This is a genomic window from Cognatilysobacter segetis (genome assembly GCF_004359965.1).
GTDB lineage: Bacteria > Pseudomonadota > Gammaproteobacteria > Xanthomonadales > Xanthomonadaceae > Cognatilysobacter > Cognatilysobacter segetis.
Genome location: NZ_SMRQ01000014.1, coordinates 1 through 55,576 on the forward strand (window position 1 = coordinate 1; position 55,576 = coordinate 55,576).

The 55,576-nt window shown below is 68.9% G+C and carries 58 protein-coding genes (1 of these 58 cut by a window edge); 27 read left to right on the forward strand and 31 right to left on the reverse strand.

Annotated features, from left to right (window positions below; genetic code table 11):
• The coding region (locus E4F61_RS14650; protein WP_202908944.1) for a hypothetical protein at positions 1–290 on the forward strand (290 nt) is incomplete at its 5' end.
• Between the two features lie 149 nt (positions 291–439).
• On the opposite strand, the gene E4F61_RS04550 is transcribed toward E4F61_RS14650, so the two are convergent.
• The 4 genes from E4F61_RS04550 to E4F61_RS04565 all read right to left on the reverse strand — a co-directional run bounded on the left by E4F61_RS04550 (position 440) and on the right by E4F61_RS04565 (position 6,603).
• Positions 440–1,096: a glutathione S-transferase family protein gene (locus E4F61_RS04550; RefSeq protein ID WP_133478486.1), complete on the reverse strand. Its 657-nt coding sequence runs from the start codon at positions 1,094–1,096 to the stop codon at positions 440–442.
• A 225-nt stretch (positions 1,097–1,321) separates the two neighbouring features.
• Positions 1,322–2,005 (reverse strand): type 1 glutamine amidotransferase domain-containing protein, encoded by a 684-nt coding sequence (locus E4F61_RS04555; RefSeq protein ID WP_133478487.1) that lies wholly within the window; start codon positions 2,003–2,005, stop codon positions 1,322–1,324.
• Positions 2,006–2,120: 115 nt separating this feature from the next.
• Entirely contained in the window at positions 2,121–5,714 is a 3,594-nt protein-coding gene (locus E4F61_RS04560) for an ABC transporter permease/M1 family aminopeptidase (protein WP_133478488.1), read from the reverse strand.
• Between the two features lie 10 nt (positions 5,715–5,724).
• On the reverse strand, positions 5,725–6,603 hold the full coding sequence (locus E4F61_RS04565; RefSeq protein ID WP_133478546.1) for an ABC transporter ATP-binding protein: 879 nt from the start codon (positions 6,601–6,603) through the stop codon (positions 5,725–5,727).
• Between the two features lie 702 nt (positions 6,604–7,305).
• On the opposite strand from E4F61_RS04565, the gene E4F61_RS04570 reads away from it, so the two are divergent.
• Entirely contained in the window at positions 7,306–8,445 is a 1,140-nt protein-coding gene (locus E4F61_RS04570) for a glutathione-independent formaldehyde dehydrogenase (protein ID WP_133478489.1), read from the forward strand.
• 162 nt (positions 8,446–8,607) lie between these two features.
• Here E4F61_RS04570 and E4F61_RS04575 read toward each other — a convergent pair whose 3' ends face one another.
• The 8 genes from E4F61_RS04575 to E4F61_RS04610 all read right to left on the reverse strand — a co-directional run bounded on the left by E4F61_RS04575 (position 8,608) and on the right by E4F61_RS04610 (position 13,015).
• Entirely contained in the window at positions 8,608–8,988 is a 381-nt protein-coding gene (locus E4F61_RS04575; RefSeq protein WP_133478490.1) for a hypothetical protein, read from the reverse strand.
• Positions 8,989–9,107: 119 nt separating this feature from the next.
• Positions 9,108–9,599, reverse strand: coding sequence for a hypothetical protein (locus E4F61_RS04580; protein ID WP_133478491.1), 492 nt, complete (start codon positions 9,597–9,599; stop codon positions 9,108–9,110).
• A gap of 142 nt (positions 9,600–9,741) precedes the next feature.
• Positions 9,742–10,566: a M48 family metallopeptidase gene (locus E4F61_RS04585; protein WP_133478492.1), complete on the reverse strand. Its 825-nt coding sequence runs from the start codon at positions 10,564–10,566 to the stop codon at positions 9,742–9,744.
• Positions 10,563–11,033 carry a YbjQ family protein gene (locus E4F61_RS04590; protein ID WP_162301406.1) on the reverse strand — a complete coding sequence of 157 codons (471 nt, stop codon included), beginning with the start codon at positions 11,031–11,033 and terminating at the stop codon, positions 10,563–10,565. Before E4F61_RS04590 ends, E4F61_RS04585 begins: the two co-directional genes overlap by 4 nt.
• Before the next feature lies 1 nt (position 11,034).
• The gene (locus tag E4F61_RS04595; protein ID WP_133478494.1) at positions 11,035–11,349 is read right to left on the reverse strand and encodes a YbjQ family protein; all 315 of its coding nucleotides are present in this window, start codon (positions 11,347–11,349) and stop codon (positions 11,035–11,037) included.
• Between the two features lie 325 nt (positions 11,350–11,674).
• Positions 11,675–12,172 (reverse strand): pyridoxamine 5'-phosphate oxidase family protein, encoded by a 498-nt coding sequence (locus tag E4F61_RS04600; RefSeq protein ID WP_133478495.1) that lies wholly within the window; start codon positions 12,170–12,172, stop codon positions 11,675–11,677.
• Between the two features lie 207 nt (positions 12,173–12,379).
• Positions 12,380–12,571 carry a CsbD family protein gene (locus E4F61_RS04605; protein ID WP_133478496.1) on the reverse strand — a complete coding sequence of 64 codons (192 nt, stop codon included), beginning with the start codon at positions 12,569–12,571 and terminating at the stop codon, positions 12,380–12,382.
• 171 nt (positions 12,572–12,742) lie between these two features.
• Positions 12,743–13,015, reverse strand: coding sequence for a hypothetical protein (locus E4F61_RS04610; RefSeq protein ID WP_133478497.1), 273 nt, complete (start codon positions 13,013–13,015; stop codon positions 12,743–12,745).
• A gap of 386 nt (positions 13,016–13,401) precedes the next feature.
• On the opposite strand from E4F61_RS04610, the gene E4F61_RS04615 reads away from it, so the two are divergent.
• The gene (locus E4F61_RS04615; protein WP_133478498.1) at positions 13,402–13,860 is read left to right on the forward strand and encodes an RDD family protein; all 459 of its coding nucleotides are present in this window, start codon (positions 13,402–13,404) and stop codon (positions 13,858–13,860) included.
• A gap of 199 nt (positions 13,861–14,059) precedes the next feature.
• Here the strand turns inward: E4F61_RS04615 and E4F61_RS04620 are convergent, their stop codons facing one another.
• The gene (locus E4F61_RS04620; protein WP_133478499.1) at positions 14,060–14,593 is read right to left on the reverse strand and encodes a hypothetical protein; all 534 of its coding nucleotides are present in this window, start codon (positions 14,591–14,593) and stop codon (positions 14,060–14,062) included.
• Positions 14,594–14,920: 327 nt separating this feature from the next.
• Between E4F61_RS04620 and E4F61_RS04625 the strand changes: the two genes are divergently transcribed.
• Both E4F61_RS04625 and E4F61_RS04630 read left to right on the forward strand, forming a co-directional pair.
• Positions 14,921–15,268, forward strand: a complete 348-nt coding sequence (locus tag E4F61_RS04625) for a hypothetical protein (protein WP_238382801.1) — start codon at positions 14,921–14,923, stop codon at positions 15,266–15,268.
• Between the two features lie 40 nt (positions 15,269–15,308).
• Positions 15,309–15,641: a hypothetical protein gene (locus E4F61_RS04630; protein WP_133478501.1), complete on the forward strand. Its 333-nt coding sequence runs from the start codon at positions 15,309–15,311 to the stop codon at positions 15,639–15,641.
• A gap of 21 nt (positions 15,642–15,662) precedes the next feature.
• Here E4F61_RS04630 and E4F61_RS04635 read toward each other — a convergent pair whose 3' ends face one another.
• The 8 genes from E4F61_RS04635 to E4F61_RS04670 all read right to left on the reverse strand — a co-directional run bounded on the left by E4F61_RS04635 (position 15,663) and on the right by E4F61_RS04670 (position 21,302).
• A complete protein-coding gene (locus E4F61_RS04635) occupies positions 15,663–16,049 on the reverse strand; it encodes an SseB family protein (RefSeq protein WP_133478502.1) in 387 nt (128 codons plus the stop codon).
• A gap of 178 nt (positions 16,050–16,227) precedes the next feature.
• Entirely contained in the window at positions 16,228–16,440 is a 213-nt protein-coding gene (locus tag E4F61_RS04640) for a hypothetical protein (protein WP_133478503.1), read from the reverse strand.
• A gap of 99 nt (positions 16,441–16,539) precedes the next feature.
• Positions 16,540–18,060, reverse strand: a complete 1,521-nt coding sequence (locus E4F61_RS04645; protein ID WP_133478504.1) for an ABC-2 transporter permease — start codon at positions 18,058–18,060, stop codon at positions 16,540–16,542.
• Positions 18,057–18,941, reverse strand: coding sequence for an ABC transporter ATP-binding protein (locus E4F61_RS04650; RefSeq protein ID WP_133478505.1), 885 nt, complete (start codon positions 18,939–18,941; stop codon positions 18,057–18,059). The genes E4F61_RS04645 and E4F61_RS04650 overlap by 4 nt, the downstream gene beginning before the upstream one ends.
• Before the next feature lie 43 nt (positions 18,942–18,984).
• A complete protein-coding gene (locus E4F61_RS04655) occupies positions 18,985–19,833 on the reverse strand; it encodes an alpha/beta fold hydrolase (RefSeq protein ID WP_133478506.1) in 849 nt (282 codons plus the stop codon).
• 172 nt (positions 19,834–20,005) lie between these two features.
• The gene (locus E4F61_RS04660; RefSeq protein WP_133478507.1) at positions 20,006–20,251 is read right to left on the reverse strand and encodes a hypothetical protein; all 246 of its coding nucleotides are present in this window, start codon (positions 20,249–20,251) and stop codon (positions 20,006–20,008) included.
• 161 nt (positions 20,252–20,412) lie between these two features.
• The gene (locus E4F61_RS04665; RefSeq protein WP_238382802.1) at positions 20,413–20,883 is read right to left on the reverse strand and encodes a hypothetical protein; all 471 of its coding nucleotides are present in this window, start codon (positions 20,881–20,883) and stop codon (positions 20,413–20,415) included.
• 200 nt (positions 20,884–21,083) lie between these two features.
• Entirely contained in the window at positions 21,084–21,302 is a 219-nt protein-coding gene (locus E4F61_RS04670) for a DUF1059 domain-containing protein (RefSeq protein ID WP_133478509.1), read from the reverse strand.
• 120 nt (positions 21,303–21,422) lie between these two features.
• On the opposite strand from E4F61_RS04670, the gene E4F61_RS04675 reads away from it, so the two are divergent.
• Positions 21,423–21,773 carry a hypothetical protein gene (locus E4F61_RS04675; protein ID WP_133478510.1) on the forward strand — a complete coding sequence of 117 codons (351 nt, stop codon included), beginning with the start codon at positions 21,423–21,425 and terminating at the stop codon, positions 21,771–21,773.
• Positions 21,774–21,789: 16 nt separating this feature from the next.
• On the opposite strand, the gene E4F61_RS04680 is transcribed toward E4F61_RS04675, so the two are convergent.
• Positions 21,790–22,815 (reverse strand): GGDEF domain-containing protein, encoded by a 1,026-nt coding sequence (locus tag E4F61_RS04680; RefSeq protein WP_162301407.1) that lies wholly within the window; start codon positions 22,813–22,815, stop codon positions 21,790–21,792.
• A gap of 316 nt (positions 22,816–23,131) precedes the next feature.
• Here E4F61_RS04680 and E4F61_RS04685 point away from each other — a divergent pair, with 316 nt between their 5' ends.
• Together E4F61_RS04685 and E4F61_RS04690 are read left to right on the forward strand one after the other, a co-directional pair.
• Complete coding sequence (locus E4F61_RS04685) at positions 23,132–23,410, forward strand: hypothetical protein (RefSeq protein ID WP_133478512.1); 279 nt, start codon at positions 23,132–23,134, stop codon at positions 23,408–23,410.
• Positions 23,411–23,778: 368 nt separating this feature from the next.
• Positions 23,779–24,576, forward strand: a complete 798-nt coding sequence (locus E4F61_RS04690; protein WP_133478513.1) for a tetratricopeptide repeat protein — start codon at positions 23,779–23,781, stop codon at positions 24,574–24,576.
• 231 nt (positions 24,577–24,807) lie between these two features.
• Here the strand turns inward: E4F61_RS04690 and E4F61_RS04695 are convergent, their stop codons facing one another.
• From E4F61_RS04695 to E4F61_RS04715, 5 genes are all read right to left on the reverse strand, one after another.
• Entirely contained in the window at positions 24,808–25,632 is an 825-nt protein-coding gene (locus tag E4F61_RS04695; protein ID WP_202908945.1) for a GIY-YIG nuclease family protein, read from the reverse strand.
• Between the two features lie 622 nt (positions 25,633–26,254).
• On the reverse strand, positions 26,255–27,994 hold the full coding sequence (locus E4F61_RS04700) for a DUF262 domain-containing protein (RefSeq protein ID WP_238382803.1): 1,740 nt from the start codon (positions 27,992–27,994) through the stop codon (positions 26,255–26,257).
• The gene (locus E4F61_RS04705) at positions 27,948–28,571 is read right to left on the reverse strand and encodes a HEPN domain-containing protein (RefSeq protein WP_133478516.1); all 624 of its coding nucleotides are present in this window, start codon (positions 28,569–28,571) and stop codon (positions 27,948–27,950) included. Before E4F61_RS04705 ends, E4F61_RS04700 begins: the two co-directional genes overlap by 47 nt.
• Before the next feature lie 3 nt (positions 28,572–28,574).
• A complete protein-coding gene (locus E4F61_RS04710) occupies positions 28,575–29,738 on the reverse strand; it encodes a GmrSD restriction endonuclease domain-containing protein (RefSeq protein WP_133478517.1) in 1,164 nt (387 codons plus the stop codon).
• Between the two features lie 133 nt (positions 29,739–29,871).
• The gene (locus tag E4F61_RS04715) at positions 29,872–33,390 is read right to left on the reverse strand and encodes a methylmalonyl-CoA mutase family protein (RefSeq protein WP_133478518.1); all 3,519 of its coding nucleotides are present in this window, start codon (positions 33,388–33,390) and stop codon (positions 29,872–29,874) included.
• Between the two features lie 92 nt (positions 33,391–33,482).
• Between E4F61_RS04715 and E4F61_RS04720 the strand changes: the two genes are divergently transcribed.
• From E4F61_RS04720 to E4F61_RS04760, 9 genes are all read left to right on the forward strand, one after another.
• Positions 33,483–34,751, forward strand: a complete 1,269-nt coding sequence (locus E4F61_RS04720) for a 2OG-Fe(II) oxygenase (RefSeq protein ID WP_133478519.1) — start codon at positions 33,483–33,485, stop codon at positions 34,749–34,751.
• Between the two features lie 291 nt (positions 34,752–35,042).
• On the forward strand, positions 35,043–36,146 hold the full coding sequence (locus E4F61_RS04725) for a Glu/Leu/Phe/Val dehydrogenase dimerization domain-containing protein (protein WP_133478520.1): 1,104 nt from the start codon (positions 35,043–35,045) through the stop codon (positions 36,144–36,146).
• 72 nt (positions 36,147–36,218) lie between these two features.
• A complete protein-coding gene (locus tag E4F61_RS04730; protein ID WP_133478521.1) occupies positions 36,219–37,376 on the forward strand; it encodes an isovaleryl-CoA dehydrogenase in 1,158 nt (385 codons plus the stop codon).
• 255 nt (positions 37,377–37,631) lie between these two features.
• On the forward strand, positions 37,632–38,807 hold the full coding sequence (locus tag E4F61_RS04735) for a thiolase family protein (RefSeq protein ID WP_133478522.1): 1,176 nt from the start codon (positions 37,632–37,634) through the stop codon (positions 38,805–38,807).
• A 119-nt stretch (positions 38,808–38,926) separates the two neighbouring features.
• Positions 38,927–39,277, forward strand: a complete 351-nt coding sequence (locus tag E4F61_RS04740) for a hypothetical protein (protein ID WP_133478523.1) — start codon at positions 38,927–38,929, stop codon at positions 39,275–39,277.
• Between the two features lie 166 nt (positions 39,278–39,443).
• A complete protein-coding gene (locus tag E4F61_RS04745) occupies positions 39,444–39,824 on the forward strand; it encodes a hypothetical protein (protein WP_133478524.1) in 381 nt (126 codons plus the stop codon).
• Between the two features lie 200 nt (positions 39,825–40,024).
• The gene (locus E4F61_RS04750; RefSeq protein ID WP_133478525.1) at positions 40,025–41,635 is read left to right on the forward strand and encodes a carboxyl transferase domain-containing protein; all 1,611 of its coding nucleotides are present in this window, start codon (positions 40,025–40,027) and stop codon (positions 41,633–41,635) included.
• Between the two features lie 162 nt (positions 41,636–41,797).
• Positions 41,798–42,343, forward strand: coding sequence for a bactofilin family protein (locus E4F61_RS04755; RefSeq protein ID WP_133478526.1), 546 nt, complete (start codon positions 41,798–41,800; stop codon positions 42,341–42,343).
• A complete protein-coding gene (locus tag E4F61_RS04760; protein WP_133478527.1) occupies positions 42,340–42,696 on the forward strand; it encodes a hypothetical protein in 357 nt (118 codons plus the stop codon). The genes E4F61_RS04755 and E4F61_RS04760 overlap by 4 nt, the downstream gene beginning before the upstream one ends.
• Positions 42,697–42,714: 18 nt before the next feature.
• Here E4F61_RS04760 and E4F61_RS04765 read toward each other — a convergent pair whose 3' ends face one another.
• The 3 genes from E4F61_RS04765 to E4F61_RS04775 are packed head-to-tail and all read right to left on the reverse strand — an operon-like array spanning position 42,715 to position 45,099.
• A complete protein-coding gene (locus E4F61_RS04765; protein WP_133478528.1) occupies positions 42,715–42,948 on the reverse strand; it encodes a DUF6587 family protein in 234 nt (77 codons plus the stop codon).
• Position 42,949: 1 nt separating this feature from the next.
• Positions 42,950–44,815 (reverse strand): ferrous iron transporter B, encoded by a 1,866-nt coding sequence (gene feoB / locus E4F61_RS04770; protein WP_133478529.1) that lies wholly within the window; start codon positions 44,813–44,815, stop codon positions 42,950–42,952.
• A complete protein-coding gene (locus tag E4F61_RS04775; protein WP_133478530.1) occupies positions 44,812–45,099 on the reverse strand; it encodes a FeoA family protein in 288 nt (95 codons plus the stop codon). Before E4F61_RS04775 ends, feoB begins: the two co-directional genes overlap by 4 nt.
• Positions 45,100–45,259: 160 nt before the next feature.
• On the opposite strand from E4F61_RS04775, the gene E4F61_RS04780 reads away from it, so the two are divergent.
• The 7 genes from E4F61_RS04780 to yeiP all read left to right on the forward strand — a co-directional run bounded on the left by E4F61_RS04780 (position 45,260) and on the right by yeiP (position 52,202).
• Positions 45,260–46,045 carry an enoyl-CoA hydratase-related protein gene (locus tag E4F61_RS04780; RefSeq protein ID WP_133478531.1) on the forward strand — a complete coding sequence of 262 codons (786 nt, stop codon included), beginning with the start codon at positions 45,260–45,262 and terminating at the stop codon, positions 46,043–46,045.
• Positions 46,045–48,048, forward strand: coding sequence for an acetyl/propionyl/methylcrotonyl-CoA carboxylase subunit alpha (locus E4F61_RS04785; protein WP_133478532.1), 2,004 nt, complete (start codon positions 46,045–46,047; stop codon positions 48,046–48,048). The genes E4F61_RS04780 and E4F61_RS04785 overlap by 1 nt, the downstream gene beginning before the upstream one ends.
• On the forward strand, positions 48,045–48,941 hold the full coding sequence (locus E4F61_RS04790) for a hydroxymethylglutaryl-CoA lyase (RefSeq protein WP_133478533.1): 897 nt from the start codon (positions 48,045–48,047) through the stop codon (positions 48,939–48,941). The genes E4F61_RS04785 and E4F61_RS04790 overlap by 4 nt, the downstream gene beginning before the upstream one ends.
• Positions 48,938–49,429 carry a GNAT family N-acetyltransferase gene (locus E4F61_RS04795; protein WP_238382804.1) on the forward strand — a complete coding sequence of 164 codons (492 nt, stop codon included), beginning with the start codon at positions 48,938–48,940 and terminating at the stop codon, positions 49,427–49,429. Before E4F61_RS04790 ends, E4F61_RS04795 begins: the two co-directional genes overlap by 4 nt.
• A 1-nt stretch (position 49,430) precedes the next feature.
• Positions 49,431–50,720: a metal-dependent hydrolase family protein gene (locus E4F61_RS04800; RefSeq protein ID WP_133478534.1), complete on the forward strand. Its 1,290-nt coding sequence runs from the start codon at positions 49,431–49,433 to the stop codon at positions 50,718–50,720.
• A gap of 132 nt (positions 50,721–50,852) precedes the next feature.
• Positions 50,853–51,623 carry an SDR family NAD(P)-dependent oxidoreductase gene (locus E4F61_RS04805; RefSeq protein ID WP_133478535.1) on the forward strand — a complete coding sequence of 257 codons (771 nt, stop codon included), beginning with the start codon at positions 50,853–50,855 and terminating at the stop codon, positions 51,621–51,623.
• Positions 51,624–51,635: 12 nt separating this feature from the next.
• Complete coding sequence (yeiP, locus tag E4F61_RS04810) at positions 51,636–52,202, forward strand: elongation factor P-like protein YeiP (protein ID WP_133478536.1); 567 nt, start codon at positions 51,636–51,638, stop codon at positions 52,200–52,202.
• A 122-nt stretch (positions 52,203–52,324) separates the two neighbouring features.
• Here yeiP and E4F61_RS04815 read toward each other — a convergent pair whose 3' ends face one another.
• On the reverse strand, positions 52,325–52,897 hold the full coding sequence (locus tag E4F61_RS04815) for an NUDIX hydrolase (RefSeq protein ID WP_238382805.1): 573 nt from the start codon (positions 52,895–52,897) through the stop codon (positions 52,325–52,327).
• A gap of 142 nt (positions 52,898–53,039) precedes the next feature.
• Between E4F61_RS04815 and E4F61_RS04820 the strand changes: the two genes are divergently transcribed.
• The 3 genes from E4F61_RS04820 to E4F61_RS04830 all read left to right on the forward strand — a co-directional run.
• Positions 53,040–54,512, forward strand: coding sequence for an amino acid permease (locus tag E4F61_RS04820; protein WP_133478538.1), 1,473 nt, complete (start codon positions 53,040–53,042; stop codon positions 54,510–54,512).
• 134 nt (positions 54,513–54,646) lie between these two features.
• Positions 54,647–55,300, forward strand: coding sequence for a methylthioribulose 1-phosphate dehydratase (locus E4F61_RS04825; protein ID WP_133478539.1), 654 nt, complete (start codon positions 54,647–54,649; stop codon positions 55,298–55,300).
• A gap of 19 nt (positions 55,301–55,319) precedes the next feature.
• A protein-coding gene (locus tag E4F61_RS04830; protein ID WP_133478540.1) for a 1,2-dihydroxy-3-keto-5-methylthiopentene dioxygenase crosses the window boundary here: on the forward strand, positions 55,320–55,576 show its start. It continues 301 nt past the right edge of the window; 257 of the gene's 558 nt are visible here — the first part of the coding sequence; the start codon lies at positions 55,320–55,322; its stop codon lies off the right edge, out of view.

Here is a 55,576-nt window from a genome sequence, read left to right on the forward strand (position 1 = left end):
GACAGGGCGGTGGCGCCTCCGGCCTGGTGGCGGCGGTCGCGCAGGTCGCGGCCAACGACGTCGTCGACGTGCGCGTGGTCGACACCCTGAACAACCTGCAGGCGGTGAAGAACGTGCTCAACAACAGCCCGATCCTCAGCCGCAACAACACGACCGTGACGGTGGGCGACGTCAACCTGCTCAACGGCCTCAACGTCGATCTCAACGCGCTCGGCGTGACGCTCGACCAGATCAACGGCGTGGTGCTCGCCAAGACCGGCACCGTCACCGACGTCTTCCTGCTGCGCTGAGCGCAGGCCGTCGGCCGCGAGGCCGCGGCGGTTCCGGAGCCCGCGATCCGTCGCGGGCTTCTTTTTGGTTCGTAGGATGCGGGTGCGGGGCGCCGCGGGGCTGCTTCGAGGGCGCGGGGACGCGGCGAGCCGCTGCGCCGGGCCTCGCGTCAGTCGCGGTCCGGGGCACCCAACGGGAACCACGCGCGATAGGGACGCGCCTCTTCGACCGCACGCGCGAACGAGGGCCGCGCCAGCAGGCGCTCGCGATACGCGCGCAGCGTGGGGAACGCCGCGCCGATCGGATGCACCCAATCGGCATAGAAGAGCGACGGCGCGGCCGCGCAGTCCGCGAGGCTGAAGCGCTCGCCGGCCGCCCAGGTCCGGCCCTGCAGGCGCTGCTCGAGCCAGGCATATGCGATGTCGAGCCGCGCCGCTGACTCGCGCAGCGCCACTTCGGTGCGACCGTCGGTGCGCAGCGCCTCGGCCACCGGCGCCTGCATCGGGGTCATCACGTAATGGTCGAAGAAGCGGTCCATGAAGCGCACGTCGAGCGCCTCGACCGGGTCGTCGGGCAGCATCGGCACGGGACCCGGATGGGCCTGGTGCAGGTGCTCGATGATGATGCTGGTTTCCACCACGGTCCGCTCGTCGTCGACCAGCACGGGCATCTTCTTCAACGGCCACAACGCGTTCCACTGGGCGTCGATGGCGGCGTTGCCGGGCTGCAGTTCGCGGTACTCGAACGGAAGGTCGTTCTCGTAGAGCGCGATCAATACCTTCTGCGTGTACGAGGAGAACGGGTGTCCGTAGAAGACGAGGGCCATCGGCGCGTCCGGTTGTCGGGTGCGGACGTTATAGGGCCAAACGCACCCGCGGTGCCGGCAGGGCCGCCGCGTCGAGGCGCGGGCGCCAAGCGACGCGCTCGGTCGACGTGCGCGGGGCGGGGCTCTCAGCGTCGCGGCATGGGCGTCACGCGTTCCCGCCCACCCACGACCGCACGGCGCACATCACCTGCGCCTGCAACACGCGTGATCCCGCCCGCGACCGCCTCAGCGCACGCCGAGCAGCGCCAGCACCGCCCTCGCCGCCTCCTCCGAGGACGCCGGGTTCTGGCCGGTGACGAGGTTGCCGTCGGTGATCACATGGCTCGCCCAATCGGCTTTCTTCGCGTAGTGCGCGCCGTTCGCCTTGAGCATGTCCTCCACCAGGAACGGCACGACGTCGGTCAGCCCCACCGCCGCCTCTTCGGTATTGGTGAATCCGGTGACCGAGCGGCCCTGCACCAGCGGCGCGCCGTCCAGGCCCTTCGCATGGCGCAGCACGCCCGGCGCATGGCAGACCAGCGCGACCGGCTTGACGGCGCCGTAGGTGGATTCGATCAGCGTGATCGAGTCGTGGTCCTCGGCCAGGTCCCACAGCGGGCCGTGGCCGCCGGGATAGAACACCGCGTCGTACTCGCTGGCCTGCACGTCCGCGAGTGGAATCGTGTGGGCCAATGCGGCCTGCGCCTCCGGATCCTCGTGGAAGCGGTGGGTGGCGGCGGTCTGCGCATCGGGCTCGTCGCTCTTGGGATCGAGCGGCGGCTGCCCGCCGCGCGGCGACGCCAGCGCGACGTCGACGCCCGCGTCCTTGAACACGTAATACGGCGCGGCGAACTCCTCCAGCCAGAAGCCCGTCTTGCGGCCGGTGTCGCCCAGGCGGTCGTGCGACGTGAGCACCATCAGCACCTTCATGGCCGTCTCCTCGGGAAAGCACCGGACGCTACGCCGGGATTCGCGAAGCCGCGGTGAGTCGGGGCGGCTGGCGGAATCCGCGATCAGTGGCCGGCGGGTCGCGACGCCGTCCCGCTCATCGAGGCGCCACGGCCGCGACGTTGTCGCGCAGGTCACGGTCGATGTACGCGTTGTACGGGTCGACGCCCGCGTGCGTCGGGCGCCGGTCGGTGAGGAAGCGCAGCCGCTGGCGGCCGCTGTGCAGGCGCCGACGCTCGACACGGATGACGTCCTTCGCCGCGAAGGCGGGGTCGCCCGGGTCCGCGGTGAACAGCCCCACCTCGATCAGGTCGTCGAGCGGTGCCTCGGTTTCCTCGCCCAGCCCGCGCGCGTAGCGCTTGGTCGCGTCGACCGGCACCTCGACCTCGAAACGGCCGTCGCTGCGCTGGCGAACCGTCGGCGCGCCCGCACGCAGGTCGTACAGCGTGATCCTCTCGAACAGGTCGGTGATTAGCGCCTGGTCCTGCGGCGTCTTCGCTTCCTGACGCAGGTAGGCGACCAGGTCGACGGAACGCGGGTACGGCGCGACGGTGAAGCGGTAGCGCGCGACGAACCGCCGCAGCGCCCGGTTCATGGCGTCTTCGCCGATCCGCTGCTGCAGCAGATACAGCGCGAGCGCACCCTTGCCGTAGTTCACGTAGTCCTGGTCGAGGCCCGCACGGATCAGCGGCTGCTCCTGCAGCACCTGGGCGCGACGGCCGCTCAGGTAGCGGTCGTTCTGGAAGCGCAGGTATCGGCGCACCATCGCCTCGCCCTCGAGCTGGCGCAGCACCATCAGCGCGGAGTACTGGGCGAGCGATTCGTACAGCAGCGACGCACCCTGCATCCGCGCGCCGAGTACCTGCTGGCCCCACCACTGGTGCGCGACCTCGTGCGCCGTGAGCATGCTGACCATGTCGATCTGCGTGCGGTCGCGCAGGTCCATGGTGAAGATGGCCTCGCCGACCGCGATCGTGTTCGGGAACGCCTGGCCACCGCCGGCGTCGGGCCGCTCCACGATGCGCAGGGCCTCCGCCGGATACGGGCCGAAGGCGCGCCGGTAGTACGCGACGGAGGCACGCATCGCGCGCAGCATGCGCTCCACGTTCCAGCCATGCGCCGGATCGAAGTAGACGCGGTAGTCGACACCGTCGTCGACCTGGCGCCGCACCGCGAAACGGCCCGACTGGATCGCCAGCTGGTTCTTGATCGGACGTTCCGAAACGAAGCGGACGATGCGCCGTCCGTTCTCGACGCGCTCGGACACGCGACGCCCCGGCGCGAGCGGGATCTGGTCGGCGCGCGTCGACACCGTGATGTCCGACGTCGTCCAGTCGAGATCGCCTCCGGGCGTGGCATAGGTCGCGGCGAGGTCGTCCAGGCGCGGGAACGGCGCGCGCGCCGGAAGCCCGTACTCGCGCCGGACCGACGGTTCCTCGATCAGGCCGACGTCGCTCATGCCGATCCGCGGCGTGAGCTGAAGCGAATTCAGATCGGTGCCGTTGCCCGCGATGTCGGCCTCGGCACCGCCCGCGCGGAACCCCCCCTGCGCGCGGCGCGTGCCGAACGCGAGCCAGCGCGCCTCGCCCGGCCGCATCGGTGTGTCCAGACGGTAGATGCGGTAGTCGAATTCGCGGTCGTCGGTCTCCAGCCGCGCACCCGGAAGGTCGACGGAGACGAAGTCGACGTCCGCGTCCATCAGGCGCACGTGGATCCGGTCGATCGGGCCTGGCGTTTCGTTGACCAGCCGGTAGCGGCCTCGCACGTCGGCACGCGTGCGATCCGGATCGAGCGCGACGTCGAGTTCCACGTGCCGCACCGCCGGCTGCGGAAGCGACGCGTACCGGAAGAAGCGCTTCTCGTACGCCGCGAGGTACGGCCGGGGGTCGCCGCCGTCGAACGCGTTGAGCACGAGCGTGTTGTAGACGATCCAGCCGCCGGCCAGGACGGCGACCGCGCCCGCCGTCGCGGCGACGAGCCGCGTTCGCCCGGCGATGCGGGAGCGGAACATTCCAAGCCGCTCGCGGAGCGGCCGGTCGCTGCCGCGCGGCCAGAGCGCCTGCGCGGCGACTAGAAGCAACGCCGCGATCGCGACCCAGAACAGGCGGAACCACCAGGCGGCCTTCCACGCGATGCCCGCGCCGTCCATGTCGGTCAGCGGCACCGGCGGCACGCGCCCGTACAGCAGCATCGGATGCGTGAGGCCGGCGGCGGGCCCGAACAGCAGCAGCACGATGTACAGCGCCATCACCGCCCAGCCGGCGTGCTTGCTCGGGCTCAGCGTCTGCACGAACACCGCGAGGATCGCCATCAGCACCGCATCGACGCCCATGGGCAGGACGCACCACAGCAGGAACCGGCCCGGCGTGGGCTCGACGCCGCTGTTGACGAGCTGCGCGAGCAGCCCGGTGGCCGCGCCGACCGTAATCGTGGCGACGAGGACCAGCGCGAGGCCGAGCATCTTGGGAAGCATCAGCGCCCACGCCGGCAATGGCGTTGCATCGACGATCCCGTGGACGTTGCGCTCGCGTTCGCGCCAGACGAGCTCGCCGCCGTAGTAGGTGGCGATGATGATCAGGATCGTCGCGAAGCTGCCCTCGATCACCGGCACGGCGATCGAGGCGAGCGGATACTGCGGCACGCCCATCCAGCCCGAAGCGCCGAGCAGGGCGGGCAGCGTGGTGACGAAGGCGAGCGCCAGCAGGATCAGGAAGACCGGGCTGCGCAGGATGAAGCGTGCCTCGAGCGCGGCGCGTGCCGCGAACTGCCGCCATGCGGTGGTTCGGCCGAAGCGCGGCGACGGCAGCGCGCCGACGGCTGTCCGTGCCGCCGGTGGCCCGACCGCCGCGCGGGCGGCCTGGCCGCGCGAGTGCCGTGAATGCGTGGACGCCGCGGGTTCGGCGAAGCGGAACAGCCGGTAGGTGACCGCCAGGCTGGCGAGCGCAAGGCCGACCCATAGCAGGCGGCTCATCACCAGCAGCCCGCTGACCGGCACGGCGCCCGCATTGAGCTGCGCGGCGGTGAAATACCGCGACGCCGCCATGTACGCCGACATGCCGAACGGATCGGCCAGCACGCGGAGGTCCGCGAGCTGCGGCTGGTTCTCCATCAGCCGCTGGCCGACGAGGTACAGGACGAGCAGTGCGATGACGCCGACGAACGTGCCCGCGGTCGACCGCGGGAGGGTGGTCAATGCGAACACGACCGCCGATGCGATGAACGCGTTGGGCAGCGCGAACACGCCGTAGCCGTAGGCGAAGCCGGACAGGCGGTTCGGCCCCAGCATGGCGCGGTCGGCGAAGGGCATCAGCGTGCCCAGCCAGGCGGCCAGCGTGACCATCACGACGATCACCGCACCCACGGCGAAGGCGCCCAGGAAGCGGCCGAACACGTAGTCGAACTTCGTGATGCGGCTGGTGCGCACGAGGGCGCCGAAGCGCGTCTGGTCGTCGCGCAGGATCACGTTGGAGACGAACGCCGCGGCGACGAACACGAACATCAGCGAGACGACGAGGTGCGACACGATGACGGCGTGCGGGCTGTTGAACAGCACATTGCCGCCGCCGGGCGTGACCAGCTTGAACACCGCCATGTCGGCGAACGCCGCAGCGAAGAACAGCGCGGCGACCGACCGGAACAGTGGGCCGGTGACCTGGTAGCGGAACTCGAAGGCCGCGATCCTGCCGAGCATGGCGTCGTCCTCAGGCCGCGCGGCGCGAACGCGCCAGCGTCGCGAAGTAGACGTCCTCGAGGTCGCCGGGAAGCGCGTCGAAGCCGTCGCCCGGGTCGGCGTCCGCCAGCACGTGGACTTCGGTACGGCCGGCGAACAGACGGGTGGAGATGACCTCATGCGCGTCGCGATAGCGCTCGAGGTCGCTCCGCTCGATCGTCTTTCGCCAGATGCGGCCGCGCGTGCGCTCGATGAGCTCGGCGGGCACGCCTTCGAGCTGGATGCGCCCGGCGGCGAGCACGGCCATGCGCGGGCAGAGGTCGGCGACGTCCTCGACGATGTGCGTCGAGAGGATCACCACGACGCTCTCGCCGATCTCCGCGAGCAGGTTGAGGAAGCGGTTGCGCTCCTCGGGGTCGAGGCCCGCGGTCGGTTCGTCGACGATGATCAGCGCGGGATTGCCGATCAGCGCCTGCGCGATGCCGAAGCGCTGCCGCATGCCGCCCGAGAACCCGGCCAGCGCCTTGCGCCGGACGTCCCACAGGTTCACCTGCTGCAGCAGCGTCTCGACCGTCTGCCGGCGCTCGCCCGCCGTGGCGATGCCCTTCAGCACCGCCAGGTGGTCGAGCATGTCGTAGGCCGACACGCGCGGATACACGCCGAAGTCCTGCGGCAGGTAGCCGAGCGTGCGTCGCAGCCGCTCGGGCTCGGCGACGACATCGACGTCCCCGAACCGGATACCGCCGCCGGTCGGCGTCTGCAGCGTGGCGATCGTGCGCATCAGCGTCGACTTGCCGGCGCCGTTCGGCCCCAGCAGGCCGAACATGCCGCGCGGAATCGAAAGCGTCACGCCGTCGAGCGCGCACGTTCCATTGGCGTAGACATGGCGAAGGTCGGTGATCTCGAGCACGGGTCCCCCTGACCTGCGGCGCATCGTCGAGATGTACCGTAATACCTGACCGAATCACCCGATCAGTGCCTGAAGTCATTGGGCGGGGCCCGGGCCGGCGATGCGCCCCCGGAGCTCGCGGTCCGTCGCGGCAACGCTTACGAGCCGTCGGCAGCGACGCGGGCTCGGCCAGCGCCGGCGGGCGGCCCGGCAGACGTCAAGGTGCGGCAGTTGCTACGTGGCATCGCCACGGGCGCAGCACCGCAGCTTCAGCCGATCGCACCGCGGGTGGAACGGGATGGGTGGAACCCTTCTTGGCAGCGATTCGAACGGGGACACGCGTCGACTGCGGCCGCCTCGGAGCACCGCTCATTGCGCCGGCGGCACGACACGTCCTCGCAACGCTGCCGGCAGGCGAACGCCGCTCTCCGTTCGCTGCCATCCGCGCGATCACCGCTGTGTCGCACACACGCGCGCTCGCGCGATCGAAGCAGCCGCCATCGCTCGACAAGCAGGAGCGCGACGAACGCGAACGCCCGAACGGACAAACGCACGACCAGCCGCGTGACCGATGCACGAACGCGTTCCAGGCACGCAACGCGCTCCCCATTACGTTGCCGTCGCTTATGCACGACGTGGACTTTCGAGCGCCTAACGTGCGGCGCTCCGCCTCGCGGCGCACCACCGGCGCTTGGCGATCCCTCGCCTTCCAAAGGAATTCCCATGCGCGCACTCGTCTACAACGGTCCCCGCGACGTCAGCATCCAGGATCGTCCCGACCCCAAGATCGAAAAGCCCACCGACGTCATCGTCCGCATCACCACCACCAACATCTGCGGGTCGGACCTGCACATGTACGAGGGCCGCACGAGCGTCGAGAGGGGCAAGGTCTTCGGTCATGAGAATCTCGGCGAGGTGATCGAAGTCGGCGCGGCGGTCGAGCGCGTGCGCAAGGGCGACCGCGTCTGCCTGCCGTTCAACATCTCATGCGGCTGCTGCGAGAACTGCGAGCGCGGCTACACCGCCGCCTGCCTGCGCGCGAACCCGGGCAGCGTCGGCGCCGCGTACGGCTATGCCGAGATGGGCCCGTACGACGGCGGACAGGCCGAGTACCTGCGCGTGCCCTACGCCGACTTCAACTGCCTGGCGCTGCCGGAGGATGCGGCCGAGAAGGAAAACGACTACGTCATGCTGTCGGACATCTTTCCGACCGGCTACCACGCCACCGAACTGGCGGGCGTGCAGCCGGGCGAGAGCGTGGTCATCTACGGTGCGGGCCCCGTCGGCCTGATGGCGGCGTACTCCGCGATGATCCGCGGCGCGTACCAGGTGATCGTGGTCGACACGCAGAAGGACCGACTCGCGCTCGCCGAACAGATCGGTGCGATCGCGGTCGACGACACCGAGCAGCGCGGCGTCGAACAGGTCCTCGAGCTCACCAAGGGCAAGGGCGCCGACCGCGGATGCGAATGCGTCGGCTACCAGTGCTTCAACTGCAAGGGCCACGAGGTGCCGAACCTCACCATGAACAACCTGGTGAAGACGGTGAAGGCGACCGGCAGCATCGGCTGCGTCGGCGTGTTCATGCCGCAGGACCCCGGCGGCGCGGACGAACTCGCGAAGAAGGGCCAGATCGCGTTCGACTTCGGCGAGTTCTGGAACAAGGGCCTGCAGCTGGGCACCGGACAGGCCAGCGTCAAGAAGTACAACCGGCACCTGATGAACCTGATCCACGCGGGCAAGGCGACACCGTCGTTCCTGATCTCGCACGAACTTCCGCTCGAGCAGGCGCCCGAGGGCTACCGCAATTTCGACGCGCGCAAGGACGGCTGGACGAAGGTCGTGCTCAAGCCGGGGCGTTGAAGCCGACGAGGCGCGGCGCGCACGACGGGCGCAATGAGTTGGTCGCGCATTTCGTCGTTCCGCAATGAGAAGGGCCGGGCCATTTCCTCGGAAACGGCCCGGCCCGGATCGTTACGTGCGGCCGTCGTCAGCGCCGCGACGCGCGGTGGCTGACGCGACCCGTCAGCACCGGATCGAGTAATAGCGCACGAAGTTCCAGCTCTGCGAGGTGCGGCGGTACAGCGCCACCGTCAGCAGCGGCTGGACATCGTTCCCGTAGTAGCCGTAGCCCACGACGACGTTCCGCTCGCAGCTGCTGCTGCGCGGGGAGCAGTCGCCGGACAGCCACACGTCGCCGACCTGGCGGCACGCGGCGTTGGCCGCGCCGGAGAGCATCAGTCCGATGCCCAGCACGGCGGTGGCGACGGTCGAGGGAAGGGAAATGCGGTTCATCATGAGCAGCACCCGGTAGTGGAGGAAGACGGCCTTGTCAGACGCGCCACGACCATAAGGTTCACGCGCGAAGCTCGCGGTGAAGAAGGCGCCCTCGCGCCGCGCACGCATCCATCATTCCCGTGCCCGGATCGACAGGCATCGGTTCCGCATGCGTGCGGGACGCGAACGCCGGGTATCGAGCTGCATCGCACGCGTTGCCGTCGGCGTCCACTCGACCGCGCTGCGCCCTACTTCCGCTCGAACACCCAATCGGCGCACTTCTCGAACTGCGCAACGGCGCCTGCCAGCGGGATGTCGTCCACCACCGATTCGAGTTTTCCCTTGACGATCTTCGCGCGCGACACGCGCAGCCGTTCGCCGCCGGCGTACACCTGGTCCATCAGCGTCCGGACGACCGCCTCCGACGGCTCCGGGAAGCCGCCATCCAGCCCGGCGTTGTCGTCGACCTGCAGCGTCACGCCGATGGGCGTGGCATCCGCGCCTTCGATCGACATCAGCGCGCCGCTGCGGTCGAGGAAGAACAGCGGGTACAGGCCGGTGCGCAATGGATAGACGGAGCAGTTGCGCGTCCGCGTCACGGCATCGGTGCGCTGGTCGGAGGTCCACGTGGCCGGGGCCGGCGTCGACGCGGTGGCGTCCTCCGCTGTCGACTGCGCGTTCGATGCCGTGGGAAGCGCGAGAACAGACACGGCCGTGAGAGCGACGACGTAACGGTTCATAGGATCTCGGACGTCGAAGGAAGACGAACGGGTTTCATGCCGGGGCTGCCGGGCCGTCGGCGAGCAGCGCAGGCCGCGGCGATGCATGGGTCGATGCCGGTCGCTACGCAATGGCGCATCGCGTGGCACCCGGCGGGGAGTGCTAGCGCAGGACCACTTTCAAGGGTCGACGCGTCGAAGCGCCGGGTCCGGCTTCCGCCGCGCGCATCCGCTGGATCCGCGTGCGGTCGGCCGGGTGCGTCGAGAGGAGGTCGGGAACCGGAATCGATCGCGACGCACGGTGTTCGCGCGCGAGCACCTCGAACATCTCCGCCGCGCCGCCGGCGTGGCCGTAGCGTCGGCGCAGTGCCGCGAGCGCGAAACCGTCCGCCTCCGTCTCCGCGCGGCGCGAGTACCCGAGCTGCACGATGGCGGCGGCCGGTGCCGAGAGGTCGCCGGCATCGCCGCCCACGAACGCAAGAAGTGTCGCGACCGCTGCACCGCCGCCGATCGCGCCGATCGGATCGCGGTGCACGATGTGCCCGATCTCGTGGGCCAGGACGGTCGCGAGGGCGTTCTCGGACGGCATGCGCCGGTACAGGCCCCGCGCCACGACCACGTGGCCGCCCAGCGTAGCGAACGCATTCGGCACGTCGCTCGACGTCAGGTGCACGACGACGTGCGGCGTCCCCGCCGGCGTCATCGAATCCGCGAGGGCCTGCAGGTAGCGTTCCGCCTCGCGCTCGGGCGACCCCTCGCGCCATCCACGGCGCCCCAGCATGTCGGCGCCGATCACGCTCGCGCCCACCAGCCGCTGCTCGATCCGGTACGGCACCCGGCGCGCGAGCCATCCGCCCGTCAGGTGCAGCACGACCGCGCCGATCCCGACGCAGAGCGCCAGGCCTGCGCAGAGGCGCACGAACTCCGCCAGCACGCTCTCGCGCGAGACGTTGACCTCGTGCGGAACCGGCGGGTTCTCCCAGCTCATGCGTCGCGTGCGGGGACCAGCGCGGTGCCGTAGGCGAGGAATTCGGCGGAGAAGAGTTGCTGCTTCTTCGACCGGTCCTCGGCGAGCGACGCGGTCTCGAGCCGGACGTTGATCACCATCGTCGCGCCGCGTCGCCGTGCGTCTTCCTTCAGCCGCACGATCGCCTCCCGCCGGCCGCGGTCCATGACCGATTCGTAGACCGTCAGGCGGCCGCCGACGAGGCTTTTCAGGATCGCAGCGATCCGCTTGAAGTAGTCCTCGCCGATCACCACCGACCCACTCACGAGGTCGGTACGCGCGAACGCGGCGTCGGGCGGCAACGTGCGGCCCGCGAAGACCAGCACGTCGCGGAGTGCGGCCTCGCGTTCGGCCAGACGCTTGAAGTGCCGGCGCTCGCTGAGCCGGCCGAAGACCAGGCCGATCATCAGCAGCGTCGCGAAGATGCCCAGTTGGATGAGGAGTTCCACCTCACTCCACCACGACGGCCGTGCCGTAGGCCATGACCTCGGCCGCGCCGGAGGTGATGTTGGACGTCGAGAACCGCACGTTGACCACCGCATTCGCGCCCGTGGCGCGCGCCTGCTGCAGCATGCGTTCGGTGGCCTCGCGGCGCGATTCCTCGAGCAGTTCGGTGTAGCCGCGCAGCTCGCCGCCGACGAAATTCTTGAGGCCGGCCATCAGGTCGCGCCCGGCGTGCTTGCTGCGAACGGTCGAGCCCTGCACGAGCCCGAGATGGCGCACGACGGTACGGCCGGGAATGGCCTCGAGGTTGCTGATATCCATTGTTTCCCCTGGTGAATGAGCGCCGCTGGACGGCCGACCGAGGATACCCACTCGCTTCCCCCGCTGTACAAGGGCGGGCCGGGATCGGGCACGTGTGGCGCGGGGTCGCGGCGCTCGTGCGCACGACGCGACGTGGACCGTCGACGGGCCTGCGCGCGGTGCGGCGGCGTTCGATGCCGCCGTTCTCCGACGGTCGACGCCTGAGTCCCCTCGCCTGTCCGACGTGCCGCGCGTCTTCGCGGCAGCCGGCCCGGGCGATCGCGCTCATCGGCGGCGAAAAACCGCCGCGCGCGCCTGCCACGCGGCCGCCAAACGGCGCGTCGCCTTAGTGGGCCGCCGCCTCCGTCGTCGCTCGCGCGGCCGGCGCATGGCAGTCCACCAGATCCGTGTGCCCGAACCCCAGCCGGTAGTCGAGCACCGAGATCACCTCGGGCTCGACGCGGAAGATCGCGATCTGGTCGGGGGTGGGCATCGGGAACGGCAGTGGCGTGGCAGGCTCGGTGTACTTGCCCGGCAGCAGCTGCAGCACGCGCTCGGCCTCGGCACGATCGCGCACGCGCGTCGCATGCGCGGCCATCGACAGCCCGGTGATCGCCATGATGTCCGGGGTGTCGTGGTCGACCGTCAGCGAGACGCGGTCATCGCGCGCGAGGTTGCGCGCCTTCTGGCTGTCGGGGCCGCACAGGAAGTACAGCACCAGCCCCTCGTTGACGTAGCCGACGGTGGTGGCCTGCGGCCAGCCGTCGGGCCGCAGCGTGGCCAACGTCATGATGCGGTGCGCGTCGAGCAGGTCGAGGATCTTGCGGCGGGTCGCGTCGTCCATCGCCGGGCCTCCGAAGGGATCGGCAGCCATCGTCCCGCGCCGCGCGCGCGCGATGTTGACGCGCATCAGTCTTGGCGACCGCCCTGCGGCCGCTTCGACGTCGCGCCGAACCCGTCGTCGCGGTTCGCTGCGCAGCCGCCGACACGGCGCGACCACCGCACAAGGAAAAGGCGCGCCGAAGCGCGCCCGTTCCCGATCAACGCGACATCAGCGACGCGAATCGCGTTCGCTCGATCTCACGTCGTTCTGGGCGCGGCCCACGCTGCGCTCGACCTTGCCGGCATTCTTCTCGAGATTGCCTTCGAGCTGCTGCGACCGGTCGCCCGTCAACTTGCCGGTCGCTTCCTTGACCGAGCCCTTCACTTGATGGCCGATGCCATCGGTGCGCTTGTTGTCCATGTGTCTTCTCCTTGGTACTGCCGCAGGAGTGCGACAACGACATCCTCGCAGAGCCGCCGTTAGCCGACGGTGACCGCATGCCGCGCACGTCGCGCGATTCGCCGCGAAACACAGCGCGCGATGAACGGAGGATCGGCGCGATGACGTCGTTCAACGACGCCCGCGATTCGCTCAGCGCGGATTGCGCGCCGCGGCCACCGCGGACTGCAGCGTGCGCGCATATGCGGCACGCGTCGCCGGCGCCTGGCGCGCGGCATTCTCCAGCCCGTCGATGTACGCGGCCACCAGCGTGGGCGCGTTGAACTGCTGGCCCAGCTCGTTCATCGTCGTGGTCACGGCACCGCGCACGTGCCAGTCCACGTTGATGCCCTTCTCGGCATCGTTGGCGAGGTCGACGACGCGCAGCAGGTGCGGCGTCACAAGTCCGACGACGGTGGCATTCATTCCTTTTCACCCGGCTTGCGGAACGCCAGAAGGCTAACGCGGCTGGGCCGTGCGTGTGGAGGGGGAAAACCGCGGCGTCCACTCCAGCTTCAGGTTTTTCCCGGTGCGCGGCACGTCGAGCGGGCCGCTTGCCGGTGCCGGTCTGTCCGTCGCCCGGAGCGGCGTCGGTGCATCGCATCTTCGTTCATCGCAGCGCGCGCATCCCGCAGCGAACGCCACGCCGCGCCGACACCGCACGCGCAGCCGGCCTTCCGCCGGACCACCCGCCTTCAGCTGCCTGACCGACACGCGCGACCGCGGCCGCCGCCGCGCGTGCGTGGACCCGCTACCCTGACGGGCATCCGGCGGTGGGGAAGCCGCCCGCGCTATCGAACAGGGGATGCACCATGGACACCTCGAATCCGTACGCCGCGGGCGACGCGGTCGCCGCACGATCGCCGCAGCACTTCACCGGCGAGATCGCCGGCAAGGGGCGCCGCTTCGGCACCTTCCTGGCGGACTACGCCCTCTATTACCTGCTGTGCGGCGTGGTCGCCGTCGTCGTGGTCCTGGCGCTGGGCGAGCAGGCGCTCGAACGCAACCGGGCCTACCTCATCTCGATCCCGATGTTCCTCGTGTACTACGCCGGGTTCGAGGGCGCGATCGGCCGCACGCCGGGCAAGCTGATCTTCGGCACGCGCGTCGTGACCCATGACGGCCGCGCGCCGTCCTTCGGCCAGGCGATCGGCCGCACGCTGTCGCGCTTCATCCCGTTCGAGCCGTTCTCGGTGCTGTTTTCCACCGACGGCGAAGCGATCGGCTGGCACGACTCGATCGCCCGCACGAAGGTGATCCGAGCGCGCTGAGCGCCGCATTTGCGGAGCCACCCACGAAAGAGGCCGCGCGAGGCGGCCTTTTCCATTCGATGCAAGGGCGATGTCAGGCGGCAGCGTCGAAGATGAGGACGCGCAGCATCCAGCGTGATCCAAAGCGAAAGGGTCAGATCCGATTTCGTGCGAAACGAACCCGACCCTTTCCCACGAACCGCTTCGTCTTCGTTGCCGATCAGCTACCGCTCGCGCCGGCCTGCTTCATCAGCGCCTGGATCTCGGCGCCATGCTGCTTCACGAATTCGACGGACGCCGGGTCGATGCCGTCGGGGATGGTCTTGAGCTGCCCGGCCTCCACGGCACCCTGCGCCATCATCGCGCCGATCAGCGTCTCGGTGATGTTGGCGTAGTCACGCACGGACAGGCCCGCGGCTTCGATCGCGGCGCGGATCTTCGGGCTGGCTTCCAGGCGCGCGATGTACTTCGGGCCGTCCTCCTCCGAGATGTTCTGCGCCGCGTCCAGCGAGGGGTCGCCCTTCTCGGCGGCCGCGAGATTCTTCTGCGCCTCGATCCAGGACTTCACCTTGCCCATGTCGAGGGCCACGTGCGCGTCGTCGGCGGCAGGCGCGGCCTTCTGCGGTTCGGCCGCGGCCTGCGCGCCTGGCGCGCTGTCGGTCCCCGATGCCGGCGTGGCGGGTTCGGTCTTGCTGCAGGCCACGAGGGCGCAGGTCACGAGCAGGCAGGCGGACAGGCGCAGGACGTTCGACATCGGAACAGCTCCGCTGGAAAGGAGTGGGCATTCTGCACGGGCCCGGGGCGGGTCGCGCAAGACGCCATGCGCGCCCTGTTCCCCCGCCAGCGACCCTTCGCGGATCGATGCCATCACCGCCCGTAGGCTGCATGCCTCGAAGGGCCTGCGGCGGACACCGCAAACGCACCGCGGCCGATACGGGATGACCCGATGGACGATCACTGCTTCCCCCCGCGAACGAAGGTAGCCGCCGCGCATGCCGTGCGGGTCAGGCGAGTGCGCGGACGCGCGTGGCTGCGCGCTGCGCTTCTTCTCACGTTGACCGCGTGCGCGGCGTCGTCCTGCGTGAAGTACGACCTCGGCAACGCCTGCCTGCCCCTGAAAGCGCCGTCGACCGTTCAACTGCTGCGGCCGGTCCGGGTCTTTCCCAGCGGGCGAGCGGATATCGAGATCAGCGCCCAGCCGATCAAACCGCTCGATCAGGTACTGCCCGCGGGCACCCGCCTGCACGTAAGGCGCGTCAGCCAGACGGCGAAGGTCGACGTCTCCCACACCAATATCGACGTGCTGGGTCGGCTCGACGACGGCCGGACGTTCTTCTACGTCTGGGGGTACGGCCAGGCGCTCGACCGCGCTCCGTGGGAGGACGCCGCCACGCCGGCACTGCGCACGATGCCCTGCGCGCATCGATGACCACGCGACCGCACCTGCGGCCCAACAGGGGCCAACCGCGATGACGGCCCTGCACGTCGCGACCGCGGTGTTCGGCCTCGCCTGCGCGTGTATCGCGGGCTGGTTCGTCGCGCTGCGGCGCCTGTTCGCGCACCTTCGCGATGCGCACCCGGCCATCTACGCAGAACTCGGCCAGCCTTCCGCCTTCGTGCGCAGCACGCCCGCGACCCGACGTTCGACGCTGCACTTCCTCATGACCGGTCGCCACACGCGCCTGGGCGACCCGCGCCTGGCGCGCCACGGCCGCATGGCGCTCGCCTGGCTGTGCGCGGTCGTCCTGAGCGGTGGTGGCGCCATCGCCCTCGCCTGCCTGTTCCCGCCGGGCGCCGCCTGACGCGCGGGCCGCGCGCGGCGATCAGGGCATTTCGCGTTTCAATGTCGCCACGTCCGACGGCGACAGGGCGAGCGCATGGCGATACCCCGGGTTGAGCGCGATGCCGAACGGCGGCGGCGTGATGCGCAGCACCCAACTGAAGTCCGTCACCAGGCAGTGCTGGTAGGCGGGCTGCTGCTCCAGCCACGGATGCACCTTTTCCGGCGCGGTGAAGACCGCGACCACCGGAAAGCCCTGCTCCGCGTTCAGACGCAGCGGCTTGAAATCCGCCGGCAGCGTGCCGTTCTCCAGCGCCTTGTCCAACGGAATCGCGACCTTCGACTCGAGCAGGGCGCCGACCAGCGCCTCCCGCAGCGCGGGGTTCTCCGTGTGTCGCGCCAGCAGCGCTTCCAGCGATTCGCGGTCCATCCAGATTCCCCAGGGCTACGTGATTGAAGCGGGATCGTAGCGGGCGGGGTGTGCGGGGCGTGCGGAGGCGCTGGTCGTGGCGGTCCTATGCGCGCGGTCGCGACAACCCTCGGAGGGCCACCGGCTCCGCGCGTGCCCGAGCCATGTGCGGGTGCGGAGGCCGATCGACAGCGAGGAACTACATCTCCGGCGTACCCGCCTCGATCAGGCGGACTGCTTCGTCGGCGCGACGCCGCGAGGCGCTCGCGTCCTCGCCGAGGACCTGTTGCGCGGCATGGTCCGCGCGCACGTGCCTGGGAATGACGTCGAGCTCGCGCTTCGCCTGCAACAGCGCGCGATCACCCTCGGCGAGCTGGCAATTCCGGCGCGGGCCGCCGTCGAGATCCCGCACCTAGCGCGTCTCGCCCACCGGCCCACATCACAGGTCGATTCGATTCGCAGGACCGAACCCGACCTTCGCTTGCGACACTCCGTTTCCCGCGCTTCGCGCCTACCGCGCCCGCGCCACCAGCGGCCGCCATGCCGCGATGAGTAGCGCCGCCGCCAGCGGCAACGCGATCGCATGGCCCATGGCCGTGCGGGCCGGGTCGGCGAGCGCATGCAGCACCAGCCCGCCCTGCACGCCGACGTAGGCACAGAGCGCCAGCGCGAGTTCGAACGGCCGCGCGTTGCGGAACAGCGCGCCGAGCGCGAGGCCCCATAGCGCGATCGACGCACCGGCCACCGCCACGGCGAGCGCGGCCGTGGGGTTCTGCACGGCGAGGCGCAGCAGCGCAGGCAACGTCACCGCCCAGGCGAGGCCCACGGCGACGAGTACGCGTGCAGCGAGCAGGCGCTGGCGCATGCCGGAGGCGGTGAACACCAGCGCGCCGGTGCGCGTGTCGTGCTCGCGCAGCACGGCGCGGCCGAACACGTCGGTCGACAGCATCCAGCCGGCGATGATCGCCACCGCCATCGCCTTGTCCGGCGCGAACAACTGCACGCCGAACACGACGACCATCGCGAGGAACCAGCGCCGGCGCCGCGGCCGCAACGCCAGCCGCAGTTCGGCGCTGACCAGCGCGCCGAACGCGCTGCCGCGCAGCGGCGCGAGCATGGCATCGAGCCAGCGCAGCCGGCGGCCCTCGGTGGACGCGCTGCGCGCGTTGCCACGACGCGCGGCGAAGCGGTCGAGCAGCGGCGCCGCGGCGAGCAGCGCGACCACCGCAACCGCCAGCCAGAACGCGCGCCCGGCCAGCATGTCGGCGGCCACCGTCCAGTGCGTCCAGTCGAACAGCACGGGCGCCTTGCCGTCCAGCGCCTGCGTGCCCACGCTCAGCCCGCCCTTGCCGACGCCGGCGATGCCCGACAGCGCGCGCTCCACGGCGACCATGCCGGGCGGATCGCCCGGCCAGCGGCCCCTGTCGTGCAGCGCGCCGCCGCTCATGAGGAACACGAAGGCGAAGAAGTAGAGAACGTTGCCGGCGGTGCGGCGCAGCCACGGCACCAGGTCGAACCACACGGCGAACGTGGCGGCCAGCGCGAGCGGCGGCACCGCGAGCAGCGCGATCGGCTTGAGCAGTTCGACCGGATCGAAGGCATGCACCTCGCCGCGCACGACCTGCGCGATGACGCCCACCGCCACGCCCGCCGCGAGCAGCAGCGCGAACACGGCGAGGTGGCTCAGCCATTTCGCGACCACGTAACCCGCGCGGTTCATCGGCGTGGTGACCAGCAACTGCCACGCACCCGTCTCGAAGTCGCGCACCACCGTGCCGCGCACCACGTAGAAGCCCGCGAGCGAGAGCAGCGTGCCGTAGATGCACGCGATGACCAGCCCGATCCACGCGCTCGAATAGCGCGCCCGCGCGCCGTCGCCGAGCGACACGGTGAGGTAGTCGGCCTGCACCGGCGGAAACGCCCACCACGACAGCGCGGCCAACGCCGCCAGCAGCACCCAGCTGCGCGGCGCGCGCAGGCGCTGGCGCAGGTCGGCCACGAGGATCGCGGCGACGATGCGCAGCGTGCTCATGCGGCGAGTTGCGCGCGATGCAGGCGCCAGAGGTAGGCGTCCTCGAGGTCGGGCTGCGCGGGCATCGCGTCCGTCGACGGCGCGCGCTCGCCGACCACGCGCAGCTCCACGCCGTCGCTGCGCCGCTGCGCGCGGCTGATGCGATGCGCGGCGCGCACGTCGGCGAGTTTCTCCGACGGCACCGTCCACGACCACACGCGGCCGGCGGCCTCGGCCATCAGCGCCTCGGGCGTGCCGTGGAAGCGCAGCCGGCCGCCGACCAGCACCGCGAGTTCGCCCGCACTCGCCTCGATGTCCGAGACGATGTGCGTGGACAGGATCACCAGGCGATCGGCGGCGAGCTCGGCGAGCAGGTGGCGGAAGCGCGCGCGCTCCTCGGGGTCGAGGCCGACGGTGGGCTCGTCGACGATCAGCAGGCGCGGGTCGTTGAGCAGCGCCTGCGCGATGCCCACGCGCTGGCGCATGCCGCCGGAGAAGCCGCCCAGGCGGCGCTCGGCGGCGTCCGACAGCCCGACCATCGCGAGGCACTCGTCCACTCGCCCGCCCACGCGGCGCGCGGGCAGGCCCTTCACCGCGGCGAGGAAGGCGAGGAACTCGCGCGCGGACAGCGCGTCGTACACGCCGAAGTCCTGCGGCAGGTAGCCGAGCTCGGCGCGCAGCGCGTCAGGGCGGCGCGCGATGTCCTCGCCGCGCCAGGTCACCCGGCCGCTGCTGGCACGCGCGAGCGTGGCCAGCACGCGCATCAGGCTGGATTTGCCGGCCCCGTTCGGCCCGAGCAGGCCGACCACGCCCGCGCCCAACCGCATGCCCACCCCGTCCACCGCGCGGTGCCCGCCCGGATAGGCGAACCCGACCGACTCCAGTACCAGTTCGACGCTCATTGCCTGCTCCGTGTGTCCGTGTCGACGACCCGGGGTCGCCGGATCAGTGCCGTGCGGTATCGACCGCCGCCTCGCGTGCGCCGGCGACCTCGCGCACGGCCTGCACCACCGCGCCGGGCGCCTCGCGATGCACGTTGTGGCCCGTGGCGACGTAGCGATGCGTGCCGCGCGCGAACGCGGCGAACAGCGTCGCGTGCTGCGCCTTCCACAGCGCCTTGCCCTGCGCGGTTTCCTCGAACACGAACGGATCGGCCGCGACGTGCGTCGAGGTCAGCAGGGCGACCGGCACATCCGGCATCACGGTCGGCGTGGCGGCGGTGGGCGCATCGAGCTGGGCGATCAGCACGCGGTAGTCCGCAGCCAGTGCGGGCGGCAGCATCGACAGCAGCGTGGCGTCGTCGGCCTGCACGCGGGCGCGATCGGCCTGCATGAAGGCGTGGCGCTGGCCCATCGTGGCCGGGTCGACCAGCACCAGCCCCTGCAGGCGTTCGGGATGTCGCCGCGCGTACTCGGTGGCGAGCAGGCCGCCGTAGGAATGCCCCACCAGCACCACCGTGCGGCCGGGTGCGAGCGTCTCGATCACCGCGTCGAGGTCGGCGACGTGCGCGTCGATCGTCTTCGCCGCGCCGTCGCTGCCCGAGCCGCCGAGCCCGGCGCGAGCGTAGGTGATGCAGCGGCAGTCCGCGCCGAGGCCGGCGATCACGCCCTTCCACACGCCGCCGCCCTGGCCGAAGCCGGACTCGAAGATCACCGTGGTCGGCCCGTCGCCCTGCACGTCGGCCTGCAGCGTGTAGCCCGTGCGCGGCACCGGCACCTCGGCGGCCTGCGCCGTCGCCGTCACCCACAGCGCCGATGCCAGCAGCCATGTTCCTGCGATACGACCCTTGCCCATGTGCGTTCCCCTGTCGTGGCCCGAGCCGGTCGGGCGATGTGATTGCGTTCGGACGGTCGCCGGCTGGCGTCGGGCCGGTGCGGCCGGCCGCCCCGGTGTCGTTTCAGGCACGGGGCCGGCGGTTCGTGTTGGTAGTGTAGTGATGTAACACACCAAGTCTGTAGCCCGAAGGTCACGGCGCCAGCCCGGGCGCCGCCGGCGGCCGTTTCGCGGCGTTCGTTCCACTCATGACGTCAATGACGTCGTGCGCGAGGTCATTGACGTCATGCACGAGGTCCGCGACGTCGCGCTCGAGGTCGCGGACATGGCGTTCGGGGCCGTCGACGTGGAACGCGACGTGGGCGACGTCGCGCGTGGGATCGCCGACGTCGCGGGCGAGGTCGTGGACGTGGCGCGCGGGGTGCGGAACGTCGTGCACGACGCGGCCGACGTCGCGCGCCAGGTCGCCGACGTCACGTTCGAGGTGCCGGACCTCGCGGCCGCCGTGGCCGACGTACCGAATCGCAGCGCCGCCGCCCTGCCCCGCCCACGAAAAAGGCCGCCCGAGGGCGGCCTTCCGTTTCCGACGCGCGTGCCGGCTCAGGCCGGCTCGGGCGCCTTGCGCGCGGCGCGCTTGAAGCGCCCGCCGATGTCGCGGCGCAGGTCGTCCAGGCCCTGCGCGCCGCCGGACAGCTTGATCTGACCATAGCCTTCGAGCGCGGCGTCCATCACGTCGCTGCCGAGCGCGGCCACGGTGTCGTCGAGCCGGCGCTGCAGGCGCTCCACGCGCTCCAGCAACGGCTGCAGGCGCTCGAACGCGGCGAGATCTGCGCGGGCCGCGGCCAGGTCGAAGCTCGGCGGCACGATCTTCGGGTTCTGCTCGAGCACGCGCAGCGTCTGCCGCGCGAAGGCCTCGGACTTCGGGCCCATCAGCATGAGCCCGCGGCGATCGCCGGTTTCCATCGAGATCAGCCCCGGCAGCGCGGCCTCGATCTGGTCGAGCGCGGTGCGCGCCGTCTGCAGCTGCGCGTCGGTGACGTTGAGGGCAATGAGGTTCTGCGACACATCCATCTCCTTATGTTTCCGTGTGTGCGAACGCGGACTCATGTCCGCGCGTCCTTGCTCCGCCGGGTCCGTGGCGTGGGTCCGTGCCGGTGGCGACGGAGCGGGGGTGAGTGTGCAGCGGCGCGATGCGCAACGCAAAAGGGTCAGGTCATTCCTTCGAGGAATGAACCCGACCCCTGCGTTTCCCTTGTCTTCGCCGACGCCGCTCAGGCGCGGACGCTGCGCGGTTGCTCGACCGGCGGCGAACCTGCGTGGAAGCTGCGGCGGATCATCCTGCGCAGCTCGGGCGTGTCATGTTCGCCGTGTGCAGCCACTGCGTGGTTCACGGCGGCGTCTTCCAGCTCCCGTTCCGAGTCGGCGGCGATCGCCACGGTGCATCCGGATCCGCTCGGCATCTCGCGACAGTCCACGTACGTGCGTGTCATGGCGTGCTCCCATAACGGCGGCCAATCCGCCGGCCCAATCTAGGCGCACGTTCCCGCGCACGGCAAGCGCGACCGTGGCGTTGCCATGCGTGGGCTAACCGCGTGTGCCGCTGTTCTTCGATGACCGTGGCGGTCAACGGCTGCCTGCAGACACCGACCGAGACGAAAGTCATCGCGAGCCACGCGCCGGTTCGTTCCGGCGCCCGGGCAGACGTTCACTGCCGCCGCCCTCCTGCCCGCCGCTTGGTCGACCGAGCGGTGGACGCCGACGCCCGCTTCGTCGATCCGCAAGCGCCCGACACAACGGTGGCCCGGTTCGATCCGGAAGGCCGCGCCGTGATCGAGGCCGGTCCGCTTACCGTCGCGCCGGTGAGGTCGTTGGCTTCACAAGGCAAAGGCACCAGGCCCGATTTCGAAAGCAATGACCCGCTTGACTGCCTCGGTCCCCTTTTCGCGACACGTCGGCCGTGAATAGGCGCGGACCGGATCAGCCCGTTGCCGCATCCCGCACGCGATCGCGACCGGCGACCTTCGCCGTGTACAGCGCACGATCGGCGCGCGACAGCGTCTGCGCGATCTCGTCGCCGCGCCTGTGGGTCGCAACGCCGATCGACGCGGTCAGGCCGAACGTCGACGCCCCGAAACTGACGGGTGAACCCGCGACGCTTGCCCGGATACGTTCGGCCACGGCCACGGCGTGCGCCGGATCCACGTCCCGGAACAGCAGCACGAATTCCTCGCCGCCCCAGCGTGCCACCGCGTCGCAGCTGCGCATCGTCGTCGTGCAGACGCGGGCGATGACACGCAACGCTTCGTCGCCGGCGGCGTGCCCGTGCACGTCGTTGATGCGCTTGAAGTGGTCGATGTCGAGGATGGCGACGCACCACGCATGCCCCGCGCGATCCGACCGCTGTCGTTCGCGTTCGAGGAGTTCGGACATCGCGCGGCGGTTCAGCAGCCCGGTCAGGTCGTCGCACGTCGCCAGCAGGCTGATGCGCTCCAGCGCCTCGGCCAGTTCCGCGCGCGGCGCGCGGAGCCGATCGCGCATGGCGGCGATTCGCTGGCTGACCGCCGTCAGCCCGCATACGAACAGGATCAGGCAGATGAAATACGCGAGTTGCACGCGGGGGTCGTAGATGTCGGGGCGCGCGTGGACGCCCGAATACATGGCGAGGCCGTACGCCAGGACCGAATAGCCGCCGATCAGCCACGCCTGCACCGCGCGTAGTCCGAACATGCCGAACATCAGCACCACCGAAACCATCAGGAGCGGCGCACCGTGCCCGGCGCCTGCGATCCGATAGGCCGACGCGCTACACGCCACGGCGAACAGCAACTGCACGACCGTCAGCGATGGATCCTTGAAACGCGCGGACCAGCCGAACCGGATCGCCGCAAACAACGTGACGATGCCGGTGACTGACACTACCGTCCAAGGCCACAGCCCTTTGCCATCATTGACGCCGAACGCGGCCATGCCATGCATCGCCGCCACGGCCGCGAGCAGCAGCACCGACGCCAGGCCCGAATGTGCGAGGCGGATGCGCTGCTTGGCATCGCGGGTCAGCACGAGGTCTTTCAGTGCGCTCAGCATGTCGAGGGGCCCTGTCGGCCCCGCCCCCGGGACGGCGTCGCGTCCGTTAACGGCCAGCTGAGCGTGCCCTTGAATCGTCCACGTCGATCGGAATCACGGCAGGTCGATCACGACGCAAGCGCACCGCCCGCCCGCGCTGCCGCCGCGGCGGGACAACCAAACCCGACTCCCTTACCGCGAACCCAGCCCCACTTTGCTGCGTTCGCGCTTGCCTCAACGCGGCGGATGATCCGCCATGAAACTGCCGACAGCCGCGCTCCGCGCCGCGTTTCTCTGCGTGGAGGCGGCGGTCGACGTCGGCACCGGCGCGACATTGCGCGAATTGGAGGACACCGGAGTAGCGGTCGACGTGCGGACACCGCCGGGCGATCGCGCCCGATACGTGGTCCGCGGCCCGGTGGACGTGTGGACGGGAAAACGCGCGACGGCCGGCGCCGCCACGCGCTCGATCACTGGTCTACGGAAAGACCGCAGGCCGCGCTGCCAACCGCCGTGCTTCCAAGCCTTGGCGTGACCGTGTCCGTGTCCGTGCCCATGTCCATGCTTGCCGGGTTTGGCATCGACCACCGCGGGCGTGCAAAGCACTGCCGCGAGCAGCACAGCGACGACGCGCGGAAGGAGAGGTGTGGTTCGGGGCATTGCACGACCCTGCGCCGGGCCGGCTCAACGCCCTGTCGAATCCGCCGGGATGCCCCGCCGCGCGCGCGGTTTCCGTTGGGTTTCGCCCAGCCGACGTGAAGAGCGCCGGGCCCGGCGCAGGTTCGATTCCCGAAAGAGAAATGAACCTGACACCTTCTTGCTGTGAACACTCCGCGACCGGCACGACGCGCAGGCCCGTCGCTTGAACCCTCCCTCGACTCCGCGATCCTTACGGTCGGGCGCATGGACATCTCCCCTCGCACCACGCACGCACCGCTCGCCCTCGCCTTCGCCCTGACGGCCGCACTCGCCGCCAGCGGCTGCCAGTCGTCGAAGTCCGGTTCCGACGACTTCTTCCGCGTCGCCGACGCGCCGGGCACGGCGGGTGCCGCGGGCGGTTCGACGCCGGCGGTCACCGAGCGCGTCGTGGTGGAGGCCCCGTCGCCGGAGGCCGTCGAGCACGACGCCGACGTCGCGCAGGAGGACGACGTGCCGCGCGACGACGGCCCCGGACGTTCGGCGGCCGACGCCTACATGCGTCGGGACGCGCCCGCCGCCACCGTGCCCGCCGCACCTGCCCGCAGCGCGCGCACGGCGCCGCCCGTGATCGACGCCCGCGCGCCGCGGGTCGCCACCACGCGCGATACGGCGAAGGCGCCGCCGCGTGAGGTCACGTCAGAACCCGCGCGCGACACCGCAACCCAGCCGCGCGCGCCCGCCGCCCCCGCGACGGCGATCGACGGCGACGCACGCAGCCTCAATGCCCGTGCCATCGCCCTGATCAACGGCGGTCGGCCCGAGGCCGCGATCCCGCTGCTGGAACACGCGCTCGCGCTGCAGCCGCGTGACGCCGAGATGCTGGGCAACCTCGGCTACGCCTACATGCTGGTGGGCGAACATGCCCGCGCGCGGTCGCGCTTCGTGGCCGCGCTCGACCTGTCGCCGACGCGCTCGGCCACGTGGCTCAACCTCGGCCAGACCTATGCCGAGCTCGGCCGCCAGGACGCCGCGCTCGACGCCGTGCTGAAGGGCTACCGGTAGTCCACGCGCAAGGCATCGGTGCGCTCGGCGCTGCAGCGCGCCGCGACGCAACGGCAGTTCAGCCCCGCCTGGCGCGACACCGCCGGCGCGGCGCTCAGCCGCATCGAGGCCGGCGCCTGACGGGTCGGGGCGATGAAAAAGGGCCAGGTCCGATTTCTCGAGAAATGAATCTGACCCCTTTTGTTGCGTGACCCCTTTTTCGCTCTTTCGAAATTTTCCCTGTTTCCCCCTTTAACTCGCGGCAGCGTCGTTGAGCCTCTCATCCTCTGCTTGAAGAGCGTCCGCCAAAGAAGACTCGTATACGTAATCTGCCAGATTGAGATCCAGAGTCTCCGCCTCCCATTCCTTATACGTCTGTCCGGTACCCTGCCGCCTCCACGCCAAAGTTCCATTCGACGGTCGCCCATTAATAACTGCGGCGGCTGCGCTTGGGCTAGCGAATGCGTAATCATCAGCAAATACGTTATGAGCGCCTAGCGGACGCAACACGCCTGTTTGCACCAATTCGCGAAACAGCCGCCCGTACGTGCTGTCGCTAGTCGTTGCTCCAGCCCAGCTGCCGCGCGCCAAGGAGCCCGCTTTCACAATAAACTTTCCATCGATCAGGGCCGCAGTAGCACTTAGGCCGTGCTTCGGCGTCGCTAGAACAAACAAAGTTGAAGAACTCTCAGACCGACCTCGCGAAATTTCTACGGCTTTCGGACGCCTGTCGTCCGTAAAACAGTCAATACCCAGCGCCGGCAAAACGATGTGCAAGTAGTCGAGAAAGTTCTCCATATTCGCCTGCGCGGCTTCGCCCAGCTCGGGAAGCGAAGGGCAATTGACGTTATCGAGCTTAACTTTGGCCACCGATTGGGCACGCTCGACTAGACGCGCCTCAAGGTACTTCACGTGTGCCTTGTTGAGACTGCCGCCTTCCGCCGACGTTACGAATACCGCGCGCGACCACCAATCCTTTTTAGCGTCGTGCGTCCGTATACGCTCCCTAATCTCGTCTGTCTCGCCCACGTACAGCAGCGCGCGTCCTGAAACGTCCTCCCCGAAAAGCAAGTACACGCCAGTTCTCGACGCCTCAGGTCGACGCAATGCCTGCGCCAACTGCGTTCGCGGAGCGAACAAGATGTGCCCGGTCCAATTAAATATGCTCGCGGTCAACATCCCATCGGGGCGACCGTCCACAAAGAAGAGTTCAAGCGTTTGCCCGTGCACTGCACCGACCATGCTTCACCTGTGTGTAGTTCGCAAAAGCAAAGGGGCCCGGTCCGATCTCTAAGAGATGAACTGACCCGCTTTTTTGGGGCGACGGAGCGGGAGCGCCTGTGGCAGAGACGTTGGCGCCCACGCAAAAGAGTCGGGCCGCTCATTTGGGAAATGAACCTGCCCCCTTTTTCCCTCTTTTCCCCTCCGCGCCGGGCGCTCGGTCGAGGGCATCGAGGAGCGCGAGGTCGAGGGATCGGCGCCGGCCGATGGCCATGTGCGGTGGCGCGGGACGGACGACGACGACGGGGACGACGAGGATGACGGCTCCGGCAGCTGACGTCCGGCCTGCGAGGGAGAACTCGGGTCGAGGCACTAATGAACGATCAAAGGGGTCAAGTTCGATTTCAAGAAATGAGCTTGACCCCCATTCTTTAAGATCCCCGTTTTTCTTCCGTCAGCACTTCTAACGTGCTTCCTGTCAGCTCATTGATCGAGGCCAACGCTGCACCGCCCACTGCGCCAAGGAATCTGCCCGAGCCCGAATCGCGTCTGCATCCCAAGTGTCATTGGCCTGGGCTAGTCGCTTTGTGGTCTTGAACACAGTCTCACTCTGGAAGTAGGCACGGGCATCATCCCATGACATCTGCCCCTTCTCCGAGTTTGCCGCGCCGCTCAGTGGTACGAGGTTCGCCCACGTGTCCTTTAGCGCCTCATGATCATCTTGAGACACAACACCCTTCCACACAGTGGTAAGCGTCTGTGGCATGACATGATCGATCGTCAAGTCGATTTCCGGGAATGGGTCGCCGCCCAAAAGTCCACGCTCATACTCCGCCAGTACGTAGCGCGCCAGGCGGCGACCGTATAGCGGCTTAGTACGAACGTCCTCGGCGAACTGCTCATCTCTAGGAAACTGGATCGTCGCCGATCGGTCGATAGTGGCGACAACCAACTCGGGCTTACCTTTGGTTTCAGACCACAAATCCTTAAAGAGCGCGTGCAGCCCCGTAGGCTCAAACCCCGCAACGGCGCGACGGACGAGAAACGACTCGATCAGCCGCAAGGAGCCCTCGGCACTTGCCTCGTCAATCTCCCCGTTCTCGTAACCGCGCAAAAGGCGCATTGAGAACGGCAGGACCGACGAGGGAGAATTCATTCGCTGCAGCCGGCGGACGGCTAACTTGACCGCATCGCTCTCATATCGAGCTACCCGCGACTCGTCCGCTTCTACTAACGCCAGGAACGCCGGAACGTAACCCTTTAGGTCCGCGAGAATCTCGGAGGGCTCTAATGCACTCCACCGATCGCGCAAAGTCGCGAGTAGCGTTGATTTCGTAGCAGACGGCTTGGCGATCAGGGCAAACGGAAAGAAATAGTCATCTAAACGCGCGCCGAGTTCCTGCTCAAACGGGAGCCACTGGCCGTTATACAAAGCCTCCGCGTCCCCGGGCGCGTCCGCCAGCCGCTGGAAGACTATGTTGCGGATCAGATCCTTGTTCTCGAGACGTACGCCTTGGGCATTCAAGCTGTCGAAAACCTGGTGCGGATCTTCTGCATCACCCAAATTGATCTGCACAAACTTGAGCCGCTGCAAAAGTGCGCTGGATACGAGGCGAGCGAGCTCAGGCGAATACGCCTTCTCGTGGAAAACTCGCCTTTTCACCTCACGAGCAATGTGTCGGTAGGCGACCGACAGCGAACCAACCTCATCGCCGAACGCCGGCTTAAGCCGCGGCGACACGCCGCTAAGCCCATCGAACAGCCCATTGAATTGGCGATAGTCGGGGAGCGTGGGCGTCAACTTCGGTCGATTCTGATGCGCCCCGTCCTGGTTAAAAATGTACTGCCTAAAAATCGAAGCTGCCAGATCACTGTCGCCGCCTGCTTCAGCTAAACGCGCAATCTCCAGCAGCGATACGTAGAGGGTCGTCATTCGCTGCTGGCCGTCCACGATCCAGCTAGAGTCGGGCTGAAATGCTACGCCGGAACTCTTGACTTCAAGGACGAGGGCACCGAGGAATCTTGCGGATTCCCGGCCTTCCAAAATCTCGTCGACATCCTTCCACAATTGTTCAATCTGCTTAGATGTCCATACGTAGCGCCGCTGGAAGAGTGGCGATACGTACTCGCGCTCGTTGCGCAACAGCTGCAGCAGCGTGACAGGCCCAGCGCTAAGTTCTTGCGGCATCACCCCTCCCATCTTCTTGACTATCGACAACGTCGGCGGAGGCGTCGCCGTCCGCACCATTGGACTCTCGGACAGCGAGGGTGGCGCCGCTCGACCCGCGGATCATGGCCTCGAAAAAGTCGACGAACTTCAGCCCTAACTTGTACTTGTCGTAGATCTCATCACTGCTCAGCTCGATCGTGAACGCGGCAAAGTTCGTGTGGACCATTGCATTCCGCGTGCGACATATCTCAAGGAACGCGTCCTGGGCCGCCTTAAGTTCTTCTGAGGCGCGGATAGCAGCCGAAGCGCGGTCTTTACATTCCCCGCCGAAGGCAATGAAGAGCTTATTTGTATTCTTGCCGTCAAAATCAAAGTACGTATAGAACTGTCGACTAATTGCCTTCGTTCGTATCAAGGCGAGACATTCTGGGCTGCAGTTTTGCTCGGTGAAGACAGCATCAATCCTCCTGCCCAATTCGTGTTCGAATGCAGAGGCGGCTGCTATGAGCAAGCTTCGTCTCAACACATCTTCGGCTGTAACAATCAGCGACAGCTCACCGGCACTACCTAGAGCAGCCTTGATTCCGTCTGCGTCCTCTTTCAATGCAGCAACGGCACTGGACATAGGTCACCCAAGCAAGAGAGACGCGCGCCGTAGGCGTGTTGCCACGCTGTCGCTCTTGCTGGTGCCTTGCACAGCAGCACCGACGAACTCCTTATCCGTTCTCAACTGAGCCAATTGCTGGGGCGTAAAGCGCTTCACGTCGACGCCGCGACGATCAAACGCACCTCGGCAAGCGGCATAGAATGAGGACTCAAACAGCGCGATGTTGAATCGGTTGTTTCTCTCGTTGATATATGACCGCGCAGGTAGATGCGCAGTTATATTCAGAAACTCATCGAATAGCCGCTCGAGATAGTAATTTTGCGATTGCTCGTTCTGCTTACTCTTCTTGGAGAACAAATTGAGAAACTTTGTCATCGACGGCGCGTAGTTCTCGGCGTTGACTAGCAACGCAAAGGACCGCAGCAGCACTTCGACATCCTTCATGTGCAGATCGGGCACATCCGTTCCTACGATCGATCGCCATCCGGGCTTCATATTTGCGCGCTGGAGCATGTCGTAGAACTTCGAGTGATACATGCTCGCGCGAATCTCCTGCGGCGTCAGGTTCACGCCTCCGGAATTCAGTCGGTTGAAGATCTCGAATACCGCAGAGTCGTCCCCGTCTGGAGAAATCTGCTTCACGATAATGTTGCGCACCGTGCGCAAATCAAAGGTTACCCGGTACTCGCCGAGTGTCGAGTAGTTCAACCCATTGAACTTGTTCGGTTGGCCAGGGAGACGTTCGGGCAACTTGAGTTTAAAGGGAACAAAGTATTCGTCATCGTGGAGAACAGCGTCCGGTATCGCCCCACCGCTCTCGTCGAAAATTCGCCGTAGCTCGGCGCGTTTCTCGACGCGAGGAAACCGCTGCTGCATAAAGTAGTAGATGGACATCAAGCGCTGCTGCCCATCGATCACCAAGAAGCTGTTCTTGCTCTCTTCGTAAAGAAAGACCTGCGGAACTGGCAAGCCAAGAATTAACGATTCGATTAGCTTTGAAGATCGCTTGATATCCCACACGAAGTGACGCTGAAAGCCAGGGATCTTGACCGCGCCTGACTTGATGAAGTTGACGATAGTTGTAACGTTAAAGTCGTTTGGCGAGGCGCTGATCTCGTATTCGTCGATCTGCACCTCGAAGTCGCCCTCGTCGGCTTCGTCAAACCAGTTTTCAGTATCTGACATCTAACCCCCCCCCTTTGTCTGTCTATAAGCGGTGCGAGCCCTGGCGTGGCCGCGATTCCCCCGCACGGTTCATGCGCACTGTATCGTGCCGCGCACTTGCAATGAGAAACGCCCGCTTTCGCGGGCGTCCGTTTTACATATTCCGCCTGTACTCCCCACCCACCTCATACAACGCATGGCTGATCTGCCCCAGCGAATGCGTCTTCACCGCCTCCATCAACGCCTCGAACACGTTACGGCGCTCGCGGGCGGTCTTCTGCAGGAAGCGTAGGCCCTCCCCGGCCCGTGCGTTCCGATTGGCCTGGTAGCCGGCCACGTTGGTGATCTGCTGGCCCTTCTCGTCCTCGGTCGAGCGGATGAGCTCGATCTCTGTGGCCACATCACTATGGCCGTCCTTGCCGAGGAAGGTGTTGACGCCCACCAGCGGCAGCGAGCCGTCGTGCTTTTTGTGCTCGTAGTAGAGCGACTCTTCCTGGATCTTGCCGCGCTGGTACATGGTGTCCATGGCGCCCAGCACGCCGCCGCGCTCGCTGATGGCTTCGAACTCCTTGTAGACGGCTTCTTCGACGATGTCGGTGAGCTTGTCGACGATGAAGCTGCCCTGCCAGGGGTTCTCGTTGAAGTTCAGCCCCAGCTCCTTGTTGATGATCATCTGGATCGCCACGGCGCGGCGCACGCTCTCTTCCGTCGGCGTGGTGATGGCTTCGTCGTAGGCGTTGGTGTGCAGGCTGTTGCAGTTGTCGAACAGCGCGTACAGCGCCTGCAGCGTGGTGCGGATGTCGTTGAACTGGATCTCCTGCGCGTGCAGGGACCGGCCGCTGGTCTGGATGTGGTACTTCATCATCTGGCTGCGCGCGGATGCGCCGTAGCGCTCGCGCATGGCGCGCGCCCAGATGCGGCGGGCGACGCGGCCGATGACGGTGTACTCCGGGTCCATGCCGTTGCTGAAGAAGAACGACAGATTGGGCGCGAAGTCGTCGATGTTCATCCCGCGCGCGAGGTAGTACTCGACGATGGTGAAGCCGTTGCTCAGCGTGAAGGCGAGCTGGCTGATCGGGTTCGCGCCGGCTTCGGCGATGTGGTAACCGCTGATCGACACCGAGTAGAAGTTGCGGACGCCGCGGTCGACGAAGTACTGCTGGATGTCGCCCATCATGCGCAGGGCGAACTCGGTGCTGAAGATGCAGGTGTTCTGCGCCTGGTCTTCCTTGAGGATGTCGGCCTGCACGGTGCCGCGCACGGTCTGCAGCGTGTAGGTCTTGATGCGCTCGTAGACCTCGGGCTCGACGACTTCGTCGCCGGTGACGCCCAGCAGGCCCAGGCCGAGGCCGTCGTTGCCGTCGGGCAGCGGGCCTTCGTACGTCGGGCGGTGGCGGCCCTCGTACATCTTGTCGATCTTCGTGCGCGCGGCGAGCCAGCGCGATTCGTCCTCGCGCAGGTACTTCTCCACCTGCTGGTCGATCGCGGTGTTCATGAACATCGCGAGGATCATCGGCGCGGGGCCGTTGATGGTCATCGACACCGACGTGCTGGGCGCGCACAGGTCGAAGCCGGAGTACAGCTTCTTCATGTCGTCGAGCGTCGGGATGTTGACGCCCGAGTTGCCGATCTTGCCGTAGATGTCCGGGCGCGGCGCCGGGTCCTCGCCGTACAGCGTGACACTGTCGAAGGCGGTGGACAGGCGCGCGGCCGGCTGGCCGAGGCTGAGGTAATGGAAGCGGCGATTGGTGCGCTCGGGCGTGCCCTCGCCCGCGAACATGCGGATCGGGTCCTCGCCGGTGCGGCGGTACGGATACACGCCGCCGGTGTACGGGTACGCGCCCGGCAGGTTTTCCTTCTGCAGGAAGGTGAGCAGGTCGCCCCAGCCGCGGTAGGTGGGCGCGGCGATCTTCGGGATCTTCTGGTGGCTCAGGGACTCGCGGTAGTTTTCGACCGCGATGACCTTGTCGCGCACCTTGTACTCGTTGACGTCGTCGGTGATCGACTTCAGGCGGGCCGGCCACTCGCGCAGCAGCTTGAGCGCCTCGGAGCTGAGCGACTGCACGGCGTCGTTGTAGCGCTGGCGCAGCGTGAGCAGCGTGCGGTCGACGCCGCGCTCGAGGTAGCTGAACTCGCTCTCGTCGTCGACGTCGGCCACCGGCTTGAGGCCGTTGCCGCCGAGCAGGTGGTCGGCGCCGTAGAGGTCGAGCGCCTGCGGCAGCGCGGGGTCTTCCAGCGACTCGAGCGCCTGCCAGTACGACTGCGCGCGGTCGGCGATCTCGGCCTGCGTCTCGATCTGGCGGTTGATGCCGCGGCCCTGCTCGGCGATCTCGGCCAGGTAGCGCACGCGCGCGCCGGGGATCAGCACGGTGGCGCGGGGCTCGCGCAGGGAGGTATCGAGCTCGGGCGTCCACTTGTCGGCCGGCAGCTGCAGTTTCTCGCGCAGCAGGCGGCAGAGGTTGGCGAACATCCAGCTGATGCCGGGGTCGTTGAACTGGCTGGCGATGGTCGGGTAGACCGGGACGTCCTCGTCCTTGGTCGCGAAGGCCACGCGGTTGCGCTTCCACTGCTTGCGCACGTCGCGCAGGGCGTCCTCGGCGCCGCGCTTGTCGAACTTGTTGAGCACGACCAGCTCGGCGTAGTCGAGCATGTCGATCTTCTCGAGCTGGCTCGGCGCGCCGAAGTCGGAGGTCATCACGTACATCGGGAAGTCGACGAGGTCGACGATCTCCGAGTCGGACTGGCCGATGCCGGCGGTTTCCACGATGACGAGGTCGTAGCCCACGCCCTTGAGGAAGCCGATGCAGTCGCGCAGCACCAGGTTGGTGGCGGCGTGCTGGCGGCGCGTGGCCATCGAGCGCATGTACACGCGCGGGCTGCGCAGCGAGTTCATGCGGATGCGGTCGCCCAGCAGCGCGCCGCCGGTGCGGCGGCGCGTGGGGTCGACGGAGATGACGGCGATGCGCATCTCGGGGAAATGCGCGAGGAAGCGGTTGAGCAGCTCGTCGGTGACGGAGCTCTTGCCCGCGCCGCCGGTGCCGGTGATGCCCACGACCGGCGTCTTGCTGCCGGCCAGCTGCCACTGCTTGCGCAGGTGCGCAAGCTGGGCCTCGTCGAGCTGGCCTTCCTCGATGGCGCTGAGCATGCGGCCGAGCGCGATCTCGTCGTGGATGTCGGGGTTCTGCGTCGGCGGCGGGTTGTCCACGCGCGCGTGCGCGGCGCGGCGCACCACGTCCTCGATCATCGCGACCAGGCCCATGTGCATGCCGTCGTTCGGGTGGTAGATGCGCTCGACGCCGTAGTCCTGCAGCTCGCGGATCTCCTCCGGCGTGATCGTGCCGCCGCCGCCGCCGAACACGCGGATGTGGCCGGCGCCGCGCTCTTTCAGCATGTCGACCATGTACTTGAAGTACTCGACGTGGCCGCCCTGGTAGGACGAGAGCGCGATGCCGTCGGCGTCCTCCTGCAGCGCGGCGCGCACCACGTCCTCCACCGAGCGGTTGTGGCCCAGGTGGATGACCTCGGCGCCCTGCCCCTGGATCAGGCGGCGCATGATGTTGATCGCGGCGTCGTGGCCGTCGAACAGGCTGGCGGCGGTGACGAAGCGCAACGGCGACGCGTTTTCCGCGGCGGTTGCGGTGGTTTCGGGCAGGCGGTCGGCAGGCGAACTCATGGCGCGCGCATCTATTTCTAAGGATGTCCCGATTGTAACAAGGCGACCGTACGGGGCCTGAGGCCCGCGTAGGGTCGGTTACCCTGCCCCGCATGAACGATTCGACCGACCTCGCCGCGCTGCGCGCGGCCGCCGCCTCCGGCGCACCCGACGACCTCTACCGCCTCGCGATCGCACTGGTCGCGGGCCTGCAGATGGAGGAGGCCTTCGAGGTGCATCGCCGGGCCGCGGAAGGCGGCCACCCGGGCTCGCTGATCGAGTTCGGGCGGATGCTGATGTACGGCATCGGCACCGAGGCGGACATCGACCTCGCGGTGGAGGCCTTCGAGCGCGCCGAGGCGCTGGGCCAGCCGATCGCGGGCTACTTCCTCGCGCTGATCGGGCTGGGCAACACGGCGGTGCCGCGCGATGCGCGCATCGGCGAGCGCCTGCTGGCCGCGGTGCAGGCCGGGCACCCGCCCGCGCTGCGCGCCGCGGCGATCCACTTCGGCCGCAAGCCGAACCTGCAGGACCAGGCGATGGCGATCCAGCTGCTCGACCACGCCGCCGGCCGCGGCGATGCGATCGCCGCGCAGCTGCTCGCCGAGCGCGTGCGTCGCGGCGAGGGCGTGACCGCGCATCCCGAGTCGGCCGCGCAGCTCAAGGCGCGACTGCGCGAGGGCGGCTTCCCCGACCTGCCGGAGATCATCGCCGTGCCCGCCGCGCCCCGTCGCCCGAGCCCGCCGGCGACGCTGGCGCTCGACGAGGTGCTGGACCCGCCGGATGCGGTGGTGCTCTGCGAGTCGCCGCGCATCGCGCGGATCGACGGGCTGTTGTCGGTCGACGAGTGCCGGCTGCTGGTGGCGAGCGCGGCGCCGATGCTTCAGGCCTCGCGCGTGCATGCGCGGGACGGCACCGACGCGGGCGAGCAGTCGCTGCGCACGAGCCGCGACGTGTCGTTCGATCCGCTGCTCGAGGACTTCTCGCTGCGCCTCGTGCAGTTGCGCATGGCGGCCGCGGCGGGCATGGAGCTGGTCGACGCCGAACAGCTGATCGTCCTTCAGTACGAACCCGGGCAGGAGTACCGCCCGCATCGCGACGACCTGCCGCCCGAGGCGATCGCGCGCGACAGGCCGTCGGCCGGCAACCGCCGCCGCACCATCTGCGCTTACCTCACCACCCCGGCCGCGGGCGGCGCGACCGAGTTCCCGGCGCGCGACCTGCGCGTCGAGGCCGAGGCCGGGCGCGCCGTGGTGTTCGACAGCCTGGACGCCGAGGGTCGCCCCCACCCGGGCGCGGTGCATGCCGGCCTGCCGGTGGAACGCGGCGAGAAATGGGTGGCGACGCTGTGGCTGCGGGAGCGGCCCTACCGCGCGTACTGAGGCGCGACCGGGGCTTCGCGGGGCCGGCCAAACGACGTGACCGCAGGGCGGCCGATCGCCTGTCCGCCGTGCGCGGACGGCATCGCCGCAGCGCCGTCCGTACGCCTGCGACCGGTCGCCCGCCCGGGCAAAGCGAGCGCCGCGTCACGCAGGTGGGCTAAAATCCCGCTTCTGTGCCGGGCCGTTTCGCGCCGGACACGACCCGCGTTCCCCTTCGATTCAACGACTTAACCAACCCAGTCGGCCGGAACGCGCGGAGCGCGCTCGTCGGCGCCGGCGCGGAGCCCGACGATGATCTTCGAAACCCTCGACACCACCGGCCACGAGCAGGTCGTCTTCTGCCACAACAAGGACGCGGGCCTCAAGGCCATCATCGCGATCCACAACCCCGTGCTCGGCCCGGCCCTCGGCGGCACGCGCATGTGGCCGTACGCGAGCGAGCAGGAAGCGCTGAACGACGTGCTCCGCCTGTCGCGCGGCATGACCTACAAGAACGCGGTGGCGGGCCTGGACATCGGCGGCGGCAAGGCGGTGATCATCGGCGACCCGTCGAAGGACAAGTCCGAGGCGCTGTTCCGCGCGTTCGGCAAGTTCGTCGACTCGCTCGGCGGCCGCTACATCACGGCCGAGGACGTCGGCATCGACGTGAACGACATGGAATACGTCTACCGCGAGACCGAGTACGTCACCGGCGTGCACCAGGTCCACGGCGGCTCGGGCGATCCGTCGCCGTTCACCGCCTACGGCGCTCTGCAGGGCCTGATGGCCACGCTGAACCGCAAGTTCGGCAACGAGGAAGTCGGCAACTACTCCTATGCCGTGCAGGGCCTCGGCCACGTCGGCATGGAATACGTGAAGCTGCTGCGCGAGCGCGGCGCCAAGGTGTTCGTCACCGACATCAACAAGAGCCTGGTCGAGCGCGCGGTCGACGAGTTCGGCGCCGAGGCGGTGTCGACCGACGAGATCTACGACGTGCCGGCCGACGTCTACTCGCCCTGCGCGCTCGGTGGCACCGTCAACGAGAACACGCTGCCGCGCCTGAAGGCGAAGATCATCTGCGGCGCCGCGAACAACCAGCTCGCCAACAACGCCATCGGCGACGAAGTCGAGAAGCGGGGCATCGTCTACGCGCCGGACTACGCGGTGAACGCGGGCGGCGTGATGAACGTGGCGCTGGAAATCACCGGCTACAACCGCGAGCGCGCCATGCGCATGATGCGCACGATCTACCACAACCTCGCGCGCATCTACGAGATCGCCGACCGCGACGGCATCCCGACCTACCGCGCCGCCGACCGCATGGCCGAGGAGCGCATCGCGATGCTCGGCAAGCTCAAGCTGCCGCTGGGCCGCTCGAAGCCGCGTTTCGAAGGTCGCATCCGCGGCGGGCACTGAGCCGCGACGGTTTCTACATGACGGGGCTTCGCGCCCCGTCATGCATTTCGACGACAGATTACGGAGTGATGCATGCGTCCTTTCCCCCTCGGTGAGGAAATCGATGCCCTGCGCGACGCGGTGCGCCGCTTCGCCGAGAGCGAGATCGCCCCGCGCGCCGCGCAGATCGACCACGACAACGCCTTCCCGCAGGACCTGTGGCCCAAGCTCGGCGAGATGGGCCTGCTGGGACTGACCGTGCCCGGCGAGTACGGCGGCAGCGAGATGGGCTATCTCGCGCACCTGGTCGCGATGGAGGAGATCTCGCGGGCATCGGGTTCGGTCGGCCTGTCGTACGGGGCGCATTCGAACCTGTGCGTCAGCAACCTCTACGCCAACGGCAACGAGGCGCAGCGCGCGAAGTACCTGCCGAAGCTGTGCACCGGCGAATGGAAGGGCGCGCTGGCCATGAGCGAGCCGGGTGCCGGCTCGGACGTCGTGGGCTCGATGAGCTGCCGCGCCGAACTGCGCGACGGCACGTGGATCGCGAACGGCAACAAGATGTGGATCACCAACGGCCCCGAGGCCGACGTGCTGGTCGTCTACATGCGCACCGCGGGCAGGGACGCCGGCAGCAAGTGCATGACCGCCTTCATCGTCGAGAAGGGCATGAAGGGCTTCAGCACGGCGCAGAAGCTCGACAAGCTCGGCATGCGCGGGTCCAACACCTGCGAGCTGGTCTTCGACAACTGCGAGATCCCGCAGGAGAACGTGCTGGGCGAGGTGCACAACGGCGTCAAGGTGCTGATGTCGGGCCTCAACACCGAACGCCTCGTGCTGTCCGGCGGCCCGCTCGGCCTGATGCAGGCCGCGATGGACATCACCCTGCCCTACGTGCGCGAGCGCAAGCAGTTCGACACGGCGATCGGCTGCTTCGAGCTGATGCAGGGCAAGGTGGCCGACATGTACACGGCGCTGCAGTCCAGCCGCGCGTTCGCCTACCAGGTCGCGCGCGACTACGACGCGGGCCACCGCTCGCGCATCGACGCGGCGTCCTGTCTGCTGCAGGCGTCGGAAGCCGCGGTGCAGGTCGCGCTGGAGGCGATCCAGTCGCTGGGCGGCAACGGCTACATCAACGAGTACCCGACCGGACGCCTGCTGCGCGACGCGAAGCTCTACGCGATCGGCGCGGGCACGAACGAGATCCGCCGCATGCTGATCGGGCGGGAGCTGTTCGCCGGGAACGATTGACCTCTGCACCGGTGCTGCGAAGGCCGCCTCCGGGCGGCCTTCTGCTTTACAGGGCCGAAGGCCGGTTCGCGCGCGTCGCATCGGTCGGCTGGCGTTCGCCTTCGTGGGCGCGGCGTGAGCGTTTTCCCCTCACGTCGCAGCGACGTTTCCGAACGCTTCCGGACCGGTGGGGCGCCGTTTGCGGCAGTGCAGCACGGCGCCGCATAATCGGACGGTTCCGGCCACCGCGCCGGCCTCCTGATCCCGGAGTTCGCCATGAGCGACGTCGTCATCGTCGGTGCCAAGCGCACCGCCATCGGTTCCTTCCTCGGCCAGTTCACCGGGGTTCCCACGCCCGAACTGGGCGCGACCGCGATCCGCGGCGCCGTCGAACAGGCCGGCATCTCGCCCGACGCGGTGCAGGAAGTGCTCATGGGCTGCGTGCTGCCCGCCGGCCTCGGCCAGGCCCCGGCGCGCCAGGCCGCGCTCGGCGCGGGCCTGCCCAACGGCGCCGCCTGCATCACCATCAACAAGGTCTGCGGCTCGGGCATGAAGGCCATCATGCTGGGCGCCGACCTCATCACTGCGGGCTCGGCCGAGGTGGTCGTCGCCGGCGGCATGGAGTCGATGACCAACGCGCCGCACCTGCTCAACGGCTCGCGCACCGGCATCCGCTACGGCTCGGCCGAGTTCCTCGACCACATGGCCCATGACGGCCTGACCAACCCGTACGACGGCAAGGCCATGGGCGTGTTCGGCGACGCGACGTGCTCCGCCTACGAGTACAGCCGCGAAACGCTGGACGCCTACGCCGCCGAGAGCGTGCGCCGCGCGCAGGATGCGGTGAACTCGGGCGCGTTCAAGGCCGAGATCGTTCCGGTGACCGTCAAGGGCCGCAAGGGCGAGGTCGTGGTCGACACCGACGAGGAGCCGGGCAAGATCGACGCCGCGAAGATCCCGTCGCTGCGCGCGGCCTTCGGCAAGGAAGGCCTGCTGACCGCGGCGACGTCGTCCAAGATCTCCGACGGTGCCGCGGCCGCCGTCCTGATGTCGGCCGAGACGGCAAAGCGCCTCGGCGCCAAGCCGCTGGCGCGCATCGTCGCGCACGCGGGCCATGCGCAGGCGCCCGAGTGGTTCACCACCGCGCCGGTGGAGGCCACGCGCCGCGTGCTCGAGAAGGCGGGCTGGACCGTCGACGACGTGGACCTGTTCGAGATCAACGAGGCGTTCGCGTGCGTCGCCATGGCGCCGATGAAGGACCTCGGCATCCCGCAGGAAAAGCTCAACGTCAACGGCGGTGCGCTGGCCCTCGGACACCCCATCGGCGCGAGCGGCGCGCGACTCGTCGTGACCCTGCTACATGCGATGCAGGCGCGCGGCGCCCGCAAGGGCGTGGCATCGCTCTGCATCGGCGGCGGTGAAGCCACGGCGATTGCAATCGAAATCATTTGAAGTTAAAGATTCGTGATAAGCCGCTCGTCAAGCAATCGCTTGACATGCCGCAGCCGCTTGTCATCATGTTTAGGGCGCGCAGTTGCGCGTTGCCAAACCAACGACGAGGAATAGATCCCATGAACATCAACAAGGCGCTGCTCGCCCTGGCCCTGGGCCTGGCTCTGACCGCTTGCTCGAACAAGGACCAGGCTGCGAACTCCGCCGCCGACGCGCAGCAGGACGCCGCTGCCGCCCAGGAAGCCGCTGCCGACGCCGGCACGGGCACCGAAGCCGCTGCCGCTCAGGCCGCTGCCGACACGGCTGCTTCGGCTGCCGACGCCGCCGCGACCTCGGCTGACGCCGCTGCCGCCGCGCCGAACGCCGCGCAGGCTGACAACGCCGCCGACGCCGCCGACAAGGCTGCCGACGCTGCCGACGCTGCCAAGGACGCCGCGCAGGCTGCCGTCCCGGCCGAGTCGACCAAGTAATCAGTTCCGATTGATTGCTGGTGTAGCATCGGGAAAAGCCGTCGGTCTTCCGGCGGCTTTTTCCATAGGTCAGTGAACGACTAGCCCGCTCCCGCCGAGCGATGCGCGCAGTGGCGTTGCCTGACTGCAGTGACATACTTTTCAGACAACTCCTTTGGAGAAAGCCATGAACACCAAGCTCTACGTGCTCCTCGTTGCCGCTGCCCTCTCGCTGTCGGCCTGCAAGAACGAAACCCCGACCGCGCAGAACGAGGCCGACCAGGCCGCCGCTGCCACGCAGAACGCCGGTGAGCAGGCTGCCGACGCCGCCGCCGCTGCCGGCAATGCCGCCGCCGAGGGCGTCGACGCCGCCGCTGCCGCGACGGGCGAAGCCGCTGCCGAGGCCGGCCAGGCCGTCGACAACGCCGCCAACACCGCCGCCGCCGCTGCGAACGACGCCGCCGCCACGGCCGCGAACGCGACCGCCAACGCCGCGAACGACGCTGCTGCCGCTGCCAAGGACGTCGCCGACAAGGCCGACGCCGCCGCTGCCGAAGCGAAGAAGTAATCCTCTTCGCTCGACGCTGTACCGAAGGCCCGCGCAAGCGGGCCTTCTTCTTTTCGGATGTGCACGCCACGCATCACTCGAGACGCCGGCGTGGGCTCTACGTTCAATCCGTGTCCGCACGGACGCTCGCGTGGCGCGGTCGACTGGCCCCCTCGCCCGCCATGTGGTTTGATCGCGCGTCCCGTTCGCCGCCGCCTGCCATGCCCGTCATCGAATCGCATCTCGACCCGCGCTCCGCCGATTTCCAGGAGAACGCCGCGCACCATCGCGCGCTGGTCGACGAACTGCGTGCACGGCTCGCGCGTGCGGCCGACGGCGGTGGCGAGAAGGCGCGCGAGAAGCACACCGCGCGCGGCAAGCTGCTCGCCCGCGATCGCATCACCAGCCTGCTCGACGAGGGCTCGCCCTTCCTCGAGATCGCGCCGCTGGCGGCGGAGGGCATGTACGACGATGCGGCGCCCGCCGCGGGCATGGTCTGCGGCATCGGTCGCGTGATGGGCCAGGAAGTCGTCATCGTCGCCAATGACGCGACGGTCAAGGGCGGCACGTACTTCCCGATGACGGTGAAGAAGCACCTGCGTGCGCAGGAAGTCGCGCTCGAGAACAATCTGCCCTGCATCTACCTGGTCGATTCCGGCGGCGCGTTCCTGCCATTGCAGGACGAAGTGTTCCCGGACAAGGAGCACTTCGGTCGCATCTTCTACAACCAGGCGCGGATGTCCGCGCTCGGCATTCCGCAGGTGGCGGTGGTGATGGGCAGCTGCACCGCGGGCGGCGCGTACGTGCCTGCGATGTGCGACGAGAGCGTCATCGTCAAGGAACAGGGCACGATCTTCCTCGGTGGCCCGCCGCTGGTGAAGGCGGCGACCGGTGAAGTCGTGGACGCCGAAGCGCTCGGCGGTGCGGACGTGCATACGAGCGTGTCCGGCGTCGCCGACCACTTCGCGCTCGACGACGACCACGCGCTGCAGATCGCCCGCGACATCGTGCGTTCGTTCAACCGTCGCAAGGTGCTTCCTGTCGCATCCGTGCCGGTGCGCGAGCCGCTGTATTCCGCCGACAGCCTGTACGGCATCGTGCCCAAGGACGCTCGCCGCCCGTTCGACATCCGCGAAGTGATCGCGCGCATCGTCGACGGCAGCGAGTTCCAGGAATTCAAGGCGCGCTACGCGAAGACGCTGGTGACGGGCTTCGCGCACCTGCACGGCTATCCGGTCGGCATCGTCGCCAACAACGGCATCCTGTTCGCCGAGAGCGCGCTCAAGGGCGCGCACTTCATCGAGCTCTGCAACCAGCGCGGCATCCCGCTGGTGTTCCTGCAGAACATCACCGGCTTCATGGTCGGCCGCAAGTACGAGAACGCGGGCATCGCGAAGGACGGCGCGAAGATGGTGACGGCCGTGGCGTGCTCGCACGTGCCGAAGTTCACCGTCGTCATCGGCGGCAGTTTCGGCGCCGGCAATTACGCCATGTGCGGCCGCGCCTATGGCGCGCGCTTTCTGTGGATGTGGCCGAACGCGCGCATCAGCGTAATGGGCGGCGAACAGGCCGCGAGCGTGCTGGCGACGGTGCGTCGCGACGCCCTCGAAGGCGCCGGCAAGACGTGGAGCGCGGAGGACGAGGACGCCTTCAAGGGCCCGATCCGCGACCAGTACGAGTCGCAGGGCAACCCGTTCTACGCGACGGCCCGGCTGTGGGACGACGGCATCATCGATCCTGCCGACACGCGCCGCGTGCTCGGCCTCGGCCTGTCGGCGTCGCTCAACGCGCCGATCGAGGAGCGCACGCGCTTCGGCGTGTTCCGCATGTAAGCGACGCGGCGATCGGTCGCCGCATGAACCGATCCCGACCGGAATGAACGGCGCCTCTGGCATGTGACGCGGAGCGTCGGGTCGGGCGACCGGTCACGGTTTTGACGTCAATACCGCGTGATAGCCTCGGGCTTTCCATCCCGCCCCCGAGGGACCCACGCAATGGCCATCTTCCCGAACACCTCTCCCAAGCGCGACGGCGCCGCCGCCACCGACTCCGCGCTCGGCAAGGATCCGTCGCCGAACGAGTACGCGTTCGCACCGTCCGGTGCCGCGGTCGCGCCGTCCCCCGCTGCCGTGGCGCCGTCGGCTCGCGCCGTCGGCCGCGAGGCCAAGGAGTCGGTGATCGCGTCCGACATCTCGATCGAAGGCAAGATCCAGGGCGCCGGCAACGTGCGCATCGCGGGCCGGTTCACCGGCGACATCGCGGTCGAAGGCGACCTGACCATCGAGGTCGGCGCGCGCGTCAACGGCGGCGTCAAGGCGCGCCGCGTGGTCGTCGCAGGCGAACTCGAAGGCAACGTCGAATCGGCGCAGCGCGTCGAGGTCGTCGAGAGCGGCTCGATGATCGGCGACGTCAAGGCCGGTACGGTCACCGTGGCCGCCGGCGCGCGCATGCGCGGCATGGTCGAGTTCGGTTGGGGCGATTCCGCCACCGGCGGCAAGCCGAAGGCCGAGTCGACGTCGGAGGCCGGCAGCGCCGCATGAGCGCCGTCCGACCCGGCATGCCGGGCGCGACACGCAGCTGCCCGCATTGCAGGAACACCATCCTCGACACCGCGAGCGTCTGCCCGGGGTGCCGGCACCACCTGCGTTTCGACGCGGCGGCCGGCACCGACCTGCAGCGAACGACGTCGCTCTTCGTCGAGGGCTCGCTGCGCGCGGACCGGCCCGGCGAGGCGGTCGAGTACACGATGGTGCTGGTGATCCGCAACGAGCGCGGCGAGGAAGTGAATCGCCACGTGGTCGGCGTCGGCGCGCTCGAAGGCGACCAGCGCCGCAGCTTCAGCGTGTCGGTGGAGACGAACGTGGTGCCGGCCGGCAAGGGCCGGCGCCGCTGAGATCCGGAGCCGCGGCGGTCAGCCCGGCGGGTCGCAGCCGCCGCAGGTGCCGCAGCCGTCCTGCGCGCGTGGCTTCGGCGCGAGGCGACGGCCGAACTTCGACAGCGTCGCGGATCCACTGTCGACGAGCCTGATCGCGATCCAGCCGCGCAGGCGACGCGCGGTGGCCGGAAAGCGCGTCAGGAAGACGTAGAGCGCGCTCGCGGCGACCGCGGCGCCGACGACGACGTACTGGAGCGCAAGCCCGTCCACGTCAGCCTCCGAGCCGGCTCGCGACCTGGTAGGTCAGCATCGACGCGAGGTAGGCGAGCGCGAACAGGTAGCCCGCCGCGATGCCCACCTGCCGCCACGAGTTCGTCTCGCGGCGGATCGTCGCGAGCGTCGACACGCACTGCGGCGCATAGATGAACCACACCAGCAGCGACAGCGCCGTCGCGAGCGACCAGTCCTGCGCGATCACCGGCGACAGCGCGTTCGCCGCGTCGACGTCGTTAGCCGCCGACAGCGCGTAGATCGTCGCCAGCGAGGACACCGCTACCTCGCGTGCGGCCATGCCGGGCACCAGCGCGATGCAGATCTGCCAGTTGAAGCCGAGCGGCGCGAAGATCGCGGTCATCGCATGGCCGATGCGTCCGGCGAAGCTGTAGTCCACGGCCGCGCCGGTGTAGCCCGCCGGCGGCGCCGGGAAATTCAGCAGGAACCACAGCAGGATCGTCAGCGCGAGGATGATGCCGCCCACGCGCTTGAGGAAGATGCCAGCGCGCTCGGACAGGCCGATCAGCAGGTCGCGCGCGTGCGGCAACCGGTACGACGGCAGCTCGAGCATCAGCGGATGCTCGCCCTTGTCGCGCCGCCACTTCTTCATGATCCAGGCGACCGCCAGTGCGCTCAGGATCCCCGCCGCGTACAGCGCGAACAGCACCAGCCCCTGCAGGTTGAGAACGCCGAGCACCTTCTGCCGCGGAATGAAGGCACCGATCAGCAGCGCGTAGACCGGCAGTCGCGCCGAGCACGTCATCAGCGGCGCGACGAGGATCGTGGCGAGGCGGTCGCGGGGATCCTGGATCGAGCGCGTGGCCATGATGCCGGGGATCGCGCAGGCGAAGCTCGAGAGCAACGGGATGAAGGAGCGACCGGACAGGCCCGCGGCCGACATCGTGCGGTCGAGCAGGAACGCCGCGCGCGGCAGGTAGCCCGACTCCTCGAGCGCGAGGATGAAGAAGAACAGGATCAGGATCTGCGGCAGGAACACGACGACGCCGCCGAGCCCGGCGATGATCCCGTCGGCCAGCAGGCTGGTGAGCGGTCCGGCCGGCAGCGTCCCCGTGACGCTCGCACCGAGCCACGCGGCACCGGCTTCGATCAGGTCCATCACCGGCGTCGCCCAGGCGTAGACGGCCTGGAAGATCAGGAACATCACGACGCCCAGCGCGACCAGCCCGAACACCGGATGCAGCAGCCAGCGGTCGAGCGCGTCGTCGATCGCGGCGGTGCGCCGGGGCATGCGCACCGCCGCGGTCAGGATGTCGCGCGTGCGCGCGTGCAGCGCGTCGATGTCGGCGGCGGTCGGCCCGGCGGTGTTGGGGTCCGACGCCGGCTGCATCGCGCCGCCGCGATCCAGCACGTCCACGAGCGCCTTCGCGCCGCCGCTGCGCACCGCGATCGTCGACACGACCGGCACGCCCAGCTCGCGCTGCAGCACGTCGAGATCGACCTCGATGCCGCGTCGTCGCGCGACGTCCATCATGTTGACGGCGACGACCATCGGCCGGCCGAGCTCGCGCACTTCCAGCGCGAAGCGCAGGTGCAGGCGCAGGTTCGTGGCGTCGACCACGCACACGATCACGTCGGGCGCGGGCTCGCCCGGATAGAAGCCGCGGCAGAGATCGCGGGTGACCGCCTCGTCGAGGCTCGCGGCCTGCAGGCTGTACGCGCCCGGCAGGTCCAGCACCACGTATTCGCGGCCGGACGGCGCGGTGAAGCGGCCTTCCTTGCGTTCGACCGTAACGCCCGCGTAGTTGGCGACCTTCTGGCGGCTGCCGGTCAGGCGGTTGAACAGCGCCGTCTTCCCGCAGTTGGGATTGCCGACCAGCGCCAGCCGCAGCGAGGCGGCGCTCACGCCTGCGCGGCCTCGGGCACGCGGGACACGCGTGCGGGCTGCACCGTCTCCGCCAGCCGCACCTCGATGCGCGCGGCCTCGCGACGGCGTAGCGCGAAGCGCGTGTAGCCCACCTGCACCAGCAGCGGCTCGGCGCCGAACGGGCCGGCGGCGACCACCTCCACCCGTTCGCCCGCGACGAAACCCAGCTCGCGCAGGCGCCGCGCGACCGAATCATTGGGCGAGGCGTCGTCCACGGCGACGACGGTCGCCCCGGTACGGCGGTCGAGTTCGGACAGTCTCACGTGGAGTCGCCCAAATGGGAATTGTTCTCATTCTAGCACCGCAACCCGCCTCCACCGGCGGCACCGGTCGGCCGCGCTTCAGCCCCGCACGGCCGCGCTCGCGGGCCGGCCGGCGCGGGTCGACCGGCTATGATCACGGGCTTTCCGAGGGCATGCCGGCATGAGCCATCCCCTGCTCCAGTTCCGCGACGGCGGCGTCGCGCGATTGCGGCTGAACAGGCCGCAGCTGCACAACGCGTTCGATGCGACGGTGATCGCCGCCCTGACCGGCGCGCTCGAGCACGTCGCCGCCGACCCGACCGTGCGGGTGGTGATCGTGGAAGGCGAAGGCGCTTCGTTCTCCGCCGGCGCGGACCTCAACTGGATGCGCGGCATGGCCGCCGCGAGCGAGGCCGAGAACCGCGACGACGCACTCGCCCTCGCCCGCCTGATGCGGCGCCTCGACGAGCTGCCGAAGCCGACGATCGCGCGCGTCCACGGCGCCGCGTTCGGCGGCGGCGTCGGGCTGGTCGCCTGCTGCGACATCGCGATCGCGACCGCCAATGCGAAGTTCGGCCTCACCGAAAGCAAGCTCGGCCTGCTGCCGGCAGTGATCTCTCCCTACGTCGTCGCCGCCATCGGCGCGCGCGAATCGCGTCGTTGGTTCGCCACGGCGGAGCTGTTCGATGCCGCGACCGCGCATCGTATCGGCCTGCTGCACGAGGTGGTCGACGACGAAGCGGCGCTCGACGCGGCCGTGCAGCGCCAGGTCGAGCTGCTGCTCAAGGCGGGCCCGGTCGCGGCGTCCGAGGCCAAGCGCCTCGTCCGCGACGTCGCCTCACATGCCGACCGCGACCGCCACGACGCGGACAACGCCGCCCTCATCGCCCGCCTGCGCGTTTCGGCCGAAGGCCAGGAAGGCATCGGCGCGGTCCTCGACAAGCGCAAGCCGGCCTGGTGCACCTGATGTTCGACAAGATCCTGATCGCCAACCGCGGCGAAATCGCCTGCCGCGTCATCCGTACCTGCCGGGCGCTCGGCATCCGCACCGTCGCGGTGTATTCCGAAGCCGACGCCGACGCACAGCACGTGCGCCAGGCCGACGAGGCCTACTGCATCGGCGGGCCGCGCCCGCAGGAGTCCTACCTGCGGGGCGACGCGATCCTCGATGTTGCCGTCAAGACTGGTGCACAGGCGATCCACCCCGGCTACGGCTTCCTGAGCGAGAACGCGGACTTCGCGGACGCGGTGGAAGCGGCGGGCCTCGTCTTCATCGGGCCGCCCGCGGCATCGATGCGCAAGATGGGCAGCAAGGCGGGCGCGAAGGAGTTGATGCAGGCCGCGAACGTGCCCGTGGTGCCCGGCTACACCGGCGAGGACCAGTCGCCCGATCTGCTGCAGCGCGAGGCCGACCGCATCGGCTATCCGCTGATGATCAAGGCCGCGCACGGCGGCGGCGGCAAGGGCATGCGCATCGTGCGGACGTCCGACAACTTCCTGCCCAATCTCGAGAGCTGCCAGCGCGAGGCGCGCAACGCCTTCGGCCGCGATCGCGTGCTGCTCGAACGGTACATCGAGAAGCCGCGCCACATCGAGATCCAGGTCTTCGCCGACCGCCGCGGCAACACGATCCACGTCTTCGAGCGCGAGTGCTCGGCGCAGCGCCGCTACCAGAAGGTGCTGGAGGAATCGCCCTCGCCCTTCCTGACGCCCGAGTTGCGTGCGGCGATGGGCGACGCCGCGGTACAGGCGGCGCGCGCGATCGATTACGAGAACGCCGGCACCGTGGAGTTCATCGTCGCGCAGGACGGCGGCTTCTACTTCATGGAGATCAACACCCGCCTGCAGGTGGAGCATCCGGTCACCGAGATGGTGACGGGGCTGGACCTCGTCGAGTGGCAGCTGCGCGTGGCCGCGGGCGAGCCGCTGCCGCTCGCGCAGGACGCCCTGTCGCAGCGCGGCCATGCGATCGAGGTGCGGCTGTATGCCGAGGATCCGGACGCGGGATTCCTGCCCGGCTCCGGCCGCCTCGAACGGCTGCGCCTGCCGCGTAACGGCGACGGCGTGCGCGTCGATTCCGGCGTGGTGGAAGGCGACACCGTCACCATCTTCTACGACCCGATGATCGCCAAGCTGATCGTGCACGGCGCGGACCGCGCGCAGGCGCTGGCCCGCATGCGGACGGCGCTGGCGCAGTGCGCGATCGTCGGACCGAAGTCGAACATCGAGGTCCTCGAACGACTGGTGCGGCATCCGGCGGTGGTGGACGGCACGATCGACACCGGCTACCTCGACCGCCATCTCGACGAATTCGTCGGCGCGGCGCAGGCGGAGGACGAGCGGCTTCTGCCGATCGCCGTGGCGGCGCGGCTGATCGCGCGCGAAGCGGCCGCGCGCGGCTGCACGGCCGCGTCCAACGATCCGACCTCGCCCTGGGCCGACCACGACGGCTGGCGCATCGGCACGGCGGCGATGCCGCGAATGGCCTTCGTGCACCGCGGCGAACGCGTCACGCTGCGGGCGGGCGGCGCCGACGGGCGATTCCGGGTCGAGCACGGCGGCCGGGTGCATGCGATCGAAGGCGCGCGTCTCGATGGAACGACGCTGAGCCTACGAATCGACGGCCACGCCCTGCGGGTGGACGCCACCGGCGCCGATGGCGTCTGGACCGTGCATGACGGATACAGGCGCCTGTCGATCACCGACGCCGCGTTGCACGACGCGTCTCACGACGCGGCCACGAGCGGCGCCGACCGCGTGCTCGCACCCATGCCCGGTCGCGTGGTCGTGGCGCGGGTGAAGCCCGGCGATGCCGTCGCCACCGGCCAGGAGGTCATGGTGCTGGAGGCGATGAAGATGGAACTCAGCCTCAAGTCGCCGCGCGACGGCGTGGTCGCCGAGGTGCGCGGCGTGGCCGGCGATTTCGTCGAGGCCGACGCCGCGCTGGTGCTGCTGGAGGCCGCGCCGTGAGCGACGCCGTCCGTATCGTCGAGGTGGGCCCGCGCGACGGGCTGCAGAACGAGAAGGCGATCATCGCGACCGCCGACAAGGTCGCGCTGATCGATCGCCTGTCCGCGACCGGCCTTCCTGTGGTCGAGGCCACCAGCTTCGTCAGCCCGAAGTGGGTGCCGCAACTCGCCGATGCCGCGGACGTCTATCGCGGCATCACGCGCCGCGCCGGCGTCGACTATCCCGTGCTCGTGCCCAACCTGCAGGGCTACGAGCGCGCGCGCGAGGTCGGCGTCACGCATATCGCGGTGTTCACCGCGGCATCGGAAGCGTTCAACCGCAGGAACATCAACGCCTCGATCGAGGAATCGCTGGAGCGCTTCGCGCCGGTGATGGAACGCGCGAAGGCCGACGGCGTGCGCGTCCGCGGTTACGTGTCGACGGTGCTGGGGTGTCCGTACCAGGGCGCGGTGCCGATCGCGGACGTCGTGCGCGTCGCCAAGGTGCTGCATGCCATGGGCTGCGAGGAAGTCTCGCTCGGCGACACCATCGGGATCGGCACGCCGTCGAAGGCGCGCGACATGCTGCGCGCGGTGGCGGGCGAGGTTCCGATGGCCGCGCTTGCGGTGCACTTCCACGACACCTACGGCCAGGCGCTCGCGAACATCCTCTCTTGCCTGGAAGAAGGCGTGCGCGTCGTCGATTCGGCGGTCTCCGGCACCGGTGGCTGCCCGTACGCGAAGGGCGCGAGCGGCAACGTCGCGACGGAGGACGTCGTCTACATGCTGCACGGCATGGGCATGACGACGGGCGTGGATCTCGACGCGCTCGTCGACACCGGCCGCTGGCTGGCCGCGCTGCTCGGCCGCGAGACGTCGAGCAAGGTGACCCGCGCGAAGGGAGCGAACGAGTGAAGCCCGCCGAGTACACGATCCGCCCCATCGAGCCGCGCGACGACGCGGCCATCGCCCGCATCATCCGCACCGTCATGCCGGAGTTCGGTGCCTGCGGTTCCGGCTTCGCGATCAACGATCCGGAAGTCGACTGGATGCATCGCGCCTACGGTGCGCCACGCAGTGCCTACTTCGTCGTCGAGGTGAATGGCGAGGTGGTCGGTGGCGGCGGGGTGGCGCCGCTGGAAGGCGGCGACGCGTCCGTCTGCGAACTGCGCAAGATGTATTTCCTTCCCACCGCGCGCGGCCTCGGCGCCGGCGCTGCGGTGATGAACATCTGCCTCCAAAAGGCGCGCGAGTTCGGCTTCACCACGTGCTACCTCGAAACGCTCACCGGCATGAACGCCGCGATGCGCCTGTACGAGCGCAGCGGCTTCCGCCGCATCGACGCGCCGATAGGCGCCACGGGCCACGGCGGCTGCGACATCTGGTACCTCAAGGATCTGTGACATGAAGCATCTGCTGGGTGCGGTGCTATCCATGGCGTCGCTCGCGGCGATGCCGCTGTCCGCGGAGACGCTGCTGCTCACGCCGGCGCGTGTGTGGACCGGCGAAGGCGTATCGCATCCAAATTGGGTGGTGCTCGTGCGCGACGGCGCGATCGCTGCGGTCGGCCCAGCCGCATCGGTCACTGCACCCGCCGATGCGCGAGGCATTGACCTGCCCGGCGCGACGCTCACGCCCGGCCTCATCGAACTCCACTCGCACCTGTTCCTGCACCCCTACAACGAGGCGAGCTGGAACGACCAGGTGCTGAAGGAGCCGGAGGCGTACCGCACGCTGCAGGCCGCGAAGTTCGCTGGCGATACGTTACGCGCGGGCTTCACCACGCTGCGCGATCTCGGCACGGAAGGGGCCGGGTTCGCCGACGTGTCGCTGAAGCGCGCGATTGACGACGGCTCGGTCGCCGGCCCGCGCCTGTTCGTGTCAACGCGCGCCATCGTCGCGACCTCCAGCTACGGCCCCGGACCGCGCGGGTTCCGCCCCGACGCCGACCTGCCCGGCGGCGCGCAGGAAGTCAGCGGCGTGGACGAGGCCACGCGTGCCGTGCGCGAGCAGGCCGGCCGCGGCGCCGACTGGATCAAGTTCTACGCCGATTACCGCGTCGGGCCCGAGGGCAGCGCGCAGCCGGCATTCACCGCGAACGAGATGAAGGCGATCGTCGAGGCCGCGCACGTCGGGGGCCGCCCGGTCGCCGCGCACGCCGCGACCGACGCCGGCATGCGCATGGCTGTCGACGCGGGCGTCGACACGATCGAGCACGGCTACGGCGGCAGCGCGCAGACGTTCAAGCTGATGCGCGACCGCCATGTCGCCTACCTGCCGACGCTGACCGCGGTCGAGGCGACCGAGACCTACTTCAACCACTACGTGCCCGGCCAGTCCGCGCCGACGCCGAAGATCGAGGAATCGCTGAAGGCGTTCCACACCGCGATGGCGCAGGGCGTGACGATCGGCTGCGGCAGCGACGTCGGCGTCTTCCGCCACGGCGACAACTGGCGCGAGCCGGCGCTGATGGTGAAGGCCGGGATGACCCCGGTGGACGCGATGCGTGCGTGTACGTCGACGGCGGCGATGATCCTCAAGCAGCAGGACCGCATCGGCCGCATCGCGATCGGCCTGCGGGGAGACCTTGCCGCGTTCGAGGGCGACCCGACGGCGAACATCGAGGACCTGCGCAGGCCGGTGTTCGTGGCGAAGGACGGGGTGCCGTATCGCGAGCCGCGGTCGGCACCGTAGGTCGCACGTCAACCGGCACGGCAGGCCGCGAGGCAAGGGCCTGGGGGGACCGGGCGCAGTGGCCGCACTGCGTCGGCCGCCCCTCCCGGAGCCGGTAGAATCGCGACCTTTCCGGCTTTCCGAGACAACGCCATGCAGATCTCCAACGCCCGCGCCGTCATCACCGGCGGCGTTTCCGGCCTCGGCTTCGCCGTGGCGCAGCGCATCGTCCGCGACGGCGGCCGCGTTGCGCTATTCGACGTCAACGAGGACAAGGGCGCCGCCGCTGTCGCCGAGCTCGGCGCGGACAAGGCGGCGTTCTTCCGCACCGACGTCACCGACGAAACGGGCGTGGTCGCCAACGTCAACGCCGCGAACGAGTTCCTCGGCGGCCTCAACGTCGCGGTGAACTGCGCGGGCATCCTCGGCTCGGGCCGCGTGCTCGGCAAGGACGGCCCGATGCCGCTGTCGCAGTTCCAGACGACCGTGATGGTGAACCTCGTTGGTTCGTTCAACGTCGCCAAGGCCGCCGCACAGGTGATGCAGGCCAACGAGGCCGGCGTCGACGGCGAGCGCGGCGTGATCATCAACACCGCGTCGGTCGCGGCCTACGAAGGCCAGATCGGCCAGGCCGCGTATTCGGCGTCGAAGGGCGGTGTGGTCGGCATGACGCTGCCGATGGCGCGCGAACTCGCGCGTTTCGGCATCCGCGTGCTGACGATCGCACCGGGCGTGTTCTGGACGCCCATGGTCGACGGCATGCCGGAGTCGGTGCAGCAGTCGCTCGCGGCGTCGATCCCCTTCCCGTCGCGCCTGGGCAAGCCGGAGGAATTCGCCGACCTCGCCGCGTACATCCTCGGCAACACGTACCTCAACGGCGAGACGATCCGCCTCGACGGCGCGACGCGCCTCGCGCCGAAGTAAACAGGAACCGCAATGAAGGCCTACGACATCAAGAAGGGCAACGTCGTCGAACACAACGGCGGCGTGTACCAGATCCGCGACATCGAGCGCAGCAGCCCGCAGGGCCGCGGCGGCAACGTGCGCTTCCGCTTCACCATGTACAGCGTGCCCGGCGGCAACAAGCTCGATGCCAGCTTCGACGGCGACGACGACCTGCGCGAAGTCGACCTCGCGCGTCGCCAGGCGACGTTCTCGTACAAGGACGGCGACGCGTTCGTGTTTCTCGACGACGAGGACTACACGCCGTACACGCTCGACGCCGACGTCGTCGGCGACATGGCGGGCTATGTCGTGCCCGACCTGTCGGGCTGCTACGTGCAGATCATCGACGACGCGCCGGTAGGCCTGCAGCTGCCGCAGACCGTGACGATGGAGGTTATCGACACGCCACCGGAGCTCAAGGGCGGCACCGCGACCAAGCGTCCGAAGCCGGCAACGTTGTCGACGGGCATCGAGATCATGGTCCCCGAGTACATCGGCAACGGCGAACGCGTGCTGGTGAATACGACGACCGGCGAATTCGCGGGCCGCGCGGACTGATCGACCGGCGCGCAGCACGACGACACGAGGCCCGGGAAACCGGGCCTCGTCCGTTCATGGCGACGCGTGATCGCGCGCGGTCAGACGACGGACGACGCCCGGCCGCAGGGCGCGTCGCGCGCTCAGCGCGGCGCGTCGGCCAGCCATTTGCGCGACATCCGCTGCACCGACTCGTCGGAGGCCGGGTCCGCGCGCAGCTCGCGCACATCGCGCCAGGCCAGGGCAAGCGATTCGTCGCTGACGACGAACGCCTCGTCGCGACCGGCACGCACCACGAAGCGCACGTCGTAATGCCAGTGGGCGGGCACGTCGCCTCGCGCCGGGATCCAGTGACGGTCGAGGTCGAACACGCCCGGCTGGAGGGTCAGGTCACGCAGGCCGGACTCTTCCTCGGCTTCCTTCAGCGCGACGTTGGCGAGGTCGACGTCGCCGTCCGCGTGCCCGCCCAGCTGCAGCCACCGGCCGAGCTTGCGATGGTGCGTCAGCAGCACCCGTTCGCCGCTGCGGTCGACCAGCCAGGCCGAGCCGGTAAAGTGGCCCTCGAGCCGCTCGCGGTGGAACGGCGACGACGGAAGCTCGTCCAGCAGCGCGATGAAATGCCCGACCGTCGCCGCCTCGTCGGGCCAGCGCGCGGCGTACGCCTGAAGGTCCGCGCGCAGGCGCGCGAGGGTCTCGGATTCGGGCGTGGGGTCCATACGGCGGCGTCTTCGTGTCGGCGGCCCGGCATTATCCCCGTTCATGGGGAGCGTGACTTGTGCACGGGCCGCGCGTGCGGCTATGGTCGCCGGGTTCCCGGTGCGCGAGCGCCGGGTCTTCGTCCCGGGGGAGAACACCTGAATGTTGTTCCAGCGCAGAAAGCCGCTCGACCTGATCCTGGCGACCGCGGAAAAGCGATCGCTCAAGCGCCAGCTCGGCGCGTTCGACCTCACCATGCTCGGCATCGGTGCGGTCATCGGCACGGGTATCTTCGTGCTCACGGCGGTCGCGGCCAACAAGGCCGGCCCCGGCATGATGTATTCGTTCGTCATCGCAGGCGCGGTCTGCGTGCTGACGGCGCTGATCTACTCCGAAATCGCGGCGATGGTGCCCGTGTCGGGCTCCGCCTACACGTACTCCTACGCGGTCCTCGGCGAGCTGATCGCCTGGATGGTGGGCTGGGCACTGATCCTCGAGTACGCGGTCGCGGCGGGCGCCGTATCGGTCGGATGGGCCGGATACGCGAACGGATTCCTGTACGCGCACGGCTTGGGACTTCCGCCGATACTGACGGCCGGGCCGTTCGACACCTTCCTGATGCCGGACGGCACGTCGGTGCGCGGCGGCTTCAACCTCATCGCCTTCCTGCTGGCGCTGCTGGTGACGTGGCTGCTGGTGGTGGGTACCAGCAAGTCGGCGAAGGTCACCACGGTCCTGGTGCTCATCAAGATCGCGGCGCTCACCGCCTTCGTCGCGCTGGCGTTCCCGGCCGTGAACCATGCGAACTTCGTGCCGATGCTGCCGAACGGCTGGGGTACGCCGCTCTCGGGCGTCGGCGTGCTCGGCGCCGCGGCCTCGATCTTCTTCGCCTACGTCGGCTTCGACGCGGTCTCGACCGCGGCCGAGGAGACCAAGAATCCGAACCGCAACATCCCCATCGGCCTGATCGGCTCGCTCGGCGTCTGCACGGTGTTCTACCTGCTGGTGGCCTACGCCGCGGTCGGCGCCATGGGCGCGCAGCCGGGCGGCGCGCTCTCGCAGAGCAAGGAGCCGCTGGCGTTCGTGCTGCGCAACATCGGCTGGCCGCGCGTCGGCGACTTGGTGGCCGGCGCCGCGATCCTCGCGCTGCCGTCCGTCGTGCTGATGATGATGTTCGGCCAGACGCGCATCCTGTTCACGATGTCGCGCGACGGCCTGATGCCGGCCCGCTTCAGCAAGGTGCACCCGAAGTACCACACCCCGCACGTGGTGACCTGGATCACCGGCATCTTCGTCGCGCTGTTCCCGGTGAGCGCGCTGGCCGACATCTCCAACGCCGGCACGCTGTTCGCGTTCTTCATGGTGGCGGCGGGCGTGATGATCCTGCGCAAGACCGAGCCGACCCGTCCGCGCCCGTTCCGCACGCCGCTGATCTGGGTCGTCGGCCCGCTCGCGATGGCCGGCTGCGTGCTGCTGTTCTTCAGCCTGGGCTGGAACCCGACGATCATGTTCTTCTGCATCTGGGCCGTGATCGGGCTCATCGGCTACTTCCTGTTCGCACGCCAGCGCAGCCATCTCGCGCATGGCGAGCCGATCGAGCTCCACGAGGAGCCGCTGCCGGATATCCACAAGTAACCGGTCGCATGCGGGACTCGACGGCGCGGGCAACCGCGCCGTCTTCGTTTTCGCGGCCGGTGTTCCGTGGTCGGCACGCCGCCGTGCCGTCGTCCATGCATGGCGGGCACGCCGCCTGCCCTAAACTGGCGGCCATGAGTGCCTCCCTCCCCTACGACCCGCAGCGGCTCGCGGCCTGCGCCGACGAGATCGCCACGAACGTGCGCGAACTCGCCGAGCGCGGCTGGACGCCCGCCACGAGCAGCAACTTCTCGGAGCGGATGGACGCGGCGCACGTCGCGATCACCGTTTCCGGCCGCGACAAGGGCCGGCTGACGCGCGACGACATCATGGTCGTCGACCTGCAGGGCCGCCCGGTGGCGACCGACCGCCGGTCCTCCGCCGAGACGCTTCTGCACACGCAGCTCTACGCCCGCTTCGCTGATGTCGGCTGCGTGCTGCACACGCATTCGATCAACCAGACCGTCGCCTCGCGCCTGTATGCGCGCGACGGTGCCATCCGGCTGGCCGGCTACGAGCTGCTCAAGGCCTTCAGCGGCAACACCACCCATGAGGCGGCGATCGACCTGCCCGTGCTGCCCAACTCGCAGGACATGCCCGAGCTCGCCGCGCGGGTCGAGTCCCTGCTCGACGCGGGTCCGCTCTGGGGCTACCTGATCGACGGCCACGGCCTCTACGCCTGGGGCCGTGACATGGCCGACGCCCGACGCCACCTCGAAGCGTTCGAATTCCTGCTCGCCTGCGAACTCGAGCTGCGACGTTTCGGCACCTCGTCCGCATCCCTCTAACCGACCACCGGAGCGCGCCATGAGCCGTCTGCGCATCTTCCACGAGTCCACGCCCGACACGCCCGAGTTCGTCTCGACCGAGGTCGACGCCATCGCACGCGAGCTGGCGCCGATCGGCGTCGGTTTCGAGCGCTGGGAGGCCAGCAAGCCGATCCAGCCCGGCGACGAGCCCGACATCATCCTCGATGCCTACCGCAGCGACATCGACCGCATCGTGGCCGAGCGTGGCTTCAAGACGGTCGACGTGGTCAGCATTTCGCCCGAGCACCCGAGCCG

Excerpts from the sequence above, each read along its gene's own strand:
- E4F61_RS04560 (WP_133478488.1), bottom strand. The coding sequence starts at position 5,714 with ATGCTCGGCAGGATCGCGGCCTTCGAGTTCCGCTACCAGGTCACCGGC.
- E4F61_RS04735 (WP_133478522.1), top strand. The coding sequence starts at position 37,632 with ATGAGCGACGTCGTCATCGTCGGTGCCAAGCGCACCGCCATCGGTTCC.
- E4F61_RS04755 (WP_133478526.1), top strand. The coding sequence starts at position 41,798 with ATGGCCATCTTCCCGAACACCTCTCCCAAGCGCGACGGCGCCGCCGCC.
- E4F61_RS04585 (WP_133478492.1), bottom strand. The coding sequence starts at position 10,566 with ATGAGCTGGGAGAACCCGCCGGTTCCGCACGAGGTCAACGTCTCGCGC.
- E4F61_RS04715 (WP_133478518.1), bottom strand. The coding sequence starts at position 33,390 with ATGAGTTCGCCTGCCGACCGCCTGCCCGAAACCACCGCAACCGCCGCG.
- E4F61_RS04595 (WP_133478494.1), bottom strand. The coding sequence starts at position 11,349 with ATGGATATCAGCAACCTCGAGGCCATTCCCGGCCGTACCGTCGTGCGC.
- E4F61_RS04780 (WP_133478531.1), top strand. The coding sequence starts at position 45,260 with ATGAGCCATCCCCTGCTCCAGTTCCGCGACGGCGGCGTCGCGCGATTG.
- E4F61_RS04745 (WP_133478524.1), top strand. The coding sequence starts at position 39,444 with ATGAACACCAAGCTCTACGTGCTCCTCGTTGCCGCTGCCCTCTCGCTG.
- E4F61_RS04650 (WP_133478505.1), bottom strand. The coding sequence starts at position 18,941 with ATGAGCGTCGAACTGGTACTGGAGTCGGTCGGGTTCGCCTATCCGGGC.
- E4F61_RS04575 (WP_133478490.1), bottom strand. The coding sequence starts at position 8,988 with ATGCGTGCGCGGCGCGAGGGCGCCTTCTTCACCGCGAGCTTCGCGCGT.
- E4F61_RS04635 (WP_133478502.1), bottom strand. The coding sequence starts at position 16,049 with ATGGACCGCGAATCGCTGGAAGCGCTGCTGGCGCGACACACGGAGAAC.
- E4F61_RS04720 (WP_133478519.1), top strand. The coding sequence starts at position 33,483 with ATGAACGATTCGACCGACCTCGCCGCGCTGCGCGCGGCCGCCGCCTCC.
- E4F61_RS04750 (WP_133478525.1), top strand. The coding sequence starts at position 40,025 with ATGCCCGTCATCGAATCGCATCTCGACCCGCGCTCCGCCGATTTCCAG.
- E4F61_RS04670 (WP_133478509.1), bottom strand. The coding sequence starts at position 21,302 with ATGACACGCACGTACGTGGACTGTCGCGAGATGCCGAGCGGATCCGGA.
- E4F61_RS04630 (WP_133478501.1), top strand. The coding sequence starts at position 15,309 with ATGACGGCCCTGCACGTCGCGACCGCGGTGTTCGGCCTCGCCTGCGCG.
- E4F61_RS04740 (WP_133478523.1), top strand. The coding sequence starts at position 38,927 with ATGAACATCAACAAGGCGCTGCTCGCCCTGGCCCTGGGCCTGGCTCTG.
- E4F61_RS04705 (WP_133478516.1), bottom strand. The coding sequence starts at position 28,571 with ATGTCCAGTGCCGTTGCTGCATTGAAAGAGGACGCAGACGGAATCAAG.
- E4F61_RS04730 (WP_133478521.1), top strand. The coding sequence starts at position 36,219 with ATGCGTCCTTTCCCCCTCGGTGAGGAAATCGATGCCCTGCGCGACGCG.
- E4F61_RS04580 (WP_133478491.1), bottom strand. The coding sequence starts at position 9,599 with ATGAACCGTTACGTCGTCGCTCTCACGGCCGTGTCTGTTCTCGCGCTT.
- E4F61_RS04725 (WP_133478520.1), top strand. The coding sequence starts at position 35,043 with ATGATCTTCGAAACCCTCGACACCACCGGCCACGAGCAGGTCGTCTTC.
- E4F61_RS04600 (WP_133478495.1), bottom strand. The coding sequence starts at position 12,172 with ATGGACGACGCGACCCGCCGCAAGATCCTCGACCTGCTCGACGCGCAC.
- E4F61_RS04620 (WP_133478499.1), bottom strand. The coding sequence starts at position 14,593 with ATGTCGAACGTCCTGCGCCTGTCCGCCTGCCTGCTCGTGACCTGCGCC.
- E4F61_RS04800 (WP_133478534.1), top strand. The coding sequence starts at position 49,431 with ATGAAGCATCTGCTGGGTGCGGTGCTATCCATGGCGTCGCTCGCGGCG.
- E4F61_RS04825 (WP_133478539.1), top strand. The coding sequence starts at position 54,647 with ATGAGTGCCTCCCTCCCCTACGACCCGCAGCGGCTCGCGGCCTGCGCC.
- E4F61_RS04820 (WP_133478538.1), top strand. The coding sequence starts at position 53,040 with ATGTTGTTCCAGCGCAGAAAGCCGCTCGACCTGATCCTGGCGACCGCG.
- E4F61_RS04655 (WP_133478506.1), bottom strand. The coding sequence starts at position 19,833 with ATGGGCAAGGGTCGTATCGCAGGAACATGGCTGCTGGCATCGGCGCTG.
- E4F61_RS04805 (WP_133478535.1), top strand. The coding sequence starts at position 50,853 with ATGCAGATCTCCAACGCCCGCGCCGTCATCACCGGCGGCGTTTCCGGC.
- E4F61_RS04760 (WP_133478527.1), top strand. The coding sequence starts at position 42,340 with ATGAGCGCCGTCCGACCCGGCATGCCGGGCGCGACACGCAGCTGCCCG.
- E4F61_RS04690 (WP_133478513.1), top strand. The coding sequence starts at position 23,779 with ATGGACATCTCCCCTCGCACCACGCACGCACCGCTCGCCCTCGCCTTC.
- E4F61_RS04815 (WP_238382805.1), bottom strand. The coding sequence starts at position 52,897 with ATGGACCCCACGCCCGAATCCGAGACCCTCGCGCGCCTGCGCGCGGAC.
- E4F61_RS04665 (WP_238382802.1), bottom strand. The coding sequence starts at position 20,883 with ATGGATGTGTCGCAGAACCTCATTGCCCTCAACGTCACCGACGCGCAG.
- E4F61_RS04685 (WP_133478512.1), top strand. The coding sequence starts at position 23,132 with ATGAAACTGCCGACAGCCGCGCTCCGCGCCGCGTTTCTCTGCGTGGAG.
- E4F61_RS04615 (WP_133478498.1), top strand. The coding sequence starts at position 13,402 with ATGGACACCTCGAATCCGTACGCCGCGGGCGACGCGGTCGCCGCACGA.
- E4F61_RS04550 (WP_133478486.1), bottom strand. The coding sequence starts at position 1,096 with ATGGCCCTCGTCTTCTACGGACACCCGTTCTCCTCGTACACGCAGAAG.
- E4F61_RS04675 (WP_133478510.1), top strand. The coding sequence starts at position 21,423 with ATGACCGTGGCGGTCAACGGCTGCCTGCAGACACCGACCGAGACGAAA.
- E4F61_RS04555 (WP_133478487.1), bottom strand. The coding sequence starts at position 2,005 with ATGAAGGTGCTGATGGTGCTCACGTCGCACGACCGCCTGGGCGACACC.
- E4F61_RS04605 (WP_133478496.1), bottom strand. The coding sequence starts at position 12,571 with ATGGACAACAAGCGCACCGATGGCATCGGCCATCAAGTGAAGGGCTCG.
- E4F61_RS04570 (WP_133478489.1), top strand. The coding sequence starts at position 7,306 with ATGCGCGCACTCGTCTACAACGGTCCCCGCGACGTCAGCATCCAGGAT.
- E4F61_RS04645 (WP_133478504.1), bottom strand. The coding sequence starts at position 18,060 with ATGAGCACGCTGCGCATCGTCGCCGCGATCCTCGTGGCCGACCTGCGC.
- yeiP (WP_133478536.1), top strand. The coding sequence starts at position 51,636 with ATGAAGGCCTACGACATCAAGAAGGGCAACGTCGTCGAACACAACGGC.
- E4F61_RS04610 (WP_133478497.1), bottom strand. The coding sequence starts at position 13,015 with ATGAATGCCACCGTCGTCGGACTTGTGACGCCGCACCTGCTGCGCGTC.
- E4F61_RS04785 (WP_133478532.1), top strand. The coding sequence starts at position 46,045 with ATGTTCGACAAGATCCTGATCGCCAACCGCGGCGAAATCGCCTGCCGC.
- E4F61_RS04710 (WP_133478517.1), bottom strand. The coding sequence starts at position 29,738 with ATGTCAGATACTGAAAACTGGTTTGACGAAGCCGACGAGGGCGACTTC.